The following is a 57,671-nucleotide window of genomic DNA, read 5'->3' as shown; positions in this document are numbered from 1 at the left end:
TGGGCAATATCATGGCAAAATGAACACCGCAGCCAAACTGCTGAGTGCCATGCGGCGCAATCCGAACGATTGGTCCATGCCAAACGTGCTGCGCCTGGCCCGGCACCATGGCTTGGAAGTCAGAAACAATGGTGGTAGCCACTGTGTTTTCTCTCACCCGCTGCTGGCCGAGCACCTGACCATACTGGCTCGGCGCCCCATCAAACCCCTCTACATCAAGAGGTTGGTCACATTGATCGATCAGCTCCAGACATCGTCTTCATCATGAGCCCCGTGCGAATCCCCTCCGTGCAGCCCCCTTTCCCTTTTGAGGCCTACAGCCATGTGCTGGGCCCCATCGCAGCGGAGGATGGCGGCGGCTATCAGTTCAGCATGCCCGATTTTCCCGGCCTGCTGGCGGATGGTGACACCGAGATGGAAGCCATTGCCGACGGACGCGAGGCTTTCCTGGCGGTTGTGAGCGCCCTTGTGGACCAAGGGCTCCCGATTCCGGCGCCACAGTTCAAGATCCAGGATTTTGCGCCGGTTGCCGCATCAGGCCGATTGCTGACCCGCGTGCCCAAATCCATGCACCGCCAACTGACCGCACGTGCCAAAACCGAGGGGGTGTCGCTGAACACCCTGGTCCTCACCCTGATCGCCGAAGGCCTGGGGCGACGCAGCGCTGTCGACCTCACCCCCTGACCGAGCCGGCTTAACGCACCATAAGTTCATGAAAAAAGCCACCGCCTTGGATCATGGGTGGTACCTTGCGGTGCCAGGCTCGGACGAGCCCACGTTGCACACACCACTGCGGGCTCAGGCACCACTGCCCTGGGGCAGCTCCAACTTGATCACAGCTCGATACCCCAAAGCTTTGGCGTAGCGTTGTACTGTTTGCATCGAAGGCTGGCGCCCGCCACTCTCCAACCTGGCAATCGTGCTTTGGCTTGTGCCCATGCGCTGGGCCACCTCGGCCTGGGTCAGGCCTGCACGATGACGAGCCGCGATGAGTTCTCGCGCCATTTCGAACTCATCGGCCAATCTGTCGTACTCGGCTTGAGCTTCTGCCTCAGCGAGCAGGCTGGGTTTGAAATCTTTCAAGCTTTTCATATCACCGCCTCTGATCTGTCCAAGGCCATCTCAATCGCTTTTCGGGGTGTGGCCTGGGTCTTCTTCACAAACACGTGCAGCACGATCAATCTTTGCCCGCTGATCGCGGCATCGACGGCCCGAGAAATGCCATCGCGCCCCCGCAGCCGCATTTCCCACCGTTTGTTTTCAAGCGGCCGCACGTGCGGCAAGCCGACTTGCTGGTGCCCCAGGTCCTCCAGCAACTCGGCAATCCGCAGGAAGCGGGCCTTCATGTCCGCAGGTAACGCTCCCAATTCGGGCTCTGCCAACGGGTGAATCACAACGGTCCAAGCGCTCAAATTATATTTTTTTGGGTATTTTTTGAGGTCGCGGTCAACACCTGTGCCAGAAGACCTGCGTCAGAACCCCAATGAAAAAGCCTCATGGGACGAAACGTCGCATGAGGCTTAGGAGGCATTTTCAGACGCAGGGCTGCACGGCTGCCAGAGCCCAGGCCGCATCCCGCCCTGACGGTCAGGGTGGAAGGGCGAAGCGGGGCGGGGCCATCAGGCCCCTGCCCCTTACTTGCGCGCTGGCGGCAGGTCAGTGCAGCTGCCGTGGGCGGCTTCGGCGCACAGGCCGATGCTTTCGCCCAACGTGGGGTGCGGGTGGATGGTCTTGCCGATGTCGATCTCGTCGGCGCCCATCTCGATGGCCAGGGCCACCTCGCCGATCATGTCGCCAGCGTGCGTGCCCACCATGCCGCCACCCAGGATGCGGTGGGTCTCGGCGTCGAACAGCAGCTTGGTGAAGCCTTCGTCGCGGCCGTTGGCAATCGCACGGCCCGAGGCGCTCCAGGGGAACAGGCCCTTCTTGACCTTGATGCCCTGGGCCTTGGCCTGGTCTTCGGTCAGGCCCACCCAGGCCACTTCGGGGTCGGTGTAGGCCACGCTGGGGATCACGCGGGCATTGAAGGCGGCGCTGGCCAGTTCCTTGTCGCCCTTGAGTTCGCCGGCAATCACCTCGGCTGCCACGTGCGCCTCATGCACCGCCTTGTGCGCCAGCATGGGCTGGCCCACGATGTCGCCGATGGCGAAGATGTGCGGCACGTTGGTGCGCATCTGGATGTCGACGTTGATGAAGCCCCGGTCGGTCACGGCCACGCCGGCCTTGTCGGCGCTGATCTTCTTGCCGTTGGGCGTGCGGCCCACGGCCTGCAGCACCAGGTCGTAGGTCTGCGGTGCGGGCGCCGTGCCGCCTTCTTCGGCCGCGGCAAACGTCACCTCGATGCCTTCGGGCGTGGCCTTGGCCGACACCGTCTTGGTCTTGAGCATGATGTTGTCGAAGCGGTGGGCGTTCATCTTCTGCCAGACCTTGACCAGATCGCGGTCAGCGCCCTGCATCAGGCCGTCCATCATTTCGACCACGTCCAGGCGCGCGCCCAGGGTGCTGTACACCGTGCCCATTTCGAGGCCGATGATGCCGCCACCCAGGATCAGCATGCGCTTGGGCACTTCCTTGAGCGCCAGTGCGCCGGTGCTGTCGACCACACGCGGATCGTCAGGCATGAAGGGCAGGCGCACGGCTTGCGAGCCGGCCGCGATGATGGCGCGCTGGAAGCCGATGGTCTGGGCCTTGCCCGTGCGCACCTGGGCTTCGCCGCTGGTTTCTTCCACCTGCAGCTGGTGGCTGCTGATGAAGTTGCCGTAGCCCCGCACCACCGTCACCTTGCGCATCTTGGCCATGGCGGCCAGACCGCCGGTCAGCTTGCCGATGACCTTTTCCTTGTGGCCGCGCAGCTTGTCGATGTTGACCGTGGGGGCCCCGAAATCGACGCCCAGATCGGCCATGTGGCTGACCTCGTCCATCACCGCCGCCACGTGCAGCAGCGCCTTGGAGGGGATGCAGCCCACGTTCAGGCACACGCCACCCAGGGTGGCATAGCGCTCGACCAGCACCACCTTGAGGCCCAGGTCGGCCGCGCGGAAGGCGGCCGAGTAGCCACCGGGGCCGCCACCGATCACGATCACGTCGCAATCGATGTCGTTGCTGCCCGTGGGCGCTGCGGCCACCGGGGCCGGGGCGGCAGCCACCGGCACAGGGGCCGCGGCAGCGGGTGCCGGGGCCGCGGCAGCAGGCGCTGCAGCGGCAGCGCCTGCCACTTCGAGCGACAGGATCACCGAACCCTCGGCCACCTTGTCGCCGAGCTTGACCTTGAGTTCCTTCACCACGCCGGCGTGCGACGAGGGGATCTCCATCGAGGCCTTGTCGGACTCGACCGTGATCAACGATTGTTCAGCCTTGACCGTGTCGCCGGGCTTGACCAGCAGTTCGATGATGGCCACTTCGGAAAAGTCACCGATGTCGGGGACCTTGATGTCTATCAGGCTCATATGGAACCTTTCAATTTGATCGTGAAGATGTTGATGGGCGCGGCCGAGTTGCGGTCGAATTCGCAACTGGCGGCCAGGCCGGCCTCGGCCACCTCGCGGGCGGTCTTGGCCCGGGCGTAGGTGGCATGCATGGCGCCGAGGGCAAAGCTGCGTCCGGAGCCGATGCCCCAAAACTCTTTGAACTCGAACACCTCGCGGTAGCTGTACAAGCCATAGATGCCGCTTGCGTTGGCAATCAGCACGCTGAACTGGCTGGACTCGTAGGGGTCGTTGTCGTCTTCCTTGGTCTGCAGAAAGAAGGTTTCTTTCAGCAGCGGGTGCAGTCGCGTGAAGGTGTCAAACACCTCGTCGCGGCTGCCCAGACGCAACTGATCCTTGGGCAAGGCATTCAGCGCCTTGCGCAGCACCGGGAAATGCGCCACGGTGCCGGCCATGCCGATGTAGCTGGGGCCGCCCATCGCATCGACCTTGAAGAGCTTTTCATTCTCTTCAAAGCGCTGCGACAGCCGGGTATCGCCAAAGGTGACCAGGGTATCGGCCGCAATGGCCACCTGCCCCCCCTTGCGCACGACGACCACGGTCGTCATGCGCAGGCCCCCTGCCCCATCGGGCACACGCCGGCCTGCCGGGCGCCGCCAGCCCACACCACAGCGAGCGTGGGGTGCCGTGCCGTCACAGCAGGACGCGACGGAAGTCGGCCAGGATCTGACCCAGGAAGGCGTTGAAGCGCGCGGCAGCCGCCCCGTCGATCACGCGGTGATCCCAGGTCAGCGACAGCGGCAGCATCAGGCGCGGCTGGAAGGCCTTGCCGTCCCACTTGGGTTCGATCTGGCTCTTGCACACGCCCAGGATCGCCACCTCAGGCGCATTGATGATGGGCGTGAAGTAACGCCCACCAATGCCGCCCAGGCTGGAGATGGTGAAGGTGGCACCGCTCATGTCGGCCGGGCCCAGCTTGCCATCACGGGCCTTCTTGGCCAGTTCGCCCATTTCCTGGCTGATCTGCAGCACGCCCTTCTTGTCGGCGTCCTTGATCACCGGAACGACCAGGCCGTTCGGGGTGTCGGCGGCAAAACCGATGTGGTAGTACTGCTTGTAGACCAGCGAGTCGCCGTCGAGGCTGCTGTTGAACTCGGGGAACTTCTTGAGCGCAGCCACCGAGGCCTTGATCAGGAAGGCCAGCATGGTCACCTTGACGCCGCTCTTCTCGTTCTCCTTGTTGGTGGAGACGCGGAAGGCTTCGAGGTCGGTGATGTCGGCATCGTCATGGTTGGTGACGGCCGGGATCATGATGGCGTTGCGCAGCAGGTTGGCGCCGCTGATCTTCTTGATGCGACCCAGTTCCTTGCGCTCGATCGGGCCGAACTTGGCGAAGTCGACCTTGGGCCAGGGGATCAGGCCCAACTCAGAGCCACCACCACCGGTCGAAGCCGGAGCCTTGGCGGCCTGTGCCTTGGTCTGCACCGCACCGGCCATCACAGCCTTGGTGAAGGACTGCACGTCGGCCGGAGTGATGCGGCCCTTCAGGCCCGTGCCCTTGACCTCTTCGAGCGGCACACCCAGTTCACGGGCGAACTTGCGCACCGAGGGCGAAGCATGCGGCAGCGCAGCCGAAGGCGTGCCCGGCTGGTGGGCCGGCACGGCCAGGGCAGCGGGTGCGGCGGCCACGGCAGCCACAGCAGCAGCTACCGGGGCAGCAGCTGCGGCGGGAGCGGCGGCCGGTGCCGGTGCGGCGGCAGGGGCCGCAGCGCCAACGGCGCCTTCCAGCACGGCGATCAGGTCACCGATGTTGACCTTGTCGCCGATCTTGACCTTGAGCTCCTTGAGCACGCCGGCATGCGACGAGGGGATCTCCATCGAAGCCTTGTCGGATTCGACCGTGATCAGCGATTGCTCGGCCTTCACGGTGTCGCCGGGCTTGACCAGCAGTTCGATCACGGCCACGTCCTTGAAGTCGCCGATGTCGGGCACCATCACATTGACCTGGCCGGCCGCAGCGGCCGGGGCCGCCACAGGGGCCGCTACTGGGGCCGCCACCGGAGCGGGTGCGGCAGGGGCCGGCGCCGCAGCAGCCGGCGCGGCGGGTGCTGCAGCCGGGGCTTCGGCGGCACCCGCCACCTCCAGCGCCACCACCACCGAGCCTTCGGAGACCTTGTCACCGAGCTTGACCTTGATTTCCTTCACCACGCCGGCATGCGACGAGGGGATTTCCATCGAGGCCTTGTCGGATTCGACGGTGATCAGCGACTGCTCGGCCTTGACCGTGTCGCCCACCTTGACCAACAGCTCGATGACGCCCACTTCGTCGAAATCACCGATGTCGGGGACCTTGATATCTACCAATGCCATGTTGTGTCTCCTGGCCGTATCAGGCGTACAGCGGGTTGATCTTGTCGGCCTGGATGCCGTACTTGGCAATGGCCTCGGCCACCTTGGCCACGGGCACGGTGCCTTCTTCGCTCAGCGCCTTCAGTGCAGCCACCACAATGTAATGGCGGTTGATCTCGAAGTGCTCGCGCAGCTTGCTGCGGAAGTCGCTGCGACCAAAACCGTCGGTGCCCAGCACCTTGTAGGTGCGGCCCTTGGGGATGAAGGGGCGGATCTGCTCGGCGTAAGCCTTCATGTAGTCGGTCGAAGCCACCACCGGGCCATTGTGGGCGCCGAGTTGCTGGGCCACGAACGGCACACGCGGGGTTTCCAGCGGGTGCAGCAGGTTGAAGCGCTCGGCTTCCTGACCGTCGCGGGTCAATTCGTTGAAGCTCGGGCAGCTCCAGACGTTGGCGGCCACGCCCCAGTCCTTCTCCAGCAGCTCTTGCGCAGCAATGCTTTCACGCAGGATGGTGCCCGAACCCAGCAATTGCACGCGCGGGGTCAGCTTGGCGCCTTCCTTGCACAGGTACATGCCCTTGATGATCTGCTCTTCGGTGCCGGGCGTCAGGCCGGGCATGGCGTAGTTTTCGTTCAGCAGGGTCAGGTAATAGAAGACATTGTCCTGCTTTTCAACCATGCGCTTCAAGCCATGGTGCAGGATCACGCCCACTTCGTGTGCAAAGGTCGGGTCGTAGCTGACACAGTTCGGGATGGTGCCGGCCAGGATGTGGCTGTGACCATCTTCGTGCTGCAAGCCTTCGCCGTTCAGCGTGGTGCGGCCCGAGGTGCCGCCCAGCAAGAAGCCGCGGGCCTGCATGTCGCCAGCCGCCCAGGCCAGATCGCCAATGCGCTGGAAGCCGAACATCGAGTAGTACACGTAGAACGGCACCATGATGCGGTTGCTGGTGCTGTAGCTGGTGGCCGCAGCAATCCAGCTGCTCATGCCGCCGGCCTCGTTGATGCCCTCTTGCAGGATCTGACCGGCCTTGTCTTCGCGGTAGTACATCACCTGGTCCTTGTCGACCGGGGTGTACTGCTGACCTGCCGGGTTGTAGATGCCCACCTGACGGAACAAGCCTTCCATACCGAAGGTACGGGCTTCGTCCACCAGAATCGGCACCACGCGCGGGCCCAGGGCCTGGTCACGCAGCAACTGGGTCAGAAAACGCACATAAGCCTGGGTGGTGGAGATCTCGCGGCCTTCGGCCGTGGGCTCCATCACCGACTTGAACACCTCCAGCGAGGGCACGGTGAACTGCTCGTCGGCCTTGGTGCGGCGGTGCGGCAGGTAACCCCCCAGGGCCTTGCGGCGCTCGTGCAGGTACTGCATTTCCGGGGTGTCGTCGGCCGGCTTGTAGAACGGGATGCTCGGCAGGTCGCTGTCCGAAATCGGGATGTTGAAGCGGTCGCGGAAGATCTTGATGTCTTCGTCGGTCAGCTTCTTGGTCTGGTGAACGTTGTTTTTGCCTTCACCGGCCTTGCCCATGCCAAAGCCCTTGACGGTCTTGATCAGCAGCACGGTGGGCTGGCCCTTGTGCTTGGTGGCGGCGGCGTAGGCGGCATACACCTTCTGTGGATCGTGGCCGCCGCGGCGCAGCGCCCAGATCTGCTCGTCGCTCATCTTCGACACCATTTCGAGGGTGCGCGGATCGCGGCCGAAGAAATGCTTGCGCACATAGGCGCCGTCGTTGGCCTTGAACGACTGGTAGTCGCCGTCCAGGGTTTCCATCATGACCTTGCGCAGCGCGCCGTCCTTGTCGCGGGCCAGCAGCGGATCCCAGTCAGAGCCCCACAGCAGCTTGATCACGTTCCAGCCAGCACCGCGGAACTCGCCTTCGAGCTCTTGCACGATCTTGCCGTTGCCGCGCACCGGGCCGTCCAGGCGCTGCAGGTTGCAGTTGACCACGAAGATCAGGTTGTCGAGCTTTTCGCGCGCCGCCAGACCGATCGCGCCCAGCGATTCCACTTCGTCCATCTCGCCGTCGCCACAGAACACCCACACCTTGCGGTTTTCGGTGTTGGCAATGCCGCGGGCATGCAGGTACTTCAGGAACCGGGCTTGGTAGATCGCCATCAGCGGGCCCAGGCCCATCGAGACGGTCGGGAACTGCCAGAACTCGGGCATCAGCTTGGGGTGGGGGTAGCTCGACAGGCCCTTGCCGTCCACTTCCTGGCGGAAATGCAGCAGTTGCTCTTCGGTCAGGCGGCCTTCCAGGTAGGCGCGGGCGTAAACGCCAGGCGACACGTGACCCTGGATGTAGAGGCAGTCACCGCCATGGTTTTCGCTCTCGGCGTGCCAGAAATGGTTAAAGCCGGCGCCAAACATGTGGGCCAGCGAGGCGAACGAGCCGATGTGGCCGCCCAGATCACCGCCATCCACCGGGTGGTGGCGGTTGGCCTTGACCACCATGGCCATGGCGTTCCAGCGCATGTAGGCGCGCAGACGTTCTTCGATTTCGATGTTGCCAGGGCAGCGCTCTTCCTGGTCGGGCTCGAGGGTGTTGACATAACCGGTGGTGGCCGAAAACGGCATGTCGATGCTGTGCTCACGCGCATGTTCGAGCAATTGCTCAAGCAGGAAGTGGGCGCGCTCTGGGCCCTCAGCTTCGATCACGGCGGACAGTGCGTCCATCCACTCACGGGTTTCTTGGTTGTCCAGGTCTTGTGCCGGGTTGGCAGCAATGCCGGGCACGTGCTCGGGTTGGGCTGACATGCTTGTCTCCTGCTAAAGGGGTTGCGTCATGATTTTGACGGGGCGAGTGTCTCACAAAAAATTCAAATTTCAAATGATGACCTTCGATTTCGCATTATGAACTTACATGTTTTCCACCTCCGATACATGACCTGACACTTGAGCCCCCTCCCCTACACTTGAGGGCATGCAACCGTCTGATTCCGCCGTGCCGTCCAGCGCCGGCAAACTGCGCACTGTCGCCTGGATCCGCCATTGGTGGGGTCAACAATCCCCCAACCGGCAGGACCGCTTTGCCATGCTGGCCCCGCTGGTGGCCGTGGTGATGTTTTTGGCAGCCATCGGTTCTGCATTCTGGTACCTGAGGGCCGAGGAAATCGAGCGCGAGCACGAAGCCGTGAAACGAGATGTGGAATACGCCCAGCAGCGCCTGCGCCTGCGCCTGCTGGAGCGACAGGAGCAACTGATGCGCCTGGCCCGCGACGTCTCCAACCGCGAGCTCAACCGCAACGACTTCAACGCCCGCGCCGACAACCTGATCAACCAATACCCCGAGCTGCAGACCCTGAGCTGGATCGACGACAAACGGCGGGTGCGCGCCTCTCGCGCGGCCCCCACCGTGCCGGGCTCGCGGCTGCTGAACCCAGGCGACACCCTGCGCGCCGGCGAGACCGACGAGACCTATGGCCTGACCAAGGACCTGCAGCAGCCGGTCTACTCTCAACCGGTGGGCAATGAGGAGTCAGCCCAGCTGCAGCTGCACGTGCCCCTCAATGAACAGGGTCGCTTTACCGGTGTGGTGGCTGCGGAATACTCGGTCGACGGCCTGCTGCGTTATGGCGCCCCCACCGAGGTGCTGGCCAAATACGCGGTCTCTCTGATCGATGCCAAGGGCCAGTTGCTGGCTGGGGCCGTGCTGCCCCCGCACAGCAAAGCCAGCCGCCTGCTGCCCTGGACGGTCAAGGCCAATGAATTCGAGGTGCCCGTGTCTCCCATCGGCAACAGCCTGCTGCTGCGTGCCCAGGGTTACCGCACCTCGCTGGGCCTGATCGGCAGCGGGCAGTTCTGGCTGGTGGGCGTGCTCAGCGTGATGACGGCCTGGATGCTGATCGCCAACTGGCGCCACACACGCCGACGCGTGCGCACACAAGAGGCCCTGGTGGCCGAGACCAATTTCCGCCGCGCCATGGAAAACTCGATCCTCACCGGCATGCGGGCCATGGACATGGACGGCAAGGTCAGCTATGTGAACGCCGCGTTCTGCCAGATGACGGGCTGGACAGCCCAGGAGCTGGTCGGCCAGACCCCGCCCTTCTCTTACTGGCCCGAAGAGGACCACGCCGCACTGGCTGCGCGCCTGCGCGACGAACTGTCAGGCAAGACCATCCAGGGCGGCTTCCAGGTCAAGGTCAAGCGCAAGAGCGGCGCCCTGTTCGATGCGCGCCTGTATGTGTCGCCCCTGATCGACGCCCATGGCCACCAGACCGGCTGGATGACGTCGATGACCGACATCACCGAACCCAACCGCATCCGGGAGCAGCTCTCGGCCTCATACGAGCGCTTCACCATCGTGCTGGAGGCGCTCGACGCCTCGGTGTCCGTCGCGCCGCTGGGCAGCGAAGAGCTGCTGTTTGCCAACAAGCTTTACCGACTGTGGTTTGGCGCCCACACGGGTGGCCACCTGCAGCTGGTGGTCCAGGCTGGCGTGCCCACCAGCCAGTCGCAGGAGCAATCGCTCGATGACGTGGACGGCCTGGCCGGCCTGCCCACCGAATCGCTCACCACGGCTCAGGCCGAAAACGCCGAAATCTTCGTGCCCGAGCTGGGCAAATGGCTGGAAGTGCGTTCACGCTACCTGAACTGGGTGGACGGCCGCCTGGCCCAGATGGTGATCGCCACCGACATCACCCCCCGCCGCCAGGCCGAGGAACAGGCTGCAGCCCAGGCCGAGCGGGCGCAAAACGCCAGCCGCCTGATCACCATGGGTGAAATGGCCTCCAGCGTGGCGCACGAGCTCAACCAGCCGCTGACCGCCATCAACAACTACTGCAATGGCATGGTCTCGCGCATCAAAGACCAGCAGATCACCGAAGAAGCCTTGCTGGCCGCGCTGGAAAAGACCTCCAAGCAGGCACAGCGGGCTGGCCAGATCATCCAGCGCATCCGATCTTTCGTGAAGCGCAGCGAACCCAACCGCACCCTGTCGGACATTGGCGGCATGGTCAGCGAGGCGGTCGAACTGGCCGAAATCGAACTGCGCCGGCGCAACGTGCGCCTGAGCTACTACGTGGCCGCCCGCTTGCCACGCCTGCTGGTCGACCCCATCCTGATCGAGCAGGTATTGGTCAACCTGATGAAGAACGCCTCCGAGTCCATCGACGCCGCCGACCGCCCCTCCCCGCGCCGCAGTGTGGAGTTGCGCGTGGTACCGCGCCAGGTCGATGGCCAGAACGCGGTCGAATTCTCGGTGGTCGATACCGGGCAGGGCCTGGCCCCCGAGGTGCTGGAGCGCCTGTACGAAGCCTTCTTCTCGACCAAGGCCGAAGGCATGGGCATCGGCCTCAATCTGTGCCGCTCCATCATCGAGTCGCACAGCGGCCGGATGGAGGCTGAGAACCTCTACAATGGCGCCGACATCACAGGTTGCCGGTTTTCCTTCTGGTTACCTGTGGCCCAACAGCCCATTGAGGGCGCTGCACGTTCTGCTGAACAGACAAGGATCCCGGGGTAACGCATGAGTTTGATTCCAAAGAAGGGCACTGTTTACGTTGTTGACGATGACGAAGCCGTCCGTGATTCCCTGCAATGGTTGCTCGAAGGCAAGGATTACCGGGTTCGCTGCTTCGAATCCGCTGAAGCCTTTCTGAGCCGCTACGACCCGCGTGAGGTCGCCTGCCTGATCGTCGACATCCGCATGGGCGGCATGACCGGTCTCGAACTGCAAGACCGCCTGCTGGAGCGCCGCTCCCCCCTGCCCATCGTCTTCATCACCGGCCACGGCGACGTGCCCATGGCTGTCAACACCATGAAAAAGGGCGCCATGGATTTCATCCAGAAGCCCTTCAAGGAAGAAGAATTGCTGGGCCTGGTCGAGCGCATGCTCGAACACGCCAAGGGCGCCTTCAGCGAGTACCAGCAGGCTGCCAGCCGCGACGCCCTGCTGTCCAAGCTGACCTCGCGCGAAGCCCAGGTGCTGGAGCGCATCGTCGCCGGCCGCCTGAACAAGCAGATCGCCGACGACCTGGGCATCAGCATCAAGACGGTCGAGGCCCACCGCGCCAACATCATGGAAAAGCTCAATGCCAACACCGTGGCCGACCTGCTGAAGATCGCGCTGGGACAAAACGCCCCGAAAGCCTGATCACCCCCATTTTTGCTATCAACGTCATAGCCAACTTCGCCCGCCTGATTGCTTCCAGCGGGCGTTTTTACTTGAGAATCCGAAAACATGACCGCACAACTCATCGACGGCAACGCCCTCTCCAAGCAACTGCGCGCCCAGGTGGCCGAACGCGCCTCTGCCCTCAAGGCCCAGGGCGTCACCCCCGGCCTGGCCGTGGTGCTGGTGGGTGACAACCCGGCCAGCCAGGTGTATGTGCGCAACAAGGTCAAGGCCTGCCAGGACAGCGGCCTGCACTCGGTGCTCGAGAAATACGAAGCCGACATGAGCGAGGCCGACCTGCTGGCCCGCGTCGAGGCCCTGAACAACGACCCCAGCATCCACGGCATCCTGGTGCAACTGCCGCTGCCCGCGCACATCGACGCCCAGAAGGTGATCGAAGCCATCTCGCCCCTGAAAGACGTGGACGGTTTTCACATCGCCAGCGCCGGTGCCCTGATGACCGGCATGCCCGGCTTCTGGCCCTGCACCCCCTACGGCTGCATGAAGATGCTCGAATCCATCGGCTACGACCTCAAGGGCAAGCACGCCGTGGTGATCGGGCGCAGCAACATCGTGGGCAAGCCCATGGCCCTGATGCTGCTGCAGAAGAACGCCACCGTCACCATCTGCCACAGCGCCACCCGCGACCTGAAGGCCCAGACCCTGCAGGCCGACGTGATCGTGGCTGCCGTGGGCAAGCGCAACGTGCTCACCGCCGACATGGTCAAGCCCGGTGCCGTCGTGCTCGACGTGGGCATGAACCGCAATGACGAAGGCAAGCTGTGCGGCGACGTCGACTTCGACGGCGTGCGCGAAATCGCCAGCCACATCACCCCCGTGCCCGGCGGCGTGGGCCCCATGACCATCACCATGCTTCTCGTCAACACCCTCGAAGCCGCTGAACGTGCGGCCTCTGGGGCTTGAAGCCAGCCCTTTCGGCGCCACCATCCAAAGCATGAGCAATCCACTCCTCGACTTCTCCGACCTGCCCCTGTTCGACCGGATCCAGCCTGACGACGCGGCCCCGGCCATCGACGCCTTGCTCGCCGATGCCAACCAGGCCCTTGAAACCGTCACCGCCCCCGGGTTTCCAGCCGACTGGCTGGCCATCGCGCGGGTGCTCGATGTGGCCACCGAACGCCTGGGCCGCGCCTGGGGTGCCATCAGCCACCTGAACGCCGTGGCCGACACGCCCGAGCTGCGCGCCGCCTACAACGAGGCCCTGCCCCGCGTCACCGAGTTCTGGACCCGCCTGGGCGCCGACGAACGCCTGTACGCCAAGTACAAGGCCATCGACGTGGCCAGCCTCAACACCGAGCAGCGCCAGGCCCACCTGAATGCCGTGCGCAACTTCGTGCTTTCAGGCGCCGAGCTGCAGGGCCCTGCCCGTGAGCGTTTCGCCCAGATCCAGGAACGTCACGCCGAGGTCACCCAGAAGTTCAGCGAGAACGCGCTCGACGCCACCGATGCCTTCGCCTACTACGCCAGCGAAGACGAGCTGGCCGGCGTACCGGCCGACGTGGTGCAGGCGGCCCGCCAAGGCGCCGAGGCCGAAGGCCAGGCAGGCTACCGACTCACGCTCAAGATGCCGTGCTACCTGCCCGTGATGCAGTACGCCCACAGCAGCGCCTTGCGCGAAAAGCTCTACACCGCCTATGTCACCCGCGCCAGCGAGCTGGGTGATGCCCGCTTTGACAACACCCCGCTGATCCGCGAGATCCTGGCCCTGCGCCACGAAGAAGCCCAGCTGCTGGGTTACGCCAACTTTGGCGAGGTGTCCCTGGTGCCCAAGATGGCCCATTCGCCAGCCCAGGTCAGCGAGTTTCTGCGTGACCTCAGCCGCAAGGCCCGGCCCTACGCCGAGCAAGACCTGGCCGACATGCGCCAGTTCGCCGCCACCGAACTGGGCCTGGCCGATCCCCAGCCCTGGGATTGGCCCTACATCGGCGAAAAGCTCAAGGAAGCGCGCTACGCCTTCAGCGAGCAAGAGGTCAAAGAGTACTTCACCGCCCCCAAGGTACTGGCAGGCCTGTTCAAGATCATCGAGACCCTGTTCGAAGTCAACATCCGGCGTGACCAGGCCCCGGTCTGGAACCCGGCCGTCGAGTTCTACCGCATCGAACGCAACGGGCAACTGGTGGGCCAGTTCTACCTCGACCAACCCGCCCGCACCGGCAAGCGCGGTGGCGCCTGGATGGACGACGTGCGCGCCCGCTGGCTGCGGCCCGACAACGGCCAGTTGCAAACCCCGGTGGCCCATCTGGTGTGCAACTTTGCCTCCGGCGTGGGCGACAAGCCGGCCCTGCTCACGCACGACGACGTGATCACCCTGTTCCATGAATTCGGCCACGGCCTGCACCACCTGCTGACCCAGGTCAGCGAGCGCGACGTGTCGGGCATCAGCGGCGTCGAGTGGGACGCCGTCGAACTGCCCAGCCAGTTCATGGAGAACTTCTGCTGGGAGTGGGACGTGCTGCGCCACATGACCGCCCATGTGGACACCGGCGAGCCCCTGCCGCGCGCCCTGTTCGACAAGATGATCGCGGGCAAGAACTTCCAGAGCGGCCTGGGCACCCTGCGCCAGATCGAGTTCTCGCTGTTCGACATGGAGCTGCACACCCGGGCCGACGCACCCGACGCCTTCATGGACGTGCTGGCCGCCGTGCGCCGCGAAGTGGCCGTGCTGCAACCGCCAGTCTTCAGCCGCACCGCCCACACCTTCAGCCACATCTTTGCCGGTGGCTATGCCGCCGGCTACTACAGCTACAAGTGGGCCGAAGTGCTGAGTGCCGATGCCTACGCCGCCTTCGAAGAAAGCGTGCTGCCCGATGGCAGCCCCAACCCCGAGACCGGCCGGCGCTATCGCCAGTCCATTCTTGAGGCCGGTGGCAGCCGCCCGGCCATGGAATCGTTCAAGGCCTTCCGGGGCCGTGAACCCAGCCTGGATGCGCTGCTGCGCCACCAGGGCATGAACTGAGACCCTGCCCCTGCAGACAACCCCTGCTCACTGACCATGGCCGCCCCCACTTCAGCCTTTCAGACCTCGACCTCGGTCAGACACCTGCGGGTGTCCGGCCCCCTGCTGCTGGGGGCTCTGCTGGCCCTGGGAGCGGGGCTGATGGCGGCCCCTCCCGTACAGGCGCAGCAGGTCTACCGCATCGTGGGCCCTGACGGCAAAGTCACGTTTTCAGACCGGCCGCCCGAAAAACCCGATGCCAAGGTCGCCACCGTGCGCTCCGGCAGCAGCCAGGCCGAGGCCAATGCCACCCTGCCGCCCGACCTTCGGCGCATTGCCAACCAGTACCCCGTCACCCTCTATGTGACCCGTGACTGCGATGTCTGCAGCGCCGCACGCCAGGTGCTGACCAGCCGTGGCATCCCGTTTGCCGAAAAAACCATCATTTCCAACGCCGACATCAGCGCGTTCAAGCAGCTCAGCGGCAGCGACACCCTGCCCGCGCTGAGCATCAGCAGCCAGTTCCTGCGTGGCCTGCAGGAGAACGAATGGAAGAGCTACCTGGATGCTGCCGGCTACCCGCCCCAGATCCAGCTGCCTGCCGCCTACCGCCGCCCGGCCCCTGAGCCACTGGTGCCCGCGGGCGATGCCCCAGCCAAGCCCCTCAGTGACGCCAAGCCCAAAGCCAAGCCCGCCCCTGAATTGCCGGTGGCCCCCAGGCGCGCCACTGAAAACAACCCCGCAGGGCTTCAGTTCTGAGCCTGCGCCTTTGCAGTAGGCGTTTTTGCAGTCGGCACTTTCAAGCCCGCCCTTTTGGGTCGGCACTTCTGAGCCGGGGCCCCTCTCGGCTCAGGCTGGATTCAAGCGCCTTCAAGACGACCTTGGTCAACAGCAGGGGCCTCCAAAGCGTGCCAAGGGCTCACGATGCCACTAAACTCGAAGCCCGTCCGTCGTCAGAAATGAGCGGGCGATGCCGCCGCGGCGGGCTCACCGCTGCCGGCTGTCTTCTTCAAGGTTTCTCATGCGCACTTTCCTGCGGGCTCTGGCCCTGCTCATGCTCCTCCCCCTGCTGGGCTTGGCCGGTTTGGCCTCGGCAGCCCCAGGCCCCACGGGCGCGGCCCCCTTCCGCATCGGGGTGGCCCCCCACTCCAGCGCCCGGGTGATTCTGGAGATGTACCAGCCCCTGCGCCTGTACCTTGAAAAAGCCCTGGAGCACCCGGTCGAGATCGTGACCGCGCCCGACTTCACCGAATTCGCACGCCGGGCCCTAGCCCAGCAATACGACATGGCCATCACCACCGGCCACCAGGCCCGGCTGCTGCAGACCGACGCCGCCTACCGCCCTCTGCTCACCTACCAGAACGACTTCAAGGCCGTGGCCCTGGTGGGCCCTGACAGCGACTACCGCAACCCACAAGACCTCAACGGCAAACCCGTGATCGGCCTGTCGGCCAGCTCGCTGGTCACCCTGTGGGGGCAGCACTGGCTGATCCGCAACAGCGTCAGCAACACCACCATGCGCTACGTCAGCGCGTCAGACAGCGTGGGCCAATTGCTGCTCAAGGGCGAAGGCAGCGTGGGCTTCATGTCGCTGGCCAACTTCCAGAACCTTCAGCCCGCCGTGCGCGACCGCCTGCGCGTGGTGGCCGAAAGCCTGCCCATGGCCGGCCGCGTCTACGTGCTGAACCAGCGCCACACCAAACGCTATGACGAGATCCTGGCGCATCTGCGCGCCTTTGCCGACACACCCGAAGCCAAGCAGTATTTCAACCGCTACAACCTGGGCGGTTACCGGGCCCTGGAGCCGCGTGAGCTGGTGGCCCTGGAGCCCTACGCCAACGAGGTCCGGCTGGCGCTCAAGCAAGGCAAATGATGCGCCTGCACCTGCCTTGGCGCACTGTGCGCGGGCGCCTGCTCATGGCCGCCCTGCTCGTTGAAATGGTGATGCTCGCCTTGCTGGTGGGCAACAGCCTGCGACTGCTGCACGACGCCATGGGCGACCAGGCCCGCGAGCAAGCCGACCAGATCGCCCCCGTGCTTTCTGCGGCATTGGTGGCCCCGCTCGCGCAGTATGACTACGCCACCGTGCAGGCCGTGCTCGATGAAAGCCATGCCATCCATGGCATCGAATACCTGGCCGTGACCGATGCCAGTGGCGAGGTGGTGGCCACCAGTGGCTGGCCCGCTGGCAAGGCCCTGCCCCCGGTCACGGGTGAGTTCAACCTCGATGCCGCCAACACCCCGCCCCGCTACGACATGGCCCTGCCCATCCGTCAGTCAGGCCAGACGCTGGGCAAGCTGCAGTTCGGCCTGGACCTGACCCGCATCCTGGTGGCACGCCAGCAGCTGGTCACCCAGGGCGTGCTGATTGCGCTGTCCGAGCTGCTGCTGTCGGCGGGCCTGCTGACGCTGCTGGGCCTGCTGATCACGCGGCAGTTGTCGGTGCTGACGACTGCCAGCCTGCGTGTGGCCCAGGGCCAGCTCACCATGCAACCCGTGCCCGAAGGCCAGGATGATGTCGGCCGCCTGGGTGCCGCCTTCAACGTGATGTCGCGGGCCATTGCCGAGCGGGTGGAACAACTCACCCGTGCCAACCAGGAGACCGCCGACATTGCTGCCTCGCTGCAAGAGCGCAACCGCGAACTGGCCCTGAGCCACGCCCAACTGAGCGCCGAGAACGCCATCCGGCTCAAAACCCAGCAAGAGCTGGAAGACGCCCTGCAGCGCATCGGTGACCGCAACGAGCAGCTCAACGCCATCTTCGAACTGAGCCCCGATGGCTTTGTGGCCTTCGACAGCGAGCAACACGTGAAGTACGCCAACCCGGCCTTCCACCGCCTGACTGGCCTCAGCACCAGTGACGTGGTGGGCCTGGACGAAGCCTGCTTTTCAGCGCGCCTGGCCCAGGCCTGCCAGCCCAAGGCCCGCTTTCCGGGGCTGGCAGCCTTGCTGGAGCCGTCCCATACCGGGCGTGGCCCGGGCGCCGGCCCGCGCCATCAGATCGAACTGGCGGCGCCCCTCCACCGGGTCTTGCAGGTGGCCCTGCGCGAATCGGCCGCCGAATCGGTGTCGCAGATCCTGTACCTGCGCGACGTGACCCACGAAACCGAAGTGGACCGCATGAAGAGTGAGTTCCTCTCGCACGCGGCCCATGAGTTGCGCACCCCCATGGTCAGCATCTTTGGCTACACCGAGCTGATGCTGCACATGCCTTTCAAGGAAGAAAAGCGCAAAGAGGTGCTGGGCATCATCTACCGCCAGTCCGAACTGATGATTGCCATCATCAACGAACTGCTGGACCTGGTGCGCATCGAGGAGCGCCGCGGCCAGGACTTCGACTTTCAGGCTGTCGATGCCGAGGCGCTGACCCGGCAGGTGGTGGTCGATTTCGGTGTGCCCGCAGGCCGGCAAGGCCCGCTGTTGTCGGCCGAAGCCGGCCCGATGTGGGTGCGGGCCGACCGCAAGAAGCTGATGCAGGCGGTGCGCAACATCGTCTCCAATGCCTACAAGTATTCGCCCGACCGGGGCGACGTGAGCGTGAGCCTGCTGCAGGCCCACCCCGACCAGCCCGGCCGCCTGGGCATCAGGGTGCGCGACCAGGGCCTGGGCATGACGCCCGAGCAAGTGGCTCGCGTGTTCGAGCGCTTCTACCGCGCCGACACCTCGGGCCAGATCCCGGGCACCGGCCTGGGCATGAGCCTGGTCAAAGAGATCATCGAGCTGCACGGCGGCACGGTCGAGCTGCACAGCGAGTTGGGCCAGGGAACCGAAGTGACCCTGTGGGTGCCTGTGACGGAAGGTCCGGCACCTGCACCTCCCTCGGCCTGATGTCGAAGCATCCCCCCAAACAGAAGGGCCCCGCGGGGCCCTTCTTCTTGGCAACTCAAAACACCTTGCGGCTCAAAACCCCAAGACGTGCGGCAACCAGGTCGAGATGGCCGGCACAAAGGTCAACAGGATCAGCACGATCAGGTGCGCCAGCAAAAACCAGGGCAGCTCGCGGGTCAGGTCCTTCAGCGGCACCTTGGTGGCCACCGAAGTCACGAACAGCAGCCCTCCCACCGGGGGCGTGATCATGCCCAGGGTCAGGTTCACGATCACCACCATCGCGAAATGGATCGGGTCGATGCCCAGCGCCGCCGAGATCGGTGCCAGGATGGGCACCAGGATCATCACCCCCGGCAAGGGCTCCATGAAAATGCCGAACAGCAGCAACAGCACGTTCACCGCGATCAGGAAGGTGACAGGCGAGAGGTTCCAGCCCACGATGGTCTGCGCCAGTTGCTGAGGCACGCCTTCCACGGTCAGCACCCAGGCAAAGGCCGCCGACGCCGCCACCACCAACAACACCGAAGCCGTCAGCAAGGCCGAGCGGGCCGCAATGTGCGGCAGCGCCTTCCACTCCAGCGTGCGATACACCCATTTGCCGCAAACCAGGGCATAGAACACCGCCACCACCGACGCCTCGGTGGGGGTGAAGATCCCGAAGCGAATGCCCACCAGAATCAACACCACCAGGCCCAGTGCCGGGATGGCCTTGAAACTGTTGACCAGCATCTCGCGGCCCGAAGGCTGCGGCTCGCGCGAGCGGTAGTCACGCTCGCGGCAAACCCGCCAGTTCACCACCGCCATGGCCAGCGCAATCAGCAGGCCGGGGATGAACCCCGCGATGAACAGCCCGCCCACCGAGACCTGCTCATCCTGCAAAGCGTAGATGATCATGATGATCGACGGCGGGATGATGGGCCCCACGATGGCCGTGCTGGCCGTCAGTGCCGCCGCGTAGGCACGCGAGTAGCCCGCCTTTTCCATCATCTTCACCATCATCGAGCCCGGGCCGGCCGCATCGGCCAGGGCCGAGCCCGAGATGCCCGAGAACAGCGTCAGCGACAGGATGTTGGCATAACCCAGGCCGCCGCGCAGGTGGCCCACAAACTGGGCGGCAAAGCGCAGCAACACCGTCGTCAGCGCACCGCCCGACATGATCTCGGCGGCCAGGATGAAAAAGGGCACCGCCATCAGCGGAAAACTGTCGATGCCGGTGAACATTTCCTTGAAGACGATCAACTGCGGGTAGCGCCCGCCGACAAACACGGCCAGCGAGGCCGACATGGCCAACGCAAAGGCCACCGGGAAACCGAGCGTCATCAAGACGATGGCGGCAATGAAAAGAGTCAGGGTCATGGGTGTTGTCTCCGGCCGTTCACAGCGAGGCTGCCGATTCGGCATCCATCTCGTCCGACTCTTCAAAGCGGCCCGCCGAGATGTAGCCACGCGCCACAAACATCAGGTGCAGCAGCATCAGCACAAAGCCGATCGGCATGGCCGTGTAGATGTAGGCAATCGGGATGTCGGTGGCCGCCGTGGTCTGAAACCGCGTGGCCCACACATACAGGATGGAAAAATACGTCATCACGGCACAGAACAAGCCCATGCCCACCACCACCACCGTGCGCAGCAACCGGGCCAGCGGGGTGCTGACCACCTGATGCAGGTTGTCGATGGCCACATGGCCACCAAAACGCAGCACCAGGCCGGCCCCCAGAAAAGTGCCCCAGATCATCAGGTGGCGGGCCACCTCTTCGGCCCAGACGATGGAGTCGCCCGTGGTGTAGCGCAGCACCACATTGGCAAACACGATGCAGGCCATGACCAGCAACAACAGAATCAGCACCCAGCGGTTGCAGGCCACCAGGACGCGTTCAAGGCGATTGAACATAGGCAATGGAACAGGTGAACACGGCGCCACTGGGGCGCCGTGAAGGTGGGGGAAAAGACGGGCCCCGGCCACCTGCGGCGGCCAGGCGGACCGGCTTACTTGGCGTGGCTGATCTCGTCCAGCGTCTTCTGGCCGAACTTGCTGGCGTACTGCTTGTAGGCCGGGGCCAAGGCCGCCTGGAAGGCCGCACGATCCACCTGGGTCACCACCTGCACGCCATGCGACTTGATCTCTTCAACGCCCTTCTTCTCGACCTCATCCACAAACTTGCGCGATGCCAGCGCACCGGCCTTGGCACCTTGCGTGAAGGCGGCCTTCTGGGCATCGTTCAGGCTGCCCCAGAATCCAGGCGACACAATCAGCGCCATCGGTGCGTACACGTGCGAGGTCAGCGTCAGGTGCTTCTGCACCTGCCACAGCTTGGCCGACACAAACACCGAGATCGGGTTCTCCTGGCCGTCGATGGTGCCTTGCTGCAGGGCCCCGATCACTTCGGGCCAGGCCATGGGGGTGGGCGAGGCACCCAGGGTGCGGAAGGCCGTGATGTGCACCGGGTTCTCGGTCACCCGGATCTTCAGGCCCTTGAGGTCCTCGGGCTTGCTGACCGCCACCTTGTTGTTGCTCAGGTGGCGAAAGCCCTGCTCCCCCCAGGCCAGGGCGATCAGGCCGCGGGCCTTGAACTTGCCCAGCAGGTCCTGGCCGAAGCTGCCGTCCAGCACGGCGCGGGCGTGCGCGGTGTCACGGAACAGGAACGGAATGTCCACCACACCCACATCCGGCACGAAATTGCTCAAGGCCCCCGTGGACACAATCACCGCTTCGACCGTGCCCAACTGCAGGCCTTCGATCAGTTCGCGCTCACCGCCCAGTGCACTGGAAGGGAACTGCTTGAACTTGAAGGCGTTGTTGGTGGCCTTCTCTACCGATTCAGACCAGGCCTGGGCGGCGGCACCATAGTGCGAATTGATGGCCAGCGCATAACCCAGCTTCACCTCCTTGGCCTGTTGGGCCAAGGCCATGCCAGAGCAGGCCACCAGGGCAGATGCCACGCAGGCAGACAGAATCGTGCGACGCAGAAACATGGTGTTTATCTCTATGTTGTGAATATGTTAAGTAACCTGTAATTGTAGGTTTCACATTCACAAGCCTCGTGTGCCGCAGGGCTCACCCAGGGCTGCGCCGCCCTTGCCCAAACGACATGGGGGCCATCGCCAATGCAGATTGCAGCCCGGTGCCCGGGCTCAAAACAGGTCTCAGTAGCTGAGGGTTTCCACACCACGCGGCGTGCCCAGCAGGCACACGGCGGCCTTCTGATGGGCAAACACGCCCACGGTCACCACGCCAGGCCACTGGTTCACTTCGGATTCAAAGGCCAGCGGGTCGGCGATCTTGAGGCCGCGCACATCCACGATCACCTGGCCGTTGTCGGTGATCAGGGGCTGGCCGTCTTTCAGGCGCACGCTGCCCTCACCGCCCAGGGCGGCGAACTGCCGGATGATGCGCTGGGCGGCCATGGGGATCACCTCGACCGGCAGCGGAAAGCCGCCCAACACCGGCACCTTCTTCGACTCGTCGGCAATACAGACAAAGCGCTTGGACAGGCTGGCCACGATCTTTTCGCGCGTCAGGGCCGCACCGCCGCCCTTGATCATGTAACCGTTGCCGTCGATTTCATCGGCCCCATCAATGTAGACCGACAGGCTGCTGACCTCGTTGGCATCCAGCACCGGGATACCCAGGGCCTTCAGTCGCACCGTTGAGGCCTCGGAGCTGGACACCGCACCCGGGATCTGGTCGCGCATGCTGGCCAGCGCATCGATGAACTTGTTGACCGTCGAGCCCGTGCCCACCCCCACGATTTCGCCTGGCACCACGTAGTGCAGCGCGGCCTGGCCAACCAGGGCCTTGAGTTCGTCTTGGGTGTAGGTGGTGGTGCTCATGGGGAATCCGGGGAAGTGGGGTGAGGGATTGGGGGAAAATCGGGGGAAGACTTACAAAACGCCCGAATTATCCAATGTCGCTTCTGCCCTATGCCCTCGCCCGCCCCTTTTTGTTCAGCATGGACGCCGAAAAGGCCCATGAACTGACCCTGAACGCCCTGGCGCGCACCCAAGGCACGCCGCTGCAATGGGCCTGGGCTGGCAGCCGGGTGAGCGACCCGGTGACCGTGGCTGGCCTGAGCTTTCCCAACCGCATCGGCCTGGCCGCCGGGCTCGACAAAAACGCCCGCTGCATCGACGCGCTGGGCGCCCTGGGCTTTGGCTTTGTCGAAGTGGGCACCGTCACCCCCAAGGGCCAGCCGGGCAACCCCAAGCCGCGCATGTTCCGCCTGCCCCAGAGCAACGCGCTGATCAACCGCCTGGGCTTCAACAACGAAGGCCTGGACGCCTTCATCGCCAACGTCAAACGCGCCCGCTTCCGCACCCAGGGCGGCAGCCAACCCATGCTGCTGGGTCTGAACATCGGCAAAAACGCTGCCACGCCCATCGAACAGGCCACCAGCGACTACCTGACCTGCCTGGACGGCGTCTACCCCCATGCCGACTACGTGACAGTCAACATCTCCAGCCCCAACACAAAAAACCTGCGCGCCCTGCAAAGCGATGAAGCCCTGGACCAACTGCTGTCGGCCCTGGCCGCCCGGCGCGCCGAACTGCAAGCCGCGCAGAACCGCCGCGTGCCCTTGTTCGTGAAAATCGCCCCCGACCTGGACGAGGCCCAGATCGAGGTGATTGCCGCCACCCTGCAGCGCCACGGCATGGACGGTGTGGTGGCCACCAACACCACCCTGAGCCGTGATGCCGTCAAGGGCCAGGCCCACGCCGACGAAGCCGGTGGCCTCAGCGGCGCCCCGGTGCTGGAAGCCAGCAACCGCGTGATCCGCCGCCTGCGCACCACACTGGGCCCCACCTACCCCATCATCGGCGTGGGCGGTGTGCTGAGCGGCCGCGACGCCGTCAGCAAGCTCGAAGCCGGCGCCAGCCTGGTACAGCTCTACACGGGCCTGATCTACCGCGGCCCGGCCCTGGTGGGCGAAGCCGCCGCCGCGCTCAAGGCGCACGGCAAGCGCTGAACGGCCTCAGCGCCGCAGGCACTCTTCGGTGCCGTGGTTGCCGCCCTTGAATTCGGGTTCGTCATAGAACTTGCGGAAGCCCGGCTTGCCATGGCGCTCGAACACCTGCGCCAGCCCGGTGCCAAAGTCATGCGTGGCCGGGGCGGTCCAGGCGAAATGGATAACCAGTTGTGCGCCGGCCCCCACGGCCTGGCCCAGGCAGGTGCCATCACTGGCACCCAGCCGACACACGAGCGCCCGGTTCAGAAGTAACGCAACCAGCGTACAGAGGGGTTGTTTCTCTTGACCCGCGAAAACCAGCGGCAAGGACCGTACAACGCAAGCACCACGCCAGCAGCCAGAGCCCAGATCTGCCAGACCTCATCGACCCCGAAGCGATCCCCATGGTTGGGGCCGACATGGTGAAGCAGGGCCCAATACAGCAGATGCAGCAGATAGAGGTGAAGCAGGTAGAAGAACATCGGCGCCCCCCCGATATCGGCCAGTACCCTCCCCCAGGCGATGCGCTCGAACAAGGCCAGTGCCAACAACCCACCCGCCAGGGTCAACAACAGAAACTGCAGCGACGGCGGGTACTTGGTGACGTTCATGAAGGCCATCAGCGTGTGCAGAGGCGAGACACCGGGCACCCAGCTGTGATCGCCATAGCCGTTCAGCAACCGCAGCCCCCCAAAGCCAACCAGCGCCAACAGACCCATGCCCGTCAGCCAGGCCCGGCGGCTGCGGCCAGTCACCTGGGCTGAATACAGCGGCCCCAAGGCAAAGCCCAGCAGGATCACCCCGATCCACGGCAGCACCGGGTAGGAGCTGCGGGCACGCAAACCCCAGCCCAACGCCATCACGCTGCGGTCGTGCAAGAGTGCCCAAGGGATGAATCCGGCCTCATGAGGCTGGAAATGCAGCCCGTCGAGCGCGTTGTGGCCTGCAATGATCAACAGCGCCAACGCCCACTGCAGCGGCCTGGGCAGATAAATCAGGGCCGCCAATGCCAGCATGGACAGGCCGATCGCCCAGATCACCTGCAGGTAGATCAGGGGCGGCGGCAGACTGAACGTCCAGGCAAAGTTCACCAGCGTCAACTCCAAACCCATCAGGATCACCCCACGCTGGGCCAGAAAGACCGCTGTGTCACGGCGGCTTCCGCCGGGCCGATTGCCCCGCAACCAAGCGCTCAGCCCGGTCAGCAGCACAAAAGCCGGTGCGCAGAAATGACTGCACAGTCGGGTGAAGAACAGCGCTGGCGAAGTGGCGGCCAGATCCATCGGGTCGAGCACCTGCTGGTGTAGAAAAAAGTACTCGCGCACATGATCGACCGCCATCAAGGCCATGACGGCCCCACGCAGACGATCGATGCTGCTCCATCGGTGCAGCGACTGGGCCAGAGCGGTCATGGTTTGGCAACCCGGAAAAAGTCTGAAGAAGCGCTCAGGCCAACGCCTGAGGCGCACAAGCAGGCGCAATGGCGCGAAGGCCACCGTCGTCCAGGGGGCCGATGGGCTCAAGGTTCAAGATCAGCCCCCAGGCGTTCACATCTTCACATTGAGCGAGATGAACGCGGTTCGCCCGGCACCGGGCGAATACATGGGTTGGGCGCTGCCCGATGGCCAGAAGAAATTGTCATACCAGACATAGGCGCTGTTGCGGTTGGCCAGATTGCGAACCTGAAGATCCAGGCTCATCGAGGCGCTCAGGGCGTAACGGACATTGGCATCGAACTGAACAAAGCCGCCGAACTTGCCCTGCGCATTCAAGTCATCGATGAAATACGACCCCTGGGCACGCCCCTGCAGACCCAGCTGCCATTTGTCATTGGCCCGGTACTCGGCACCGACCGTGCTGATGTGGCGAGGAGTTGCAAACACCTCTTTGCCAGCCAGCGAAACGCCCGAAGCCGTGAACGCGCTCACCACCTTGGCCTCCTGCACCGAATGCGATGCCCACAACTTGAGCCGGCTGCCCAGGCGGGTCGAGCCTTGCAAATCCAGCCCCTTGCGCCGAGTCTGCCCCAGGCCCACGGTGGTGCCTGTGCTGGGCATGTTGGCCACCTCGTCGGTGGCCTCTTGCAACCACAGCGCCACCCGCAGATCAGTCTGGGCATCGGGCTTGAACTTCACCCCCACCTCCGTGCCCGTGTTGATCGATGGGTTGAACCGGCTCTGCGAGGCTGAGGTCACATAGGTCGGCGCACGTGAGCCCGTCAACACCTGAAAGGTGCGCCCCCAGTTGGCATACAGGCTGGTCTCCTTGTTCAGGCTGTAGACCAGGCTGAGCTTGGGCTGCTTGATCCATCCGTAGTCCTGCAAGGGCCCGGTGACGCCGCTGGTGCGAATCAGCGTGTCCCCCGTGAAACGATCCACGCGCAGGCCCGGAATCAGCTTGAGGCGATCGTCGGGCTTGATGATGCCCTGCACGAAAGCCCCCACGTTGTTCAGCGTGTACTGGTCATCGTTGGACGTGGTGGTGGCTTGCGAAAAATCCGTGGGCAAGGCATAGGCATAGCGGTAGCGCTGGTACAGGTTCTTCTGGCGTTCCACGTTGATGCCGCCATCGAGCACCCAGGCCGGGCTGGCCCGCCAGGTGAGCGTACTCATCAGGCCTGTCTGATGCTCATCCCAGAACCGGCGCTGCCTGGGCAGGTTGTTCAGGCTGGTGGCGGCGCTGTTGGTGAAGGTCACCCGGCGGTCATCGCTGTATTGGTTCATGTACAACTTGTGGCTCGCAAACAGCTCCGGGGTCATCTGCCAATCCAGATGAAAGCTCAGATGCTTCATGTCGCGGTCGTCGCCGTCGTTGCCGTTGTGTGCCCCCGACTGGGACGGGTTCTGCGCCACCTGGGCCGCGGTCAGAAAGCCAGGCTCCTGGGCCTGGTGCGAATACAGACGCGCGACCACACCCGCCTTCATCAGGCCATCGGGCGAGGTGACAAACCATTTGCCCGCCAGGCTGTATTTCTCGGACTGAGAATGGCTGCGCGGGCCGTTCGAGTCCTGCTTGGCCAAAAAGTAGTTCTGTGCAAACCCCCCGTCCTCGCGACCCAGCGCCAGTTGCACTTCACGGGTGTCATGGCTGCCATAGGTGAAACGGCCATCGGTGTAGTTGCCTCCTTGGCGCGTGCCAAAATTGATGTTGCCACCAATGTTGTGCAGGCCATAGCGGGGGTCGTTGGTACCACGCACGACCTCGATGTAGTCCAGTTCCAGCGGGAAAATCATGTCGACGAAACGCTGGTTGCCACTGTTCACATTGCTGGGCACGCCGTCGATCAAAACCTTGATGCCATTGATGTAGCCCTCGCCATTGAAGGCCCGAAAGGTTGCCTTGCCCGACTCGGCGCCCATGCGCGTCTCGGTCAACTGAATCCCGGGCAATTGCCCCACCAGCTCCCAGCTGTTCATGACACTCTGGTTCTCGATCTTGTCGGCCCCCAGGATGTCGACCGACGTCAGCACGCTGCCTGGGGCCAGGCCGCCATCGCTCTGGCCATGCACACTCACCTCACCCAACACGATCGCCGGATCAGCTTCGGCCCTGGCTGCGGGCACCAGGCCGGACAGGGTGGATGCCACTGCCAGCGGCAGGATTTTCTTGTCAATCAAAAACACAACGCTCTCCACGGGGCAGGCAATTGCCCAATTGCTCAGAAAAAATCACGAGGCCGCGCTGCCAGCGTGCATCGGGCACGGGCATGCAGCCGCAGGCCTGCAGCGCAAGGGCGGCAAGCCAGACCATGGGTCGGACAAATCAGAGAAGAGCGGGAAGTGGTGGGGCTCTGGGCGCCGGCGTCAACCAAGCCACCCCCAGCGGCACGCTGGGCAGGTCGCAAGGCAAGAGGCTGGGCTGGGCGGCACTGAACCGCACCGGCACAGAAGGTTCGCCAGGCAAGTCGACATGCTGGCTTGCCAGGTGGGCGCAGACGACGCAAAAGTCGGTCTCGGCATCGGGGCTGGACTCGCCATCACCGGGGGCAGACACCCCTTCGGCCGACAACGCCGTGGCGGGCAGCATGCGCCAGCCATGCCGGTGCGACAGATCGTGCGCCATCGGCAAGACGGCCGTGCCGGCCGCGGCCAGCAACAGCATCCAGACGAATCGAACAATCCAAGAGCGGCGCATCCCCGGATTCTAGTGGGATGCGCGGCTTCGGATACCCCACAATTGAGCCGATCGACGTCGGACGCATGACCCGCCACCCGCCCCAGGACCAGCACCGTCATCCAGCGAGCGGTGTCAGCAAAACCTGACCTATCTCAGTGTGATCCACCGCTGACTTGTGCACAATGCCCGTCGGGTCTGCCAAAGTGCGGGCCCCGCGCGGGATCGGCAAGGTGTCGCCCTGGGCAGGATGGCGCCTGACCGCATCCCACCCACCCTGACCTGCGCGCCCACACCAACCTCAGCCCTGCTCGCCGTTCTATGCTCAGTTTTCTCCCGCCCCTGCTCAGGGGCGTCATCGCCTTTGTGCTGCTGGTCCTCAACACCTTGTTCTGGTGCGCCCTGCTGTTCATCCTCGCGCTGTTCAAGCTGGTACTGCCCTTTCAAGGCGTGCGCAGCTTCATCGACCCCTGGCTGAACCGCATCGCCACAGCCTGGATCAGTTGCAACAGCGGCTGGATGGCCCTCACCCAACGCACCCGCTGGGATGTGCAAGGCGTCGAGCAACTGCCTTACCAGGGCTGGTACCTGGTCAATGCCAATCACCAGAGCTGGGTCGATATCTTTGCGCTGCAACACCAGCTGAACCACCGCATCCCGATGCTCAAGTTCTTCATCAAGCAGCAGCTGATCTATGTGCCGGTGATCGGCCTGGCCTGGTGGGCGCTGGATTTTCCGTTCATGAAGCGCCACTCGCGCGATGCCCTGCGCAAAAACCCGGGCCTGCGCGATCAAGACCGCGAAACCACCCGCAAGGCCTGCGAGAAATTTGCCCAGGTGCCCACCAGCATCATGAACTTCGCCGAAGGCACGCGCTTCACCCCCGACAAGCACCGCCGCACCTCGTCGCCCTACCGCCACCTGCTCAAGCCCAAGGCCGGCGCGCTGGCCCTGTCGCTCAACGCCATGGGCGAGCGTTTCCATTCGCTGATTGACGCCACCATCGTCTACCCCGATGGCGTGCCCAGCTTCTGGGATTTTCTGTGCGGGCGTTGCCCCCGCGTGATCATGCGCGTGCACCAGGTGGCCATTCCGCCCGAGTTTGCCCAGGGCGACTACGACAAGGATTCTGAATTCCGCGGTACTTTCCACCGCTGGCTGGGTGATCTTTGGGAGCGCAAGGACGCCGAGATCGACACCCTGCTGCCAACCAAGCCCGCTCCAGGCAAACACTGAGCCGCGGCGGCCACCCGGCCGCCGTCAAACACCTGCCACATCCGGCAGGCCACAATCCCCCCGTCGGGCCGCAACCGCGGCCCGCACCACACCCACTGGAGCCACCATGCCCAACACCCGGGACACCGACAAGTCCATCCCCCTCGATCAGCCCCTGGTCAACGGCCTCACGCCGGCTGAGATCTTCACCAGTTGCGTGGAGGGCTTCAACTTCGGCACCGCCCACCAGGAAAGCTGGATCGAGCGCTTCGGCGAACCCGAATGGGATGCCGAGTTCGTCAACGAACGCACCGGCTTCACCTGCCGCATCGCCACCTTCTTCGAGTTGCTCGAAGACGAGACCGGCGACGCCGAAGCCGAGGACTACACCGTGCTGCGCTATGTGGTTGAACTCAAGCTGGGCGACGCCGAGTACATCTCGGTGATGTGGGAGGCTCACAACGCCGGCCCGGCCGACGCCGAGTTCATGAAGCAGTGCGCCCACAAGACCCTGATCAAGATGAGCGCCGTGATCGGCGTCAAGGTGGGCTACGAGCTGATGCAGGACCCGTCGGAGTACTGATCCCGCAAGGCTGAGCAATCCTCAGCCGGCACCCAGGTGGGGCGCAAAAGCGCCCCACCTGAAAGCCTACGAGCGGCCTATCAGCGGCCTACCAGCGGCACGCCTCTGCCAGTTTTGAAACTATGATCAAGTGCTAAAAATGAACAGCAGATAAAAGGGACGTAATCCAATGGGGACCAGTGACATGAAACTCACAGCGTCGGGCCGATCGCTCGGTTCGATGATCTTGGCGAGTGCTCTCGTATTGGGGCTGAGTGCCTGCGGCGGCGGCGGCGGTAGCAATGACACCGGCAGCGGCGGGCAAAGCACCAGCACAGCGCCGTCCGCCCCCACGGTCGCGATCACCAATGGCAGTGCCGCCTACGCGCAGAACACGGTCAAGTTCACGGCCAGCAGCACCGACCCTGCAGGCCGCGCCCTCAGCTTCACCTGGGATTTTGGCGATGGCTCATCCGCCGTCACCGGCACCAGTGTGGCGCACGTTTTCGCGGCGGCCGGCACCTACAACCTGAAACTGACAGCCACCAACACGGCCAACGTTTCCACCGCCAGCACCCTCCCCATCCAGGTGCTGTCCTCGGCCCCTTCGACCCCCCAGTTGACGATCAACAACGGCGCGGCGATTTATGCCACGGTATCCACCAGCCTGAGTGCCAACAGCACCGACCCCTTGGGTCTCAACCTGGGCTACAGCTGGGATTTCGGCGATGGCCAGGGTGCCACAGGCGCCAATGTCAGCCACACCTTCAGCTCAGCGGGTACCTACACCCTCAGCGTCAGGGCCACCAATACGGCCAGCCAGTCGACGACCGCCAGCCAGCAGATCACGGTCATTTCCCCTGCGGTGACCACACCCACCATCAGCAGTTCGGCCACCTTGCCCACGGTGGGCCAGGTGGTCAGCTTCACGGGCAGTGCCACCAGTGCCAAGGGCCTGGCCCTGAGCTACCAATGGGCCTTTGGCGATGGCAGCACCGGGACCGGCAGCCGCGTCACCCACACCTACACCAGCGCCGGTACCTATGCCGTGAGCCTGACGGTGCAAGACAGCAATGGCGGCAGCGCCACAGCGTCGCTTCAACAAGCCGTCGCAGGTACCGCAGCCAGCAATGCCCTCAGCGTCGATTGCAGTGGCAGCAACTGCGGTGCACTCAGCGCCAACACCTACTCGGGCAACGGCGTAGGCGCTTGGCGCTTTGTCAACCCCGACAACGCACCAGCCATCCTCAACATCAACATCGCGGGGGTCAAGTCTGGGCAATTGGCCACCCTGGTCTTTGCCAACACCAGCACCACGACCGCAGCCCAAAGCCCATCCGTGGGCACCTTGAGCAGCCCGGTGCTCAGCTCGCCCGCCAGCAACGCAGCCGGCGCGAAGACCTCGGTGCAAGCCGCAGAGCGCCTGCTCAGTAACGACACCGAAGCCCATTTCCACAACGACCTGCTGGCCAAGAACCGCGCCCTGTCGGCTTTGTTGTCGAAGGGCAAGACCGCGCCGCTTGCAGCGCGCGCTACCCAGGCCAACCCGACACCCGCTGTCGGGGCCTCACGGACCTGGAACGACCTCTACGACAGCGTGACCGCCCCCGTGCCCTACGCCACGACAGCGGCCGCTACCTGCACGCTGCCCTCCGGACGGAGCGTCGTGTTCTGGCTCGACCCAAATGCCACCTTGGCCGGCACCACCACCAGCAGCGACATCACCGCCATGCAGACGGCCGTCTGTGGGGCCTCGGGGGGCTTTGATCGCATGAGCGCCCTGCTGGGCGATGTGTGGGGAGCCGCCGCCAGTGCGTACGCCAGCCAACTGATCCAGGACGGCAGCAACCTGCAAGACATCAACATCGTCATCGTCAATGCCCCCGATGAAACGGGTTGGGCCGGCTACTTCTATGGCCTGAACAACTTTCTGAAAGCGGCAGCCACCTCGACGGCCAACTCGAATCAGGCCCTGGTGTTTTTCATCAATGCCAATCAGATCAAGGCTTCGCGGGCGTATGCGATTTCGACCTTGCTGCACGAAGCCACGCACATGACCAATTTCTACCAGCGCGCCGTGGCCCGCGACACCGCGCATGACACGTGGCTGGAAGAGACGTCCGCCATGATGACCGAAGACATCGTGGCCCCGGTGGTCAATGCCGGCTACAACCCGATCACATCAATCAGTGTCCCCAGCTACATGGCCACTGGGGGTGGCACGTCCTATATCAACTGGACATCACTGTCGGCCGACAACTACGCCATCGGTGGCGCCTTTGGCGCCTACCTCAACCGTCGCTATGGACTGAGCGTCTACCAGCAACTGATCACCACCTGCAAAGATGGCAGCACCGCCAGCAACAGCAGCTACACCTGCCTCGACGCCTTGATCAAGGCCCAGGGTGGCCTGGGCATGGCCGACGACTTTGCGCACTTTGGTGCCGCCTTGTTTGCCCCGTTGCCACTGGCCCAGGCCATCGACCGCTACGGCCTGCCCAGCAAGACCGATGGCAACTACACCCTGGGCGCGGTCGACACCACGCTGTACGCCGCCAAACTGCCGGCTCAACCAACCCCGATTGGCACCAAAGGATTCACGGCCACCAGCCACTATTACAACGTGGACACCCTCGGTGCCGGCGCCGTGAGCTATGTGCGCAACAACGTGATCGTGCCCGCCGGCAGCACCCTGACGCTGGTGATCCGCTGACATGCCCCAACACACCACGGCGCTGCGCCTGATGCTGGCCCTGGCCTGCGGCCTGGGCCTGGCGGCTTGTGCCAGCCCGGAATCCGCCACCGCCGCAGGCCCCCGGCCTGCGCGCGTGGACAACGATTCGGTCACGGCCTGGACAGGGGTCGGCCTGCTGACACGCAAGGGCAGCGCCCCCTTCTCGTGGTGGGCCTTGCAGACCGACTCAGGCCAGGTCTGGCGGCTTGAACTGCCAGCCACCCTGCCCGACGCAACGCTGGAGCCCAGGCAGAACTGTCAGGTCGAGGCCAGCGGCGACGCATCAAACGGCCTGCTGGGCAAGCGGGTTCTGCAGTTGAGCAGCCTCAAGGGCTTGCAGCGACCTGAACTGGGCGCCCCGGAAAACCTGCGCTGCCAGTTTTCACTCAAGCTGCGCTGATTCCCCGGGCTGGTCGCCAGCCACGCCGATCCTCCTGTCATACCGCGGCAAGGCCCCATACAAAAAAGCCCGCTCTGCGCAAGCGCAAGCGGGCTGGGTCGAACGGGTCGACAAGCCTCTCGAAAGGCCTGCCGTGTCAGCCGTCGATCAATTCTTGTGCAGGTCGCCGTTCAGGATGTCTTCGCCGTTGTCGAGCTTCTTGGCGAAATCGATGTTGCGACGGGTGCGCACCACTTCCAGGCCACCCGTCTGGTTGTGACGGCGGAACGTCACGGCATTGATGCCCACCAGTTCGATGGCCTTCACGGTCTTGCCGTTCAGCGGATGGCCTTCGATGTCCACCTTCACCAGCGACGAAGCCATCAAGGCCACTTCAGCCGCCAGGATCACGGCGTCCCCCACCGGAATGCCCAAAGCCGAGTTCACCTCCAGCAGGCAGTTGCGGCCCACCGAGATCGGCGTGTTGTTGCCCCCCGAGAGCACCCCCAGCGTAGAGGCGCCACCGCCCAGGTCGGTGCCCGCGCCCACGAACACCGACGAACTGATGCGGCCTTCAACCATCGACGGGCCTTCGGTGCCCGCGTTGAAGTTGATGTAGCTGGCCCCCGGCATCAGGGTGGTGCCCTCGCCCAGGTAGGCACCCAGACGCACCTTGTGCTGGTCGGTGATGCGCACGCCCATTTTCACGGTATTGATGCGGTGCACATACAGCGGAAACTTGTCGACCATGTGCGGGGCAAATTCGGTATTGCCAAATGCAGCGCCCATCAAGGCCTGGTCAATTTCAGCCGCGTCCATCGGCACATCACCCACCCAGGCCACATTCGGGAACTTGGTGAAAATCTTGGTCAGATTCAATTGGTTCGGCTTGAAATGGCGCTGGCTCAGGCCATAAAGCTTCAGGGTGCTGTCTTCAACGCCTTGCGGATCAATGTCATCAAAGATGAAAGTGGCCACGATTTCAGAAGCTGCGCCGGCCGGGGCGGCTGCCAGCTGGGCTGCCGCCTGCTGCAGGGCCACCAGATTGGGGTGTTGCTTGCCGTCATTCACAAATGGGGCAAAGTAACGCAGGGCCTCGGCCAGCTGCGCGGCGCTCAGCACCACGTTTTGCACACCCGTGGGCTCAATGCCCAACACCTTCATCAAAATGGCGGCGCTGCCGGTATTCTGGCCCGGGCCATTCACCACCGGATAACGCACTGAAGCCAGCGTGCGGTTTGCTGTATAAACCTGACGCCCCACCGCAAACAAAATCGGATTCTTATAAGCCGCAGTGGCTTGATAATCGCTGACGACGCGCTTGAATGCGTCGGCGTCTTGCGGATAATCTTGGGTAGTCTGGCTCATTATCTGATTCCTTCGCCCCGGCTCGGGCTGATATTGACGAAAAATGTCCAAAATTATAAGGGCGATGCCCCCCTGCCCGCCTCAACCCATGCGGATGGCCGTGGGCTGTGGGGGGTGATCGGCTGGGGATCGGCCCGGTGATCAGCCGGGGTAACATCCAGCCGCACAGTTGAACCCCACCGGAGCCCACGTGACCTCTACGCGCCTGCCTGCCCTGTACCTGCCGCATGGCGGTGGCCCCTCGTTCTTCATGACCGGTGAACGCAAGCAGCGCTACCAGGCCACAGAAGACTTTCTGCGCAGCGTCAACAGCTTGCTGCCCACCACGCCCAAGGCCATCCTGATCATCACCGCCCACTGGGAGACCGAGGTGCCCAGCTTCACGGGGGGGCCCCAGCCCGGGCTGATCTACGACTACTACGGCTTTCCGCCCGAGACCTACACCTTGCAATACCCGGCGCCCGGCCTGCCTGCGCTGGCCCAGCGCGCCTGCGATCTGCTGCACGGCGCCGGCCTGCCGGCCCGGGTCGACACCGACTACGGCTGGGACCATGGCGTGTTCATACCGCTCAAGGTGATGTACCCACAGGCTGACGTGCCCGTGGTGGCCATGTCGCTGCAAGCCAGCCTTGACCCCACGCTGCATTGCCAGCTGGGTGCCGCCCTGAGCCCTCTGCGCGACGAAGGCGTGCTGATCGTGGGCGCCGGCATGAGCTATCACAACCTGCGTCAATTCGCCCTGGCCGCCCCCTTGTCGCACGATTTTCACGACTGGCTCGACACCGCTCTGCAAGGCCCTCAGGCCCAGCGCACCGAACACCTGGCGCAATGGCACCGGGCCCCGGGCGGTCTGGCGTCGCACCCGCGCGAAGAGCACTTGCTGCCCTTGATGGTGGCCAGCGGGGCCGGCTCTGATGCGCCGGGCCGCAGCCTGTGGCGTGGCGCGGTGGGCCCCAGCGCCCTGGGAGCCTGGGCCTTCGACTGAGTGCGCCAAGCCCCGGCTCTGCGCGTGCCGCCCTAGCGAGGAAGGTCGGAAAGCTCGGCCAAGTCGGCCACCACCGTGGCATTGAACAGCGAGTCACTGAAGCCCGGCCCACGCCGTTCGCTGGGGGCCGCCAAGGCCAGGCGCTCCATCTCGGCCGCCGGGATCGGGCGCGAGAACAGGTAGCCCTGCAACTCATCGCAGCCCATTTTCATCAACCAGTCGCACTGCTGCTGGGTTTCCACCCCTTCGGCCACCACCTTGAGGTTCAGGGCCTTGGCCAGCCCGATGATCGAGTTCGCAATCGAGCGGGCGTCTTCGCTCTCGGCCAGGTCAGACACAAAGGCCCGATCCACCTTGAGCTCAGAGGCTGGCAGCCGGCGCAGGGTGGCCAGGCTCGAATACCCGGTGCCAAAGTCATCGATCGACACATGCAGGCCGATCGAGCGCATTTTTTCAAAGGTCTGCTGGGTGCCCTTGGTGTCTTCCATGGCCACCGATTCGGTGATCTCACAGGTGAAACGCCCGGGCTGCAGGCGGTGGCGACGCAGTGCCTCCGCGATGCGCTCCACCAGATCGTCCTGCCGCATCTGATAGCCCGAGATATTGACGGCCACCCGCATGCGCAGGCCCAGCTCGCGCCAGTGCCCCGCCACCCGGCAGGCTTCTTCGATCACCCAGTTGCCAATGGTGCCGATCAGGCCATTGCGTTCGGCCAGGGGGATGAACACCGCCGGGCTGACATGCCCGCGCGTGGGGTGATGCCAGCGCAGCAAGGCCTCGGCTGCAGTGATGTGCAGGGTGCGGGCATCCACCTTGGGTTGAAAATAGAGCGCCAGTTGCCCTTGTTCGATGGCCTGACGCAGGTCGGCCACCAACAGGGTCTGCTCACGCAGATCGGCGCTCATCTGGGGGTCGTACAGGCAAAAGTCGCCGCCCCCCTGCCGCCCCACCTGGCGGGCTGCAATCGACGCGTTCACCAGCAGCCGCGAACGGCCCCCATGCGCCGGGTAGACCGACACCCCGATCGAACAGGTCAGCACGGTGGTGCCGTCGTCGTGCGTCAGGGCCTGGGCAAACCGGTCAAGCAACAGGCGGGCCGTGTCCAAGCCCACCGCCTCGTTGCCCGACAGCAGCAACACAAACTCACCGTCGTTGAAACAACTCAGGTCAGCACCGTCGGGCAGCGAAGCCCCCAGCCGCTGCGCACTCAGCTTGATCAGCCGATCGCCAAACTCCTGGCCGAAGGCCTGATTGTGGGATTTGAACTCATCGATGCTCAGGAACACAGCGCAAAACGCGCTGCCGTCCCGATCAGCCCGGGCGATCCAATGACCCAGCGCGGTCTCGATGCCATGCCGATTGAGCAGGCCCGTATTGCTGTCGTAAAGCGACAGGGCATCCATTTCTTCGGACACCGTCACCAACTTCGCCCGGATGCGCCTCGACCGCCAGCGTTCACGCAACAGCAGACCCAGCGCCACAAAGGTACACAACAGGCTGAAGGCCAGAATTTCCAACGAGATTTGAAAGTCTGCCATGCCGGTGATGATGCGTCAGATTTCTATTTGCAACACCCTGGCAATGTCAATTACTTCTCGAAATCCCATTAATGATCACTCACTAGATCACTCGGGCAGGCCGTCTTCAGCCCTGGGCATACCCCATCGGGTTGCGATGCTGCCAGCGCCAACTGTCTTCGCACATTTCCTTCAAGCCACGCTGTGCCTTCCAGCCCAACACGCGGTTGGCCAGGCCAGGGTCGGCGTAGTAGCTGGCCAGGTCGCCCGCACGCCGCGCTGACACTTCAAACGGTATTTTCTGCCCCGTGTACTGCTCGAAGGCCTGCACCATCTGCAGCACCGAAATGCCCTGCCCAGTGCCCAGGTTGGCCATCAGGCAGTTGCGGCCGGTCAGTTCGCCCTGCAGATAACGCAGAGCCGCCAGGTGGCCATCGGCCAGGTCCATCACGTGGATGTAGTCGCGCACCCCGGTGCCGTCGGGCGTCGGGTAATCGTTGCCAAAAACGCTCAGCTGCGGGCGGCGGCCCACGGCCACCTGACCAATGAACGGCATCAGGTTGCCCGGCACGCCCCTTGGGTCTTCGCCCAACAGGCCACTGATGTGCGCGCCCACCGGGTTGAAGTACCGCAAACAGGCCACCCGCCAATCGGGGTTGGCGGCGGCCACGTCACGCAAGATGTACTCGACCATCAGCTTGCTCTGGCCGTAGGGGTTGATGGGGGCCAGCGGTGCCGACTCGGGAAGCGGTGAGGCATCGCTGTTGCCATACACCGTGGCCGACGACGAAAACACCAGTGTCTTCACGCCCGCACGCTGCATGGCCCGGATCAGGGTCACCGAACCCGACACATTGTTCTCGTAATACAAGGCCGGTTCGGCCACCGACTCACCGACCGCCTTGAGGCCCGCAAAATGAATCACGCCCTGGATCGGGTAGCGCGCAAACAGCGCATCCAGCGTGGCCGCGTCGCGCACATCGCCCTGCACCAGGGTGGGCTTCAGCCCGCCCACCTCGTGCATGCGATCCAGCACCGCCGGCACGCTGTTGCAAAAATTGTCGAGCACCACGTACGGTATGCCCGCCAGCGCCAGGGCCACGCCCGTGTGGCTGGCGATGTAGCCCGCGCCCCCCGTCAACAAGATCATGATTTCTTCCCTTTTTATTTTCAGACCGGCTCGGGCTTGCCAAAGAAGTAGCCCTGCCCGGCGTCGTAAATGCCCACCAGCCGCTGGGCGTCCATCTCAGACTCAATGCCCTGGGCCACGATCTGCACGTCCATCGAACGGGCCAAGGCCGCAATCGCATTGACCCAGTCGCCCGACACCTCTTCGCCTTCCACCTCGTGGATCAAGGCACTGTCAAGCTTCACGTAATCAGGCGGCACCTGGCGCAGCACACGGGTCGACAGCGCATCCAGACCCAGGCGATCGATGCCAAAACGAGCGCCCTGCTCACGCACCATCGACGCAAAGGCCCGCGCTGCCTCAATGTCTTGCGAGCAGCCAAAGCAGGTCAGCTCAAACGACAACAACGGCGCCTGCGGCCCCTGCTCACGCAGCACGCCACGCAACCATTCCACAAAACTGCGCTGGCGCACGCTTTGCAGCGACACATTGATGGCCATCGGCTTGGCCGGGGCGCCATGGCCACGCAAACGGGCCACCGCCAACAGCACCACCGCCCGGTCCACCTCGGGCATCAATTTGTGGCGCATGGCCATCGGCACAAAGCTGGCGGCCGGCACCAGGCCGTTGTGCTCGTCAAGCAGCCGCACCATCAGCTCTTGGTGCAACAGACGCCGGTCTTCCAGAAACACCACCGGCTGGGCCAGCAGGCGCCAACGGTTGTCGTTCAGGGCATGCTGGATCAGGGCGCGCCAACGCTCAGAACCCAGGGCGTCGAGTTCGGTCCCCTGGTGGTCGCTGGCAAACACCGAATTGCGCCCTTGTTGCCGCGCCGCTTCGATCGCCAGGTCCAGTCGGGCCATCAGGTGGCTCTTCTGCTCGCCAGGGTTGAAAGGCACCGCCCCCACGCTGCACGACACCCCGGCGTCTTCCACATCGGCCAGCACCTCATGCAGCCCGGCCAGCAACTGATGGGCCAGATGGCGCCCCTCCTCGAAACCCACATCGACCAGCACAAACCCAAAGCTCGCACCGCTCAGCCGCGCAGAAATGCGGGCGTGCCCCTGCAACACCTCAGCACTGATGCGGGCCACCGCCTGCAGCAAGGCATTGCCGCGCAGGTAACCGCCGCCAGTATTCAGGTCTTTGAGGCCATTCAACTCAAGCCCCACCAGCACACCATGGATGTGCGGCTCAGGCCCCGACAGCAGCTCGCCCAGGTGCAGATCAAAACTGCGGCGGTTGTCCAGGCCCGTCAGCTCATCGTGCAAGACCTGCTTGCGAAACCCCTCCACCTTGGCGGTTTCGGCATCAAGGATCTCGGCGATGCGCCGCGCCATGTCGTTCATGGCACGCACCACCCGGGCCAGCTCGCGCGCGGCCGGCTGGGTCACGATCTGCTCAAAGCGCCGCTCCTGAATGGCGCGGGCCGAACGCTCAATCGCATACAAGGGGTTCAAGATGATCTGCAGCAACAGGTGCGACAGAAACAAGGCCACCAGGTAGGCCAGAAAAATCCACATGGCCACCTCGCGGGCCGACTTCCAGAGGTATTGATACGCGTACTCGGGCTGGCTTTGCACAATCACCTTGCCCAATTGGCGCCAGCCCGACGACACAAAGGCCTCGCCCCCGGGCGACGCCAGCGGAAACGCGCGGGTGAACCACTGCGGCACCTCGGCCACCTTGTCAGGCAGTTCGCGCTCGACCAGCACCTTGCCTTTGGCATCGGTCACCACAACGCGCTTGAAAAACCCGCGGTCGAACACGCTGGCCACATTCAACTCGGCCAGCACCATGTCGTCACGCCCCATCGACTGCGCCAGGGGCAGCGACAAGGCGGTGGCCGCATCCTGCGCATGCGAGGCCAGTTGCTGCTCCAGGTAATCGCGCGTGCCGCGCACACTGAACACCAGCAGGCCCGCCAAAATGCCCAAAAACACCAGCGAAATCACACCCAGAATCTGACGGCGCAAAGTCATGGCTGATCCCCTTCATCACCCGATTGATGTCGCCCCGAGGGCAGCGCATGCGCCACCCAGCCCATGGCCATGATCACCATCAGGGTGAGCACATTGGCCGGCAATTGCAGATTGAAATCGACCCAGCTGTGAATGGCCAGCGCCGTGATGGCCATCATCACGCCAAAGGCAATGCCCCGCGGCAACGAGGTGCGCCGGCGCGCCATGGTGCGGGCCGCCACGCCAAATGTCATCAGCACAAAGCCGCCCAAAATACCCAGCCCGACCAAACCATAATCACAGGCCAGCTCGATGTAATCGTTATGGGCATGGTCAAAATAAATGGGGCGAGGCGTGCGATAACGAACATAGCTGCCGTAAAAACTGCCACCGCCCGTGCCAAACACCGGGAACGCACGGGCCAGATCCAGCGCATGCATGGCTGCGTCCTGGCGCGCTTCGATCGATTCTTCGGTGCCGCCGGTCGCGTCGGTCACACCGGTTTCCTGCACCCGGTGCACCACCTTGTCCAGGCCCACCCACGAGCCCACCACCACCACGTCGACAATGATCAGGCTGATGATCAGGGTCACCATGGCCGGCGCCGAGCGCCGCGTGAGGGCCAGCGTGATCACGCCCACCACCAGCAAGGCGGCAAAAAAGCCGGCATTGCCCATGCGCGAACGGGTCAGCACCAGGGCAATCACCATCACCACCAACAGCAGGCGCAGCCGCATCTTGGGGCTCAGCACAAACTGCATCATGCGCGCCAGCCGGTGCTTCCAGCCCGAGCCCTGCTGCCTGTCGTTGCCCAGGCGCGCCAGCATCAGGCCCACGCCGATCGAAAGGCACAGCTCCATGTAACCCGCAAAGTGGTTGTGGTAGCCAAAGGTGCCCTTCACGCGGTCGTGAATCACCTCAAAGAAATAGATCTGGTAATGCGCCCCGGCCGAGAACAGCATCACGCCGATCACCGCCTGAACCACGCCCGCCACCACCAGTGCCATGGCCAGGGTGTCCAACCGGGCCCGGTCACGCACCGTCAGCAACACCAGCAAGAAGGCAAAGAAGTACCCGGTCGAAAGCGACGCGTAAATGCGGGTCTGAAACACGTCCAGCGAGATGCGGAATGGCGCCACGCCGTCCTGCACCCGCCAGGTTTCGGGTGATATCAACTGCAGCCAGGCCGACGGCAGCTCCCAGGTCTGAAACCACACCAGCAACACAAACAGCGCCAGCACCCCCAGGGGCCACCTGAAGGTGTACAGGCGCTGCCAGGCCTGGTCGGCCTGATGCCGCCATGCCCACACGGCCCCCAGCAGCAGCAAAGCCACCCAGGCCACCAGAATGCCTACGGCAAACGTGCGGTTGCTGCCCAAGGGCAAAGGCGCCCAGAACAGCAAGGCGATCAAGCCGCCAAAAATCCATCCATCCCTGACAACGGTGGTGCCGCCTTGACGGCTACTGCGCACCCCGCGATTTGTGCTCTTATTGATTCGCGCCATCCCTGATCCGAACCGGCTGACTAAAAAAAATGGCAGCGCGCAGCTGCCATTTCGGGGATTTTATGCAGTCAATCAGCTGCGGCTTGCGCCACCGCCACCGCCACCACCAAAGGTGGAGCCGGCCGAGCTACCGAAGCTGCTGCCACCGCCAGCGCCCGTTGCGCCACCGGCATCGCCACCGCCAGAACCTGTTGCCTGAACCAACGACGCGACGTTCACGCCAGGTACGCTCAGGGCTGCGGTCATGATGCCCGCCTTTTCGGCGTCGGACACGCCGATGGTCAGGGCAGCCACCACTTGGTTGGCGGACGAAGGAGAAGCCGACACGACAGCACTCGTCACAGCCGAGGAAGACTGACCTTGAGCGACCAGTTCAACAGCCAGAGCAGCGGGCGAAACGCCTGCAGCGATGGCGGCTTGAGCGAGGTCAGCCAAGCTCGTTTTGGCAGCCAGTGCTTCGCGCACTTGGGCGGCCAGGGCAGCGCCGGTCTGACCCGGGGCGAATTGAGCGTTAGCGGCGAAGCCGAGGCATGCAATGCCCAGCGCGACCACAGCCTTCTTGGTGAAACTGTTCATAGTTACCTCTCTGCTTTGGTTGAAAGTGATGCCAGTCTAGCAAAAGCCGTTCGTCGGAACAACTTTTTTGTGCGCAGCAGCAAACCAGCGAAACTGAATGATTTGATGAAGTCGCTGCCCCGATTCACCAAGTTGGTGAGATTTCTCAAAAAATGTCGCCCCACTGGGGGTGCAGCGACAGAAATATGCTGCCAATTCTGTTTTTGGTGCATTGAAAGAATAGGTGTTAATTGGAAAAAAATTCCAAAACCCACTCCCACCAACACCAAAAACCGCTTGTCGCCGGCTCAAAAGGGCACTTGATCCGTCGGGTACTTCCAAAAATCCTTCAGCAAATAGCTCACCGGCAGGTTCAGCGCCACGTTGCCGGGCGGGATCGGGCGCATGAACCAGCGCTCATACACGGGGTAGATGTCGCGGCTGACGATCAGGCGCTTCATCTCTTCGTCCACCAACTGCTTCAAGGCCACATCGCCCTTGGGCAACATGATGGCCAGCGGCTCGGTGGTCAGGTAACGGCCCACCACCTTGAAATCGGCCGGGGTGGGGCTGCTGGCCACCAGGCCGAACAACAGCACATCGTCCATCACAAAGGCATCGGCCTTGCCCTGGGCCACCATCTGCAGCGCCTGCTGATGGTCTGCCGCGTCGGTGATCTTCAGGTTCAGCAGGTGCTGGCGGTTCAACTGGTCCATCACCTTGAGCGGCGTGGTGCCGCGGGTGGACACCACTGTTTTGCCAGACAGGTCCTCCAGCCGGGCGACCGTGCTGTTGGCCCGCACCAGAATGCGCGCCCCCACAATGAAATGCGGCACGGTGAACGCCACCTTTTCGCGCCGCTCGGCATTGTTGGTGGTCGAACCGCACTCCATGTCGGCCTTGCCCTGCGCAATCACATCAAGGCGATCGGCTGCCGTCACCTTCACATAGTCAATCTGCATGTCGCGGGCGCCGGTTTTCTTGCGAATCACCTCCGCCAGCCGCAAGCACAGGTCCAGTGCATACCCCACCGGCTTGCCATCGGCATCCAGGTATGAAAACGGAATCGATGAATCGCGGTGCGCCAGCACCAGGTGCCCGCCCGCCTTGATGCGGTCCAGCACGCCGGCAGCCTGGGCCGTCAACGACGCAAGGACCAGCACCATGGCAAGGGCCATCGAACGGTTCGGGGCAAAAGACATCTTGGAGCGCACAGCAACCTCGGCAACAAACAACCCCGCGCCAGCAAGCAGGCTTCATGCCCGCCAAACGGGCGACACCCGGCCCTGCAGCGGACAGACCTGCAGCTGGACGACGAAGAAACCCTCAATCCCTGATCGTGCAGCGCACCGAAAGGACGGGTGTCACTGCCCCGGCGCTTCTGCTTGAGCGCCTTGACCGGCTGGATCATAAGACACCGCCCGTCGCCAAACCGCGAAGTGCCCACCCAGCGCCGACCTAGGCGCGCACCACCAGATCGACTGCAGTGCCAGACTGCCCGCCATCACCCGGGCAGCGGGCTGATGGCCTCGCCCAAACCCAAACCCAAACCCAAACCCAAACCTGGCACGGCACGCCTCGGCGCACCGCGCCAGAGGCATCCCCCCAGAGGCTCAGGCAGAACGCCCCGAGATGAACGCACCAGACGCCCTGAACCGGGCCGCCCTGGCGCGCCCCCACCAGCCCATGCCACCCACCAAGGCGATCAACCCTGCCAGGCCCCATTCAGACAGCGTGGGAATGCTGGCGCCTCCACCCACCCCCACCCCTCCCGGATCCACGATCTCAGAGTTGACCTGCAGGTCATCGTCCCCCTGTCCACCGTCTTGCAACGTCAGGGTGACTGTATTGCCCGACAGGACGGCACCGCTGTAGACATACCAGTGAGGGCTGGGTGTCGACTGGGTCTTGCCATATTTCCACCAGACAGCGCCAGCGGGCAGCGGATCCGGATAGCGGATCGTCAATTGGGCCTGCGTTCCGGGGTCACCGGTGACCAGCTTGACGTCAAACAGGCCCAACGGAAAGGTCACCCCGGGGGGCAATTGCGGGGGCGCCTTGGGGTCTGTGGTGGCGATGAAGCCCTTCGAGTTGGCCGCATCGACAGTCCAGGCATTGGTGTTGCCATTGGGGCTGCTGACGTCGGCGCGACCCAAGCCGGTGCCGTTGCCAATGTTTGCGGTGCTGGCATTCGGCGCCGTGCAAACTGCGTCGCTTCCGCCTGAGGTGCCCTGGCAGGTCCAGGTCCAGGGGCTGCCACTGCTGACCACAGATGCCGTACCGCGCAAGCACAGGTCGGTACTGGGGCTGAAGGCTGTCGCATGGTTGATGGCATCGCCACAGGCGGCCTGAACCGGCAAGGCACTGACCAGATCAATCGCCTGGCCATTGCGCACCGCACTGAAATTCATGCCCGTGCAGTCGTCAGTGACCGTGATGTCACTGGACGACAGCGACGCCCCACTGCTGATCACGCTGGCCAGGACAGTGCCCACCGGGATGGCGTTGCAGTTGGCCGAATCGCCGGTACGCACGTCGATCCGGGCTCCGCTGGGCAGATTGACTGCCCCGGTGACCGCCAACTTGCCGAACACCGTGGCGCTTGACACCCGCACCCGAAGCAGCCCCGTGCTGCCGTTGTAGCTTTGGGTGTACGACCCCGCCACGCTTGAACTGCCCGACGCAGGCAGGACCAGTGTCCCGCCGTTCATGACGGCACCGCTGCCCGCCAACGCCAGGTGACCCTCCAAGACACCCCCACTCAGGTTGCGGATCTGGGTCAATGACGCGGCCGCGTCGGTCTGGATCGCATTGACCACACCCGTGATCGTGCCGCTGTTCTCAATCACCCCACTGCTGCCTGCGGCCACACGCACACCGATACCTGCAGAATCGCTTGCCGTGACGGTTCCGCTGTTGGTGACGGTGACCGCACCCGACACGGCATTGACCCAAACCCCATGCAAACCGCTGGCAGAGCCCGCATTCAACACCGAGACATCCCCCAGGGGAGATGCTGCATAGATGGCATAGTCGTTGGGCGCACTGACCACCCCTGCGGCCTGATTGGTCACCGACACATCGCCATGGACGCCGGGCGTGCTGGCCGTATCGAGATCAACCTCGGCATAAATCGCAGCAAAACCAGACACCCCCCCGCCCACAACTCCCGGATCATCGCTGGCCGTGACGCTGCCGCTGTTGATCACCGTTGCATTGCCAAACTCTGTGGCCACCTGAATCCCATGATCGTCGCTTGAGACAAGCGTGCCCGAATTGATGATTTTTGCTGGGCCATTGTTTGACCAGGCCACCGCCGCTTGACGGGTGGTGGATTCAATCCTGGCCCGGTTCTCGATCTGCGACATCCCCTGATAATTGATTGAGCGCGCACCGGCTGTATACCCTGTGACCCATCCCCCCACGTCGTTCAGGATGGAAACCAGCGCTTGGCCGGAGCTCGGGTTGTTGTAACCCCCATCGGCATAAAGCCCACGCGATGTGGATGAAATGACGCGCCCGGAATTGGAAACCGAGACATTGCCCAGGTTGGTGGTTCCTGTCACCCCCGCATCGTTGCTTGAGGTCACGCTCGCAGCCGACGTGATGGAGATGTCTCCGGATGTGTCGTTACGCACCCAGATACCGCCAAACCCCCCTCCTGAATCGATGACCACGCCCGACTCTGCCGTGACCGTCGCCTTGCGGTCAGCCTTGTACGTCTGCATGATCACGCCGCTATAAGTCGGGTTGTTGATCGACGTCAATCCTGTGAGATTCAGGGTATGGTCGTAGGGGCCGCCACTTGTGTTGTTCTGGTCGTCAGGCCCCTCTGGCGCCACGTCGACCCCCGCGCTGGGGAGCGTCATCGCATCCACGTTCAGCACCAAGCTGCCCGCCCCCGTCCGATACTGCACGCCGCCGACACCGCACTGCGTCACGGACAGCTGCGCTGTACCCGAAACACTGCAGACCGCACCGGCAAAACCCGGAAGCACGGCCAACAGCCCTACAACCCATCTCGTGGGGCTTGCCCCCAGCCGGATTTCAAGGCGGGGATCCCGCCCCGATTCGACAGGAATATAAATCATATATACCTTTCACAGACACCTCAAATAATCACAAGTGATCAGGATCAGCAAAAAACAGCCATGATTGGCAGCATGGATACCATCCAGCTTAGTTTCTGTGTTGGAAACGGCGCCGAAATGTCCCATATATGACACAAACATTCGTGGCTTATCCTTGATGGGCACAGCCGATTTCGGCACCCCAAACAAACAGTTTCGCAGATAAAACACCTTCTGGCTGCTACCTGGGCGCATTGTCAGTTCTGACAATATTATTTTTTCTCCCGTTTGGCAAAATGCATGTTTGCCTCGCCCTGAAATTCTGAGCTCCATGCCCTTCGCCGTTTCACATCAAGACTTGGCCGCCGTACGCGATGCCCAAGATTTTGACAGTCTCAAAGAATTCGCTCAAAAAGCGATAGAGAAGCTTGGCTTTGAGTGGTTCATGTTTGTGATGATGCGGAAAGAAGAATCCATCTCACAAGATCCCGCCCCTGTCTTCGTCGGAACCTACGATCCTGAATATATGAAAATATTCAAAGAGAAGCAATGGTACCGAATTGATCCACCCTCTTTGAAAATGCTGACGAGTGATTTACCACATGCCTGGCGAAATTCAGATTTCGACAGTCCTGAAGGTCGGGAAATCCTGGAAACCTCATCTCGTTACGGTATACGGGCTGGCGCGGTATTCCCCTTGGGGCCGTCCCAAATGACTGTGGGCGGCTTGGGCATCGCCAAGGATGCCGATCCTGATACCGAATATGAGCGTACTTTGAATACTCTTCCGTATGGTCAACTGTTGAGCATGTACATGCACTCGGCAATCCAGCGGATCATGAAAATGCAGCCCATCAATCTTGCGCGCTCCATCAGCGCCCGTGAATTGCAGTGCCTGCAACTGGCAGCCCGGGGCCTGCGTGATGCCGAGATCGGCAAAGAATTAAAAATCACCACCCGAACCGTCATTTCTCACATCAACAGCTCCAGAGAAAAGCTGGAAGCCGAAAACAGATCGCAAATGATCGCGCGTGCCATGGCACTGAGAATAATTGGATTTTGATTTTCAAGACATGATTGATTGACGTAAAAGGGAGCGCTCTGTGCTGAGAATATTGATAAACAGGCTATTGGTCTGTGCCATGGTTTTCCTGTCGTGGTCAGCGATGCCTGCTGAAGCGTCATCCCCACCCACGGCAACGGCCGGTGCCGAATATGTGGATGTATCAGGCGCTGCTGGCGCCACATTTCGTTTGTATTTAACCAATGGCAGTTTGCAAACCACGGGCGTGGCCAATGCTTCGGGCGACTATCGCTTTGAGAACGTGATGCCCAATGCGATTTACTACTACGTCACTCAAGACGATGGCAGCGGCGAAAGTGCAAACACCTCGTTCTTCAACGTGACACTGCGCACCCCCACGGCCACCCCCGGGACCGAACTGGTGGACGTGAGCAATGTGTCGGCGAGCACCACGATTGAGCTTTATTTGACAGATGGCACTCTTGTTTCCAACACCCCCAGCGCGCAAGGTGGTGGTGTTTACAGGTTCAGCTCTGTCGAACCCAACGGCATTGGCTACTACGTCATTCAATCTGCCAATGGATTCAGCAGTTCGAACACCCCCTTCTTCAACGTCGCCTTGCGCACGCCCAGCATCGTTGCAGGCGTTCGGCAGGTTGATGTGAGCAACGTCTATCCGGGGGCTGTGGTCACCCTCAAATCGTGGAACGGGACGGTGATCTCCACAACCCCCACAGACATCGGGGGCGGCATCTATCGGTTCTCCAATGTCACCCCGGTCAGCGACGGCCACTATGTGGAACAAAGCATCAACGGGGTCGTCAGTGCGGCCTCGAACGTGGCGGTGGTCACCGCCACTGCCCCGACCTTTGTGGGGGGGCAGTCCGCCCTGACGGTGAACTCCAGCGGCACCAGCATCCGCCATCAGCTCGCCGTCAGTGACATCGATGTGAATCAAACCCTGACCTGGACCGTCACGACCGCCCCCACCCACGGAACCCTGACCGGCTTCCCCGCCACGGCCAGCACAAGCTGTGCAAACAGCGTGTGTGGCACAGCCGGCAGCCAGGTCACGCTGCCCGATACCGATCTGACCTACACGCCCACCGCCGGCTACGTCGGCACGGATACGTTCACCCTGCAAGTGAGCGACGGCGTGGCCAGCGCCAGCCGCACCTTCACGATCGGTGTCAATGCAGTCACGGGCTCCACCGTCGACCCTGCCGACTCCGCTGCCTTGAGCGCAGCCATCAATGACCCCACGGTGTCGACGATCCGCCTGGTCAACGGCGTGACCTATCAAATCTTTGGCTCAGAGATCAATCGCCCCCTGACGATCCAAGGCAACGGCGCCATCATTGAAGCCTTGGGCGGCCTGGGTCAGAGCTACGACGACCAGACCATCTTTCACCTGGGCATGCCCGATGCCAGCAACAACCGCAGGTACCGCGGCAACCTGTTCTGGCTGGTCAGCACAGGCGGCCAACTGGTGGTCAGCAACCTCACGGTGCGCAATGCTGCAAGCACGGCCAATGCACAAGGCCTGACCGGCATTTTCGGGGCCATCCTGCTGACAGGCGCCTCCCAGGCCAGTCTCAATGGCATTGTTTTCGAGAACTTCTGGTTCACAAACAGCCAATTCATGGCGCAAAACAACCTGGCCACGGCACAAGGCCTGTACGCCAGCTATTCAGATATGAGCTATGGCGTGTATGCCGACTATGACTTTCAGGGAAGCCTGAGCGTCACAGGCAGCACCTTTGGCAGCAGCAACGCCTTCAGGGATGCCGTGCACCTGTACAACAGCCAAAGCGCGTCGATCACCAACAACACCTTCAACGGCACGGCCCATGCAGAACGATTGAGGGCGGCCGACGGCTTCGAGAACGGGATCTACATCTACGGCGGCCAAAACACCATCACGGGCAACACCATCAGCGGCTACCAGGCCCACCTCATCAGCACTTACACCAGTGCCGGGATCACCAGCGTCGGCCTTTTTGCCGGCGGCAATGCCACGATCACAGGCAACGTCATCACCAATTGCTCGACCAATGTCTCGATGGCGGGGGGTTGGCAGTCGTTCCGCCCCGGCAGCGAGCTCTCGGTCAACGGCTACAGCCTGATCAGCAATCCGGGTCTGGCCGGCTTTTCGCTCGGTCACAGCAACACCTTGGGTGCGGGTGTGCACGGCCCATCCCTCACCATCGTCAAAGATCAAGACGATAGCGCTCTGGCCTACAGCGCCCCGCTTCTGGTCTTCAATGCCAGAACCCCCACCGCCGCCAGCCTGGGGCTGGCCAGCGGCACCGTGCCGGCCATCAACAGCACGGCTTTCCTGGTTGAGCAATCGACCGATGGAACCACCTGGAGCAACGCGACAGTCACCCCCTCGGGCACCTTGAACAGCGCCAACACCAGCTTTTCAGTCTCTGGATTGGATCCGGCCGTTCGATATTTCTTCCGCCTCAACGACAGTGACAGCAATTCCAATTACGTGGGTTGGTCCAATCTGATCGGCCTGCCGGTCCTGACCCTGAGTTCGGTCGCTGAAACCACGGCCACGGTCGGCTTTGGCGCCCCTGGCACCACCGGCGTCCGGATCGAACAGTCGTCAGATGGCGGAACCAACTGGGCCACAGCCCAACTCCAGTCCGCCATCACCTCGACATCGACCAGTGCAACCGTGACAGGCCTGAGCGCAAGTTCGAGCTACCTGCTGCGCATCAATGGCGCGGGCACCTCGGGCTGGGGTTACTCTGCCCCCCTGAGCGTGGGCACCAACTCGGGCGCCACTTGCGGCACGGCCAACAATACGGCGACAGTTTTTGCCCCCTCGGGCGCTAGCCTGTGTCAGGTGGGTGATGCCAGCGCGGTCACCACCGGGTCCCCTTGGACCTGGAGCTGCACCACGACAGCCAGCACCGCTCTGTGCTCGGCCCCCAACAGCACCACGGCCACCGATTCCGGCAGTGGGCGGCTGGTCCTCACGGGCTCCAGCGGCGGGACCGCATGGCAGGTGCGCAGTGCCAGCTTTGTGTCGGTCGCCTCGACGGCCGGCACACCCCCCAGCGGCTATTCATTCCCGCACGGACTGCTTGATCTGCAACTGGATACCGGCTCCGCCGGCACCAGCGCAACCGTCACCATCACCTATCCGACGGCATTGCCAGCCAATGCCGTGTACTGGAAGTACGGCAAGACAGCCGCCAACCCCGTGGCCCATTGGTACCAGTTTCCGGGCGCCTCCATCAGTGGCAACACCGTGGTCCTGACCTTGACCGATGGCGGCTTGGGTGACAACGACTTGACCGCCAACAGCGTGATTGTTGACCCAGGCGGCCCAGGGGTTCCAGGTGGCGCGGGCGTGGCCGGCGTGCCCACCTTGTCGCAGTGGGCCCAGTTGGCCTTGACGGCCTTGATGGCCGCCCTCGGGATTCTTGGCGCCCGTTGGGCCCAATCCAAAAGGCGTGCCACCGCCTGATCTACCAGGCCCTTGGTGCCTTGATGCCCGCCCGCGGCAGATCCGCCGCGGGGCTGGCAGCCCCCTCTCCCCTTCCACCGACGGCCGGTAGTGCGCTGCACTCACCGGCCGTCGCGTCTCTGCCACGGCCCCCTTGCCACACCAGGCATCCCTCACCAAATCGGTGCACCGCGGGTTTACCTTGATCCGCGCCCGGCAACCAGCAAGGCACAGTTATTGCGCTGAATTATTTCCGCAGCGTAAAACTGCCTATTTTTTGTTGTCACAGGGATATGAAATGAAGAAAACAGCATGGCTTTGGGCGTCAGCCCCCGTGGCCGCGGCCTTGGCCCTGTATGGGTGCGGGGGTTCAGACTCCGGCCTGATCGTCGACACCAATGCCCAGAGTTGCTCGGTGGCCTCCAGTACCGGCACCCCCGTGGTGGTGGGCTCAGGCCAGGCGGGCGACCCCGCCGCCCCCGAAGCCGCCTCGGGCTATCGCCTGGGCTACAAGGCCAAGACCTCAAGCAACTACATGGTCGTGGCCAACACCCCACTGGCCACCAAAGCCGGCTGCGATGTGCTCAAGGCCGGGGGTACCGCAGTGGACGCAGCAGTGGCCGTGCAAGCCGTGCTGGGCCTGGTCGAGCCCCAATCCAGCACCATTGCGGGCAGTGCCTTCATGGTTTACTACGACGCGGCCACCCGGCAGGTGGTTGCCTACGATGGCCGCGAAGCAGCCCCTGCCGCAGCCACGGGCTATTACCTGGCACGCCAGACCCAATCAGACGCTTCGTCCCCCGCGCCCGTGCCCAGCGCGCGTCGCAGTGGCCGCTCGATTGGTGTGCCCGGCGTGATGCGCATGCTCGATCTGGCTCACAAAGAACACGGCAAGCTGTCCTGGGGCCCCTTGTTCGACGAAGGCGTCAGCCTGGCCACCAATGGCTACAAGATCCCCTCGCGCATGGGCGATGCCATTGCCGCCAACGCGGCCAGCCTGCGCCTGGACGCCAATGCCGTGGCCACCTTTTTCAATGCCGACGGCAGCCCCAAGACCACCGGCACCGTGACCACCAACCTGCCCTATGCCCAGTCGCTGCGTGCGATTGCCGCCGGCGGCGCAGACGTGATGTACTCAGGCGCCATGGCCGAGGCCATCGTGGCCAAGGCTGCCCAGTCGGTCGGCGACGACACGGCCAAGACCCCCATCACCCCCAGCCTGATCACGGTGGCCGACCTCAAGGCCTACCAGGCCAAGAAACGCGACCCCGTGTGCACCACGTACCGCAGCAGCTACTACATCTGCACCATGGCACCGCCGTCGTCGGGCGGTATCGCCATCGCACAGTCGCTGGGCATTCTGGAGAACTTCGACCTCGCCCAATACGGCCCAAGCAACCCCAGCAACGAAGGCGGGGTGCCCAGCGTGATGGGCGTGCACCTGGTGTCTGAGGCTGAACGCCTGGCCTACGCCGACCGCGACAAATATGTGGCCGACACAGACTTTGTGCCGCTGCCCGCCAATGGGGTGTCGTCCATGATCGACAAAACCTACCTCAAGCAACGGGCCACGCTGATCAACGCCAACGGCAACTCCATGGGAACCGCTGCCGCCGGCAACCTGGGCGACGTGCCGCTGGGCGTCGACAAGACCCTCGAAAAAGGCACCACGCACTTTTCGATCGTCGATGCCTATGGCAACGTGGTCTCCATGACCTCGACCGTCGAATCCAGCATGGGGTCGTTCCACATGGTGGGCGGCTTTTTGCTGACCAACCAGCTCACCGACTTCTCGGCCCTGCCCACCGACACCGCAGGCGTGCCGGTGGCCAACCGCGTGGCCCCGGGCAAGCGCCCCCGCAGCACCATGGCCCCGACGCTGGTGTTCAAGGGCACAGCACCCGGCAACTTTGTGATGGCCACTGGCTCGCCGGGCGGCGGCACCATCATCCAATATGTGCTCAAAACCGTGGTGGGCGCCCTGGACTGGGGCCTCGATGCCCAGCAAGCCACCTCGCTGGTGAACATCGGTGCCACCAACAGCGCGACCACCAACGTGGACGGGTCCAACACCTCGCTCGACCTGAGCGCGTTGATCAGCGGCCTCAAGGCCAAGGGCCACACCGTGAACAATGGCGCGCAGTCCAGCGGCGTCTCCACCATCATGCGGGTCAACCGCAATGGCCAGACCAAGCTCGAAGGCGGCGTCGACCCACGCCGCGAGGGCATTGTGCTGGGTGACGGCGCCCTGTGACCAAGGCCTGCCCCTGAAGCCATGGCCGCCCTACCCTGGGCGGCCATGACTACCGGCCCCAGCACCGATCACGCACCGCCCCGGCGGTGCGTTTTTTTTGGTGACCCCAACGCGGACCTGCATGTGACATCCCCCGACCGATGCGCCAGAATCTTGCACAGACCGGCCCCAAGCTGCGCCGGGTTCACACCTGAATCGCGCCCCCACAGGACACACACATGAGCACTGGTTTCCAAGCCGCGCGCCGCCATGCACTCATCACCGCTGCCGCCACCGTGCTATCGGCCTGCGGCGGCGGAGGCTCTGGCGGCGGGGCAACGTCTGCTGCGACAGGCCAGGTGATCAACTCGACAATCAAGTCGACCTCCACCGGCAACACCTACCCCATCCAGGTGTTCTTGCCCGACGCCTACGCCACCAGCACCGCCCTGCTGCCCGTCATCTACGCCATCGAATCAGACGCCCAGTACGCCGGCCCCGGTGTCTCGCGCTTCGACGCCTTCAAAGAGGTGATGCAACGCCGGAGCACCCAGGCCGTGCTGGTGGGAATCGGCGGCACGGCCTGGCGCAACGCCGACTTCCTCATGCCGGGCGCTGCAAAGTACCTCGACTTCATCGTGAAAGAACTCGCGCCCGTCATCGAGCGCCAGTACCGCGCAGACCCCAAACGAAGGGCCTTGTCGGGCTTGTCGCACGGTGGCTACTTTGTTGTGGCCGCGCTGATCCTGGACGCACTCGCCAATCTGGCCCCCCGTTTTTCGTACTACCTGTCAACGGAGTGCAGCGTCGGCGAGCTCGCCAACCCCGCCGCCGTTCTGGCCTTTGAAAAGCAGATCAGCGGCAAAACCGTACCGGCGACCTTGTTCCTGGCCGGCGCCGTGGGCGGCAACCAGCCCTTGATCGGCGGCCCCCTGTTCGACCAGATCGTCGCGCAACACCTGCCGGGTCTGGTCGCGCTCAGGGCCGAGTACGACACCACCCACGTCGGCGCCGATTTGCCAGCCTTTGAAGACGCGCTGAAGCGCTTCTTTTCTTGAGCGGTTCCTGGGCTTTCTGACGCACCGGCCAAGCGCACGGCATGGCTCAGCACCGGCCATGTGGGCGGGGCCGCTCCGCCGCGGCAGCCGGCGCTTCAACTGCTGGCCGTCACGCCGGTGAGCTTGACCACCGCCTGCCAGCGCGCGATCTCGTCATTCAGGTAGCCCGCAAAAGCCTGCGGCCCACCGGGCATGGGGTCGATGAAGGCCGAGGCCAGCTTGGCCTTCACTTCAGGCAAGGCCAGCACCTTGTCGATGGCGGCATTGAGCGGCTGCAGGATGTCGGGCGGGGTGCGCGCCGGGGCCATCAGCCCGTACCAGGCCTGGCCCACCATGCCCGGCACGCTCTCGGCAAAGGTCTGCACGCTCGGCATGCGGGGGTGGCGCGCCGGGCTGGCAATGGCCAGCACCTTCAGGCGGCGGGCCTCCAGGTGCGGCATGCAGGCCGGCACCGAGTTGATCACCAGCGGAATCTGCCCGCCCACGGCATCGCTCAGGGCACTGCTGCCGCCTTTGTAGGGCACATGGATCAGATCCAGCCCGGTCTTGACCCGCAGCGTTTCGCACAGCAGGTGCGGGATGGTGCCCTGGCCCGGGGTGCCCACGCTCAGCTCGCGGCTGCGCTCACGCGGCAACGCCAGCAACTCACGCAGCGACGAGGCCGGCACCGAAGGGTGCGCCACCAGCAACTGCGGCGACGAGCCCACCAGGCTCAAAGGCGCGAAATCTTTCACCGGGTCAAAAGGGGTCTTGACATGCACCGCCGCATTGGTGGCGTGGGCGGCATCGGCCAGCAGCAGGGTGTAGCCGTCGGCGGCGCTCTTGGCCGCGGCATCGGTGCCAATCAGGCCCGCTGCGCCAGCCTTGTTGTCCACCACCACGTTCCAGCCCAGGGTCTCGGTGAGCTTCTGGGCCAGCAGACGCCCCACAAAATCCGAGCCGCCCCCGGCACCGTAAGGCACGATCATGCGGATCGGCCGCGAAGGAAACGCGTCGGCGCGGGCCGGCGCAGCCAGCGTGGCGCAGACACCGCTGGCCGCCACTGCAAGAAGATGACGACGTGACAACTGGGACATTGCTCGTGACTCCTGAAAGGGATGGATCTGAAAACAAGGGTTGATAACGGGGCTGGATGCACGCTGGCAGCGGGCCCGGGGGCTTATCCGACCAAGGTTCCTGCCACACGCTGCAGCGCCTCGACCGCCCTGTCGACCGCCGCTTCGTCGATGTGACGGTGGGTCACCAGGCGCAGACGCCACGGGCCCCAGGGCCGCACCCGCACGCCGTGCGGCAGCGCCGCCTCGGCCCAGGCGGTGCTCTGCGGGCCAGGCTGCGGCAAATCGATGAACACGATGTTGGTGACCGGCTCGGTCACCCCCAGTGCCGGGGGCAACTGCAGGCGCAACGAGCGGGCCAGCCGCTCGGCCATCGCGTGATCGTGTGCCAAGCGCGCCGGCTGGCTGTGGATCGCCTCCAGCCCGGTGGCCGCCAGCAGCCCGATCTGCCGCTGCGTGCCCCCCAGCACCTTGCGATGGCGACGCGCCACTGCCAGCGTCTCGGCACGGCCCACCAGCACCGCACCCGCCGGCGCGCTCAAGCCCTTGGACAGGCACAGCGACACCGTGTCGGCATGGCGAGCCAGCTCAGCCACCGGCAGCTGCAAGGCCACGGCGGCATTCATCAGCCGCGCGCCATCCAGATGCAGCCGCGCCTCGTGCCGATGCGCACAGCCCTGCGCCGCCTGCAGCACTTGCGCCGACAACACCTGGCCGCCCGAATTCAGGTGGCTGTTCTCCAGGCCCACCAGGCGGCAAGGCGAAGCCCCCGGCATGGTCAGCGCCGCCTGCAGCGCCTCGGTCGAGATGGCCCCGCCCTGCCCGGCCACCCCCTGATAATCGACCCCGGCCAGCAAAGCCCCGCCGCCCTCCGACAACAGCATGTGCGAGCCCGACTCCAGCACCACCCGCGAACCCCGTGGCGCCTGGCTCAGCACCGCCAGCAGGTTGGCCATGGTGGCGGTGGGCGTGTACAGCCCCGCCTCGTGGCCCAACAGATCGGCCACGGCGCGCTCAAGCCGCCGCACGGTGGGGTCGCCATCCAGGCCATCGTCGCCCAGCTCGGCCTGGGCCAGGCGGTGCAGCATTGCCTCGGTGGGCAGCGTGACGGTGTCGCTGCGCAGATCAATCCAGGGGGCATGGGCATCGGCAAGGTGCGCCGAGAGGGGTCGGGCCAAAGTCATGAAGCACAGTATTCACGCCGCCGCCCAATACATCAAATGCTTCTTGAAGGGCTTTTCATACAATATTGATATGAGCGAACGCCGCATGACCCTCAAGCACATCGAGGCCTTCAGGCTGGTGATGCAGACCGGCTCGATGACCGAAGCCGCACGCGCCCTGCACACCTCGCAGCCCCAGGTCAGCCGGTTGATCGCCCAGCTTGAAGGCATCACGGGCTTTGCGCTGTTTGACCGCAGCGGCACCCGGCTGAACCCCTCACTCGACGGCAAGCGCTTTTTTCAGGATGTCGAAAAAACCTTTGCCGGCCTGCAAAGCCTCGAATCGGCCGCCCACCACATCCGCAGCTTCGGGGGCGACCGCCTGACCGTGGCCGCCATGGCCCGCATTGCCGGCGGCCTGCTGAGCCAGGCCGTGGTGAAGTTCAAGCAAGCCCACCCCCAATCGCTGGTCACCTTGCATTCAGGCGCCGCCACCACCATCAACAGCTGGGTCAGCGCCGGCCTGTGCGACATGGGGCTGGCCATTCTGTACGGCGGCGACCCGCCGGGCATGCAGGTCGAGACCCTGCTCAGCATGGACTGCGTGGCCCTGCTGCCGGGCGAGCACCGGCTGGCCCGGCAAAGCCGGCTGCAGGCCGCCGATTTTGAGGGCGAAGACTTCATCTCGTTTCCGCAGGGCAGCGACCCGCGCGAACGCATCGACCGGGTCTGGGCCAGCGAGGCCGTGCGCCCCAACACCGTGCTCGAATCCGACCTGGGCGCCTCGGTTTGCGCCCTGGTGGCCGCCGGCCTGGGCGTGAGCCTGCTCAACCCCCTGGCCGCACTCGAAGAACAGCCCCGGCATGCCTTCGTGATCAAGCCTTTCAGCCCGCCGGTGACCGTGCGCCTGGCCATCCTGCTGGCCCCCCAGGCCCCCAACTCACGCATGGTGGCCGCCTTCCGCCAGGCCGTGCTCGAGGTGATCGAGACCGAACTTCGGCCACTGCTGCGCCAACACGCCCCCCAGCCGGCGCCAAAGCCCCGGTCTGCCAAGCCCGGCTAACCCAAGGCCCGCTCCAGCCCGCCCACCAGCGGGCTTTGATCAGCAACAACCCATTGCGCGTGCGGCCTACGGCCCACACGACCGCCGAAAGCGGCCCTCCAGGGCCACGGCCTGCCAACCCCAGGTCCGGGCGGGCCAAGGCCCCCCACGATGGCCAGCCATGGCCTCCACAACCTCGCACGACAGCGGCTACAAGCAACTGTTTTCGCACCCCCAGATGGTGCGCGACCTGCTGCTGGGCTTTGTGCCCGGGCTCTGGCTCAAGAACGCTCGTTTTGACACCCTGGAGCGCATCAACGCCAGCTACGTGAGTGAGTCTGAGCAACACCGCCACAACGACATGGTGTGGCGCCTCAAAGTGGGCACCCGTTGGGTCTGGGTCTATCTGCTGCTAGAGTTTCAGAGCAAGCCCGACAAGTGGATGGCCGTGCGCATGATGGCCTACGTCAGCCTCCTCGCTCAAAGCCTGATCAAACAAAAACAACTGCAGCAGGGCAAGCTACCTAGCCTCATCCCCCTGGTGCTTTACAACGGCCAAGCCCCTTGGAGGGCCCCCACCGACGTCAACCAGTGCTTCGCCCCCAGCCTGCCCGGCCTCGCCAGGTTTCGGCCCCGGCTGATGTACCACCTGATCGATGAGGCCCGGCTGCAACTGTCACCCTCGGCCGAGGTGCGCAATCTGGTGGACGCGGTGTTTCAACTCGAACGCAGCACCGAATTTGATACCGTTGGTCGGCTGGTCATGGCCCTCCGACTCGCCTTGCAGGCCCCGGGGCAAAATGAACTGCAACGCACGCTCAACGCTTGGCTGCGCGAACAACTCAGCCGCAAGGCCCCGCCCGAGCTCAGCAAAGGCGTTGCCACCACACTTGCCCACCTACCCGATCTGATGGAAGGAACCC

At 63.9% G+C, this 57,671-nt stretch carries 47 protein-coding genes; 22 read left to right on the top strand and 25 right to left on the bottom strand.

All coding sequences use genetic code 11. From position 1 onward, the window contains the following. Positions 1-19 precede the first annotated feature (19 nt). Positions 20-268, top strand: a complete 249-nt coding sequence (locus AC3WUT_RS08565) for a hypothetical protein (RefSeq protein ID WP_492346646.1) — start codon at positions 20-22, stop codon at positions 266-268. After that, entirely contained in the window at positions 265-684 is a 420-nt protein-coding gene (locus AC3WUT_RS08560) for a toxin-antitoxin system HicB family antitoxin (protein WP_492346645.1), read from the top strand. Before AC3WUT_RS08565 ends, AC3WUT_RS08560 begins: the two co-directional genes overlap by 4 nt. A 114-nt stretch (positions 685-798) precedes the next feature. On the opposite strand, the gene AC3WUT_RS08555 is transcribed toward AC3WUT_RS08560, so the two are convergent. The 6 genes from AC3WUT_RS08555 to aceE form a co-directional block, all read right to left on the bottom strand. Beyond that, entirely contained in the window at positions 799-1,092 is a 294-nt protein-coding gene (locus tag AC3WUT_RS08555; RefSeq protein ID WP_492346644.1) for a helix-turn-helix domain-containing protein, read from the bottom strand. Beyond that, positions 1,089-1,394 (bottom strand): type II toxin-antitoxin system RelE/ParE family toxin, encoded by a 306-nt coding sequence (locus AC3WUT_RS08550; protein WP_492346671.1) that lies wholly within the window; start codon positions 1,392-1,394, stop codon positions 1,089-1,091. The genes AC3WUT_RS08555 and AC3WUT_RS08550 overlap by 4 nt, the downstream gene beginning before the upstream one ends. 240 nt (positions 1,395-1,634) lie before the next feature. After that, positions 1,635-3,446, bottom strand: coding sequence for a dihydrolipoyl dehydrogenase (gene lpdA, locus AC3WUT_RS08545; protein WP_492346643.1), 1,812 nt, complete (start codon positions 3,444-3,446; stop codon positions 1,635-1,637). Next, positions 3,443-4,033, bottom strand: coding sequence for an MFS transporter (locus AC3WUT_RS08540; RefSeq protein WP_492346642.1), 591 nt, complete (start codon positions 4,031-4,033; stop codon positions 3,443-3,445). The genes lpdA and AC3WUT_RS08540 overlap by 4 nt, the downstream gene beginning before the upstream one ends. 85 nt (positions 4,034-4,118) lie before the next feature. Further along, positions 4,119-5,795 carry a dihydrolipoyllysine-residue acetyltransferase gene (gene aceF, locus AC3WUT_RS08535; RefSeq protein ID WP_492346641.1) on the bottom strand — a complete coding sequence of 559 codons (1,677 nt, stop codon included), beginning with the start codon at positions 5,793-5,795 and terminating at the stop codon, positions 4,119-4,121. A 19-nt stretch (positions 5,796-5,814) separates the two neighbouring features. Beyond that, positions 5,815-8,529 (bottom strand): pyruvate dehydrogenase (acetyl-transferring), homodimeric type, encoded by a 2,715-nt coding sequence (gene aceE, locus AC3WUT_RS08530; RefSeq protein ID WP_492346640.1) that lies wholly within the window; start codon positions 8,527-8,529, stop codon positions 5,815-5,817. A gap of 166 nt (positions 8,530-8,695) precedes the next feature. Between aceE and AC3WUT_RS08525 the strand changes: the two genes are divergently transcribed. From AC3WUT_RS08525 to AC3WUT_RS08495, 7 genes are all read left to right on the top strand, one after another. Beyond that, the gene (locus AC3WUT_RS08525) at positions 8,696-11,239 is read left to right on the top strand and encodes a PAS domain S-box protein (RefSeq protein WP_492346639.1); all 2,544 of its coding nucleotides are present in this window, start codon (positions 8,696-8,698) and stop codon (positions 11,237-11,239) included. 3 nt (positions 11,240-11,242) lie between these two features. Beyond that, complete coding sequence (locus tag AC3WUT_RS08520; RefSeq protein ID WP_019576848.1) at positions 11,243-11,869, top strand: response regulator transcription factor; 627 nt, start codon at positions 11,243-11,245, stop codon at positions 11,867-11,869. A gap of 87 nt (positions 11,870-11,956) precedes the next feature. Next, positions 11,957-12,814: a bifunctional methylenetetrahydrofolate dehydrogenase/methenyltetrahydrofolate cyclohydrolase FolD gene (folD, locus tag AC3WUT_RS08515; RefSeq protein WP_492346638.1), complete on the top strand. Its 858-nt coding sequence runs from the start codon at positions 11,957-11,959 to the stop codon at positions 12,812-12,814. Positions 12,815-12,845: 31 nt separating this feature from the next. Next, a complete protein-coding gene (locus AC3WUT_RS08510) occupies positions 12,846-14,867 on the top strand; it encodes a M3 family metallopeptidase (protein WP_492346637.1) in 2,022 nt (673 codons plus the stop codon). A 36-nt stretch (positions 14,868-14,903) separates the two neighbouring features. After that, on the top strand, positions 14,904-15,605 hold the full coding sequence (locus tag AC3WUT_RS08505; protein ID WP_492346636.1) for a DUF4124 domain-containing protein: 702 nt from the start codon (positions 14,904-14,906) through the stop codon (positions 15,603-15,605). Positions 15,606-15,900: 295 nt separating this feature from the next. Continuing rightward, positions 15,901-16,719, top strand: a complete 819-nt coding sequence (locus tag AC3WUT_RS08500) for a PhnD/SsuA/transferrin family substrate-binding protein (RefSeq protein ID WP_492346635.1) — start codon at positions 15,901-15,903, stop codon at positions 16,717-16,719. Then, positions 16,716-18,674: an ATP-binding protein gene (locus AC3WUT_RS08495; protein ID WP_492346634.1), complete on the top strand. Its 1,959-nt coding sequence runs from the start codon at positions 16,716-16,718 to the stop codon at positions 18,672-18,674. Before AC3WUT_RS08500 ends, AC3WUT_RS08495 begins: the two co-directional genes overlap by 4 nt. A gap of 72 nt (positions 18,675-18,746) precedes the next feature. On the opposite strand, the gene AC3WUT_RS08490 is transcribed toward AC3WUT_RS08495, so the two are convergent. From AC3WUT_RS08490 to rpiA, 4 genes are all read right to left on the bottom strand, one after another. After that, the gene (locus tag AC3WUT_RS08490; protein WP_492346633.1) at positions 18,747-20,030 is read right to left on the bottom strand and encodes a TRAP transporter large permease; all 1,284 of its coding nucleotides are present in this window, start codon (positions 20,028-20,030) and stop codon (positions 18,747-18,749) included. 19 nt (positions 20,031-20,049) lie between these two features. Beyond that, a complete protein-coding gene (locus AC3WUT_RS08485) occupies positions 20,050-20,565 on the bottom strand; it encodes a TRAP transporter small permease (protein ID WP_492346632.1) in 516 nt (171 codons plus the stop codon). Between the two features lie 95 nt (positions 20,566-20,660). Continuing rightward, a complete protein-coding gene (locus tag AC3WUT_RS08480; RefSeq protein WP_492346631.1) occupies positions 20,661-21,647 on the bottom strand; it encodes a TRAP transporter substrate-binding protein in 987 nt (328 codons plus the stop codon). Positions 21,648-21,818: 171 nt separating this feature from the next. Next, positions 21,819-22,505: a ribose-5-phosphate isomerase RpiA gene (rpiA, locus tag AC3WUT_RS08475; RefSeq protein ID WP_492346630.1), complete on the bottom strand. Its 687-nt coding sequence runs from the start codon at positions 22,503-22,505 to the stop codon at positions 21,819-21,821. A 74-nt stretch (positions 22,506-22,579) separates the two neighbouring features. Here rpiA and AC3WUT_RS08470 point away from each other — a divergent pair, with 74 nt between their 5' ends. Next, a complete protein-coding gene (locus tag AC3WUT_RS08470; protein ID WP_492346629.1) occupies positions 22,580-23,638 on the top strand; it encodes a quinone-dependent dihydroorotate dehydrogenase in 1,059 nt (352 codons plus the stop codon). 6 nt (positions 23,639-23,644) lie between these two features. On the opposite strand, the gene AC3WUT_RS08465 is transcribed toward AC3WUT_RS08470, so the two are convergent. The 4 genes from AC3WUT_RS08465 to AC3WUT_RS08450 all read right to left on the bottom strand — a co-directional run bounded on the left by AC3WUT_RS08465 (position 23,645) and on the right by AC3WUT_RS08450 (position 27,751). Then, positions 23,645-23,869, bottom strand: coding sequence for a hypothetical protein (locus tag AC3WUT_RS08465; protein ID WP_492346628.1), 225 nt, complete (start codon positions 23,867-23,869; stop codon positions 23,645-23,647). A gap of 11 nt (positions 23,870-23,880) precedes the next feature. Next, positions 23,881-25,029, bottom strand: a complete 1,149-nt coding sequence (locus tag AC3WUT_RS08460; RefSeq protein WP_492346627.1) for an acetyltransferase domain-containing protein — start codon at positions 25,027-25,029, stop codon at positions 23,881-23,883. Positions 25,030-25,164: 135 nt separating this feature from the next. Next, positions 25,165-27,240, bottom strand: a complete 2,076-nt coding sequence (locus AC3WUT_RS08455) for a TonB-dependent receptor (RefSeq protein ID WP_492346626.1) — start codon at positions 27,238-27,240, stop codon at positions 25,165-25,167. A gap of 139 nt (positions 27,241-27,379) precedes the next feature. After that, the gene (locus AC3WUT_RS08450; RefSeq protein ID WP_492346625.1) at positions 27,380-27,751 is read right to left on the bottom strand and encodes a hypothetical protein; all 372 of its coding nucleotides are present in this window, start codon (positions 27,749-27,751) and stop codon (positions 27,380-27,382) included. Positions 27,752-28,051: 300 nt separating this feature from the next. Here AC3WUT_RS08450 and yihG point away from each other — a divergent pair, with 300 nt between their 5' ends. The 4 genes from yihG to AC3WUT_RS08430 all read left to right on the top strand — a co-directional run bounded on the left by yihG (position 28,052) and on the right by AC3WUT_RS08430 (position 32,641). Continuing rightward, positions 28,052-28,966, top strand: coding sequence for a 1-acylglycerol-3-phosphate O-acyltransferase, YihG family (gene yihG / locus AC3WUT_RS08445; protein ID WP_492346624.1), 915 nt, complete (start codon positions 28,052-28,054; stop codon positions 28,964-28,966). 106 nt (positions 28,967-29,072) lie between these two features. Further along, on the top strand, positions 29,073-29,528 hold the full coding sequence (locus AC3WUT_RS08440; protein ID WP_492346623.1) for a hypothetical protein: 456 nt from the start codon (positions 29,073-29,075) through the stop codon (positions 29,526-29,528). A 184-nt stretch (positions 29,529-29,712) separates the two neighbouring features. After that, positions 29,713-32,220 carry a PKD domain-containing protein gene (locus tag AC3WUT_RS08435; protein WP_492346622.1) on the top strand — a complete coding sequence of 836 codons (2,508 nt, stop codon included), beginning with the start codon at positions 29,713-29,715 and terminating at the stop codon, positions 32,218-32,220. Between the two features lies 1 nt (position 32,221). Beyond that, positions 32,222-32,641 (top strand): hypothetical protein, encoded by a 420-nt coding sequence (locus AC3WUT_RS08430; protein WP_492346621.1) that lies wholly within the window; start codon positions 32,222-32,224, stop codon positions 32,639-32,641. Between the two features lie 147 nt (positions 32,642-32,788). Here AC3WUT_RS08430 and AC3WUT_RS08425 read toward each other — a convergent pair whose 3' ends face one another. Continuing rightward, entirely contained in the window at positions 32,789-33,988 is a 1,200-nt protein-coding gene (locus AC3WUT_RS08425; RefSeq protein ID WP_492346620.1) for a tetrahydrodipicolinate N-succinyltransferase N-terminal domain-containing protein, read from the bottom strand. Positions 33,989-34,178: 190 nt separating this feature from the next. Between AC3WUT_RS08425 and AC3WUT_RS08420 the strand changes: the two genes are divergently transcribed. Then, on the top strand, positions 34,179-34,973 hold the full coding sequence (locus AC3WUT_RS08420; protein ID WP_492346619.1) for a DODA-type extradiol aromatic ring-opening family dioxygenase: 795 nt from the start codon (positions 34,179-34,181) through the stop codon (positions 34,971-34,973). A 32-nt stretch (positions 34,974-35,005) separates the two neighbouring features. Here the strand turns inward: AC3WUT_RS08420 and AC3WUT_RS08415 are convergent, their stop codons facing one another. The 5 genes from AC3WUT_RS08415 to AC3WUT_RS08395 all read right to left on the bottom strand — a co-directional run bounded on the left by AC3WUT_RS08415 (position 35,006) and on the right by AC3WUT_RS08395 (position 41,412). Next, positions 35,006-36,511: a putative bifunctional diguanylate cyclase/phosphodiesterase gene (locus AC3WUT_RS08415; RefSeq protein ID WP_492346618.1), complete on the bottom strand. Its 1,506-nt coding sequence runs from the start codon at positions 36,509-36,511 to the stop codon at positions 35,006-35,008. Between the two features lie 106 nt (positions 36,512-36,617). After that, entirely contained in the window at positions 36,618-37,640 is a 1,023-nt protein-coding gene (gene galE, locus AC3WUT_RS08410; RefSeq protein ID WP_492346617.1) for a UDP-glucose 4-epimerase GalE, read from the bottom strand. Positions 37,641-37,660: 20 nt separating this feature from the next. Then, the gene (locus AC3WUT_RS08405) at positions 37,661-39,601 is read right to left on the bottom strand and encodes an EAL domain-containing protein (protein WP_492346616.1); all 1,941 of its coding nucleotides are present in this window, start codon (positions 39,599-39,601) and stop codon (positions 37,661-37,663) included. Then, positions 39,598-40,992: an O-antigen ligase family protein gene (locus tag AC3WUT_RS08400; RefSeq protein WP_492346615.1), complete on the bottom strand. Its 1,395-nt coding sequence runs from the start codon at positions 40,990-40,992 to the stop codon at positions 39,598-39,600. Before AC3WUT_RS08400 ends, AC3WUT_RS08405 begins: the two co-directional genes overlap by 4 nt. Positions 40,993-41,157: 165 nt before the next feature. Then, the gene (locus AC3WUT_RS08395; protein WP_492346614.1) at positions 41,158-41,412 is read right to left on the bottom strand and encodes a hypothetical protein; all 255 of its coding nucleotides are present in this window, start codon (positions 41,410-41,412) and stop codon (positions 41,158-41,160) included. A gap of 33 nt (positions 41,413-41,445) precedes the next feature. On the opposite strand from AC3WUT_RS08395, the gene AC3WUT_RS08390 reads away from it, so the two are divergent. Continuing rightward, positions 41,446-41,964, top strand: a complete 519-nt coding sequence (locus tag AC3WUT_RS08390) for a hypothetical protein (RefSeq protein WP_492346613.1) — start codon at positions 41,446-41,448, stop codon at positions 41,962-41,964. On the opposite strand, the gene AC3WUT_RS08385 is transcribed toward AC3WUT_RS08390, so the two are convergent. The 3 genes from AC3WUT_RS08385 to AC3WUT_RS08375 all read right to left on the bottom strand — a co-directional run bounded on the left by AC3WUT_RS08385 (position 41,949) and on the right by AC3WUT_RS08375 (position 46,043). Continuing rightward, on the bottom strand, positions 41,949-42,806 hold the full coding sequence (locus AC3WUT_RS08385) for an amino acid ABC transporter substrate-binding protein (RefSeq protein WP_492346612.1): 858 nt from the start codon (positions 42,804-42,806) through the stop codon (positions 41,949-41,951). The two genes, AC3WUT_RS08390 and AC3WUT_RS08385, sit on opposite strands and share 16 nt — an antisense overlap. A 447-nt stretch (positions 42,807-43,253) precedes the next feature. Further along, on the bottom strand, positions 43,254-45,581 hold the full coding sequence (locus AC3WUT_RS08380; RefSeq protein WP_492346611.1) for an IPTL-CTERM sorting domain-containing protein: 2,328 nt from the start codon (positions 45,579-45,581) through the stop codon (positions 43,254-43,256). A gap of 159 nt (positions 45,582-45,740) precedes the next feature. Continuing rightward, a complete protein-coding gene (locus tag AC3WUT_RS08375; protein ID WP_492346610.1) occupies positions 45,741-46,043 on the bottom strand; it encodes a hypothetical protein in 303 nt (100 codons plus the stop codon). On the opposite strand from AC3WUT_RS08375, the gene AC3WUT_RS08370 reads away from it, so the two are divergent. From AC3WUT_RS08370 to AC3WUT_RS08355, 4 genes are all read left to right on the top strand, one after another. After that, complete coding sequence (locus tag AC3WUT_RS08370; protein ID WP_492346609.1) at positions 46,042-46,773, top strand: helix-turn-helix transcriptional regulator; 732 nt, start codon at positions 46,042-46,044, stop codon at positions 46,771-46,773. The two genes, AC3WUT_RS08375 and AC3WUT_RS08370, sit on opposite strands and share 2 nt — an antisense overlap. A gap of 265 nt (positions 46,774-47,038) precedes the next feature. Then, positions 47,039-50,218 carry a beta strand repeat-containing protein gene (locus AC3WUT_RS08365; RefSeq protein WP_492346608.1) on the top strand — a complete coding sequence of 1,060 codons (3,180 nt, stop codon included), beginning with the start codon at positions 47,039-47,041 and terminating at the stop codon, positions 50,216-50,218. A gap of 277 nt (positions 50,219-50,495) precedes the next feature. Next, positions 50,496-52,451, top strand: a complete 1,956-nt coding sequence (locus AC3WUT_RS08360) for a gamma-glutamyltransferase family protein (protein ID WP_492346607.1) — start codon at positions 50,496-50,498, stop codon at positions 52,449-52,451. A 218-nt stretch (positions 52,452-52,669) separates the two neighbouring features. Then, entirely contained in the window at positions 52,670-53,488 is an 819-nt protein-coding gene (locus tag AC3WUT_RS08355; RefSeq protein ID WP_492346606.1) for an alpha/beta hydrolase, read from the top strand. A 95-nt stretch (positions 53,489-53,583) separates the two neighbouring features. Here AC3WUT_RS08355 and AC3WUT_RS08350 read toward each other — a convergent pair whose 3' ends face one another. Continuing rightward, positions 53,584-54,564 (bottom strand): tripartite tricarboxylate transporter substrate binding protein, encoded by a 981-nt coding sequence (locus tag AC3WUT_RS08350; protein ID WP_492346605.1) that lies wholly within the window; start codon positions 54,562-54,564, stop codon positions 53,584-53,586. Positions 54,565-54,647: 83 nt separating this feature from the next. Beyond that, complete coding sequence (locus tag AC3WUT_RS08345) at positions 54,648-55,727, bottom strand: threonine aldolase family protein (RefSeq protein WP_492346604.1); 1,080 nt, start codon at positions 55,725-55,727, stop codon at positions 54,648-54,650. A gap of 70 nt (positions 55,728-55,797) precedes the next feature. Between AC3WUT_RS08345 and AC3WUT_RS08340 the strand changes: the two genes are divergently transcribed. Next, the gene (locus tag AC3WUT_RS08340) at positions 55,798-56,769 is read left to right on the top strand and encodes a LysR substrate-binding domain-containing protein (protein WP_492346603.1); all 972 of its coding nucleotides are present in this window, start codon (positions 55,798-55,800) and stop codon (positions 56,767-56,769) included. A gap of 160 nt (positions 56,770-56,929) precedes the next feature. Beyond that, a partial coding sequence (locus tag AC3WUT_RS08335) for an Rpn family recombination-promoting nuclease/putative transposase (protein WP_492346602.1) occupies positions 56,930-57,671 on the top strand: 742 nt, incomplete at its 3' end.

This window comes from Curvibacter sp. EU05-FHT14A10 (genome assembly GCF_058791075.1).
Note: the sequence above shows the minus strand (reverse complement) of the source record. Positions and strands in the feature narration are given on the sequence as shown.

What these genes read in the sequence shown, in the direction of transcription:
- AC3WUT_RS08435 (WP_492346622.1), top strand. Translation starts at nt 29,713, where the DNA reads ATGAAACTCACAGCGTCGGGCCGATCGCTCGGTTCGATGATCTTGGCG.
- AC3WUT_RS08360 (WP_492346607.1), top strand. Translation starts at nt 50,496, where the DNA reads ATGAAGAAAACAGCATGGCTTTGGGCGTCAGCCCCCGTGGCCGCGGCC.
- AC3WUT_RS08485 (WP_492346632.1), bottom strand. Translation starts at nt 20,565, where the DNA reads ATGTTCAATCGCCTTGAACGCGTCCTGGTGGCCTGCAACCGCTGGGTG.
- AC3WUT_RS08370 (WP_492346609.1), top strand. Translation starts at nt 46,042, where the DNA reads ATGCCCTTCGCCGTTTCACATCAAGACTTGGCCGCCGTACGCGATGCC.
- AC3WUT_RS08500 (WP_492346635.1), top strand. Translation starts at nt 15,901, where the DNA reads ATGCTCCTCCCCCTGCTGGGCTTGGCCGGTTTGGCCTCGGCAGCCCCA.
- AC3WUT_RS08440 (WP_492346623.1), top strand. Translation starts at nt 29,073, where the DNA reads ATGCCCAACACCCGGGACACCGACAAGTCCATCCCCCTCGATCAGCCC.
- yihG (WP_492346624.1), top strand. Translation starts at nt 28,052, where the DNA reads ATGCTCAGTTTTCTCCCGCCCCTGCTCAGGGGCGTCATCGCCTTTGTG.
- AC3WUT_RS08415 (WP_492346618.1), bottom strand. Translation starts at nt 36,511, where the DNA reads ATGGCAGACTTTCAAATCTCGTTGGAAATTCTGGCCTTCAGCCTGTTG.
- AC3WUT_RS08490 (WP_492346633.1), bottom strand. Translation starts at nt 20,030, where the DNA reads ATGACCCTGACTCTTTTCATTGCCGCCATCGTCTTGATGACGCTCGGT.
- AC3WUT_RS08345 (WP_492346604.1), bottom strand. Translation starts at nt 55,727, where the DNA reads ATGACTTTGGCCCGACCCCTCTCGGCGCACCTTGCCGATGCCCATGCC.
- folD (WP_492346638.1), top strand. Translation starts at nt 11,957, where the DNA reads ATGACCGCACAACTCATCGACGGCAACGCCCTCTCCAAGCAACTGCGC.
- AC3WUT_RS08350 (WP_492346605.1), bottom strand. Translation starts at nt 54,564, where the DNA reads ATGTCCCAGTTGTCACGTCGTCATCTTCTTGCAGTGGCGGCCAGCGGT.
- AC3WUT_RS08540 (WP_492346642.1), bottom strand. Translation starts at nt 4,033, where the DNA reads ATGACGACCGTGGTCGTCGTGCGCAAGGGGGGGCAGGTGGCCATTGCG.
- galE (WP_492346617.1), bottom strand. Translation starts at nt 37,640, where the DNA reads ATGATCTTGTTGACGGGGGGCGCGGGCTACATCGCCAGCCACACGGGC.
- AC3WUT_RS08525 (WP_492346639.1), top strand. Translation starts at nt 8,696, where the DNA reads ATGCAACCGTCTGATTCCGCCGTGCCGTCCAGCGCCGGCAAACTGCGC.
- AC3WUT_RS08480 (WP_492346631.1), bottom strand. Translation starts at nt 21,647, where the DNA reads ATGTTTCTGCGTCGCACGATTCTGTCTGCCTGCGTGGCATCTGCCCTG.
- AC3WUT_RS08505 (WP_492346636.1), top strand. Translation starts at nt 14,904, where the DNA reads ATGGCCGCCCCCACTTCAGCCTTTCAGACCTCGACCTCGGTCAGACAC.
- AC3WUT_RS08365 (WP_492346608.1), top strand. Translation starts at nt 47,039, where the DNA reads ATGCCCAATGCGATTTACTACTACGTCACTCAAGACGATGGCAGCGGC.
- AC3WUT_RS08425 (WP_492346620.1), bottom strand. Translation starts at nt 33,988, where the DNA reads ATGAGCCAGACTACCCAAGATTATCCGCAAGACGCCGACGCATTCAAG.
- AC3WUT_RS08470 (WP_492346629.1), top strand. Translation starts at nt 22,580, where the DNA reads ATGTCGCTTCTGCCCTATGCCCTCGCCCGCCCCTTTTTGTTCAGCATG.
- AC3WUT_RS08430 (WP_492346621.1), top strand. Translation starts at nt 32,222, where the DNA reads ATGCCCCAACACACCACGGCGCTGCGCCTGATGCTGGCCCTGGCCTGC.
- AC3WUT_RS08355 (WP_492346606.1), top strand. Translation starts at nt 52,670, where the DNA reads ATGAGCACTGGTTTCCAAGCCGCGCGCCGCCATGCACTCATCACCGCT.
- aceF (WP_492346641.1), bottom strand. Translation starts at nt 5,795, where the DNA reads ATGGCATTGGTAGATATCAAGGTCCCCGACATCGGTGATTTCGACGAA.
- AC3WUT_RS08555 (WP_492346644.1), bottom strand. Translation starts at nt 1,092, where the DNA reads ATGAAAAGCTTGAAAGATTTCAAACCCAGCCTGCTCGCTGAGGCAGAA.
- AC3WUT_RS08460 (WP_492346627.1), bottom strand. Translation starts at nt 25,029, where the DNA reads ATGACCGCTCTGGCCCAGTCGCTGCACCGATGGAGCAGCATCGATCGT.
- aceE (WP_492346640.1), bottom strand. Translation starts at nt 8,529, where the DNA reads ATGTCAGCCCAACCCGAGCACGTGCCCGGCATTGCTGCCAACCCGGCA.
- AC3WUT_RS08520 (WP_019576848.1), top strand. Translation starts at nt 11,243, where the DNA reads ATGAGTTTGATTCCAAAGAAGGGCACTGTTTACGTTGTTGACGATGAC.
- AC3WUT_RS08510 (WP_492346637.1), top strand. Translation starts at nt 12,846, where the DNA reads ATGAGCAATCCACTCCTCGACTTCTCCGACCTGCCCCTGTTCGACCGG.
- rpiA (WP_492346630.1), bottom strand. Translation starts at nt 22,505, where the DNA reads ATGAGCACCACCACCTACACCCAAGACGAACTCAAGGCCCTGGTTGGC.
- AC3WUT_RS08495 (WP_492346634.1), top strand. Translation starts at nt 16,716, where the DNA reads ATGATGCGCCTGCACCTGCCTTGGCGCACTGTGCGCGGGCGCCTGCTC.
- AC3WUT_RS08385 (WP_492346612.1), bottom strand. Translation starts at nt 42,806, where the DNA reads ATGGTGCTGGTCCTTGCGTCGTTGACGGCCCAGGCTGCCGGCGTGCTG.
- AC3WUT_RS08375 (WP_492346610.1), bottom strand. Translation starts at nt 46,043, where the DNA reads ATGGAGCTCAGAATTTCAGGGCGAGGCAAACATGCATTTTGCCAAACG.
- AC3WUT_RS08340 (WP_492346603.1), top strand. Translation starts at nt 55,798, where the DNA reads ATGAGCGAACGCCGCATGACCCTCAAGCACATCGAGGCCTTCAGGCTG.
- lpdA (WP_492346643.1), bottom strand. Translation starts at nt 3,446, where the DNA reads ATGAGCCTGATAGACATCAAGGTCCCCGACATCGGTGACTTTTCCGAA.
- AC3WUT_RS08450 (WP_492346625.1), bottom strand. Translation starts at nt 27,751, where the DNA reads ATGCGCCGCTCTTGGATTGTTCGATTCGTCTGGATGCTGTTGCTGGCC.
- AC3WUT_RS08560 (WP_492346645.1), top strand. Translation starts at nt 265, where the DNA reads ATGAGCCCCGTGCGAATCCCCTCCGTGCAGCCCCCTTTCCCTTTTGAG.
- AC3WUT_RS08405 (WP_492346616.1), bottom strand. Translation starts at nt 39,601, where the DNA reads ATGACTTTGCGCCGTCAGATTCTGGGTGTGATTTCGCTGGTGTTTTTG.
- AC3WUT_RS08565 (WP_492346646.1), top strand. Translation starts at nt 20, where the DNA reads ATGAACACCGCAGCCAAACTGCTGAGTGCCATGCGGCGCAATCCGAAC.